Raw genomic sequence first — 55,031 nt, 5'->3', positions numbered from 1 at the left:
CACTCCTCTGGACACACAGGAGCCCCGGCGTGCTTCGAACGCGGGAGGGAGTTCCCGGAGGGTGGCACCCCGAAAAGTCGCGGGACTTCCCCAAATAGGGAAGTCCCGCTCAACGCCGGGGATTCAGCCCTTGACGAGTTCGGCATCCACAACGACTTCTCCATCGACGATGTCGCCGTCAGCCTCAACTTTGACCTTGCTGAGGATGCGGCCGATGCGGCGGACGGCGTCTTGCTGGCACTGGGCTTCCTGGCCGCTACGGGCCCTGATCCGATCCTGTCAGGGCGTCCCGGCTGCATCGAGGAGCGCACCTGTGCGGCCGACCGGCACCGCACCACCCAACCCCGCTCTACGCGTCATCGTGGAGCAGCTGACGACCGATGAAGACGATGCATTCGGCAGCGTCGTGTCCCCCACCCCGGCCCCCACCTGGCCGACCAGGTCGAGGAACTCGCTGAAGCGCTCTGACCACACCAACAGCACAGGGGCCTAGTACTGCAACCGCATGTGTGGGTTTTGGCCTCGGCGTTGGTAGTGGCAGCGGCGGGCTCGGGCCTGGCTGCGGCGTCGGAAGTGTGACCAGCGGAGACGGTGCTCGTTGTCGTGGCAGCGGGGCGTGATGACGACGTGCCCGATCATCCGGCGGATCTCCGGGACGCTGAGGGGTATGAGGTCTTGCTCGTCGTCTCGGCTGCCCCTTTTGTGGCTTCTGCGGCACGGGTGGCGGTCAGGTAGGCGAGGGCGGCCATCGCGAGGGTGATGTGCCGGTACCAGGCCCGGTAGAGACGGACCTGGTAGTGGTCCAGGCCGCATTCGCCCTTGGCGATCTGGAAGCATTCCTCCACCTGCCACCGTGCGCCAGCGGTTCTGACCAGGTCTTTCAGCCGGGAGGTGGCGGGGCCGTAGCAGACGTAGTAGGCGATCTCGGCGGGGTCGCTGATGCTGCGGCGGGCCAGGACCCAGTGCCCGAAGCCGTCCTGCCACTGCGGGCGGACAGCGATCCGGGCCCAGTCGTAGAACCGCTGACCGTGCGCGCCCGCTCCGGCGGAGATCCGCTTCCATCTCTGCCGGGGCACTGCGGTGATCAGGTCGCGCACCTCGGCGACCGCACCATCGGTGGTGGTCACGGTGTCGTTGACCTTGGTGGCCAGTACATAGGCGACGTGCCGTTCCTCCAGCCAGGCCCGCATGTGTTTGACCTGGCCGTATGCCTCATCCGCAGTGACCCAGGCGAAGGGGACACGGGCGTCGATCACGCGTTGCAGCATCCACTTGAAATGCTCGATCTTCGTGGCGAAGGGCACCTCGTCACCGATCCCGGCCTGCCTGCACCGCTCGCGGTCATCGGTCCAGGAGGCGGGGACATACAGTTCCCGGTCGATCAGCGCCCGGCCTTTCACGGAGGCGTAGGCCAGGAACGTGCCGATCTGACAATTTTCCGTGCGGCCGGCCGTTCCGGAGTACTGCCGCTGGACACCGGCCGACTTGACGCCCTTCTTCAGGAAGCCGGTGTCGTCCCCGATCAGCACCGCATCCTTGGCGCCGATCGTCTCGACGACGAAGTCACGCACGTCGTCACGGACGGCATTCTCGTCCCAGTCGGCAAAGTTCAGCAGCCGCTGGAAACCGTCCGGACGACGCTGGCCAGCCTGCTCGGCCAGCGTCCACCCGTTTTTCTTCTCCAGCGGTGCGAGCAACGTACTCAGGTAGTCCAGCGCCCGCTCACGCGGCTCCGACCTGCCGAAACGGCCCGCAAAGCGAGCATGAAGATCGGCTATCCCCTCGGACCAGTTCTCGATCTGCGCGACCGTCAGCGATTCATCACACAGTCAGTCCAACGACCAAGACGGCGCCCTGTCACGCCACATGCGGTTGCAGTACTAGGCCCCGCTCCCCCACTGGCAGGCAGGAGGGCGGGGCCACGGCGGCTCACGGGGGCGGTCAGGCGGACTGGGTGGCGCTGGCCTGCTCCGCGTCCCGGCGCTCTTCCTCGGCCAGCCGTTCCTTCAGGCGGAGCAGCTGTTCACGGGTCATCTTGTGGATCGCGATCACTGCGACCGCTTCGCCGTCGTGCCACGGCATCTTGATCTGTGCGGGTGCCGCAGTTCGCGTACCGCGTGTCTCTGCGGTGCGCGGGTCCGGGATCGACTCCGGCACGGCTTCCTGTTCCGCCGCAGAGTCAGCTTCCCGTTCCGGCGTCTGCGCCTCTGGTGTCGCTGTCCCGGCCGGGGGCGTGCCGCTACTGCTTTCCGAGGCGGGAGTCTTTACCGCGGTAAAGACTCCCGCCGCCGCGGCCTCCGGCTGAGCACTGGCCTGGGCCACTTCGAGAACCGAGCGCAACGCCGTTTTGCCGACCTGCACACGCCGCTGTGGTGACGCCTTGGACGCTTCCCGATCGGCGGCCTGCCGCTGCCACGCAGCGACCTGCTCCCCGGCTGGTAGCCCCGCAATGTCACGGGCTACCCGAACGGGCATAGCGGCGGAGCTGACGAGGTCCTGCAACTCGGGCACCAGCTTCAGCAGCTTGCGTTGCTGCGACACCCAGCCCTGCGTCTTGCCGTAGTGCTCCGCGACCTTCGAGGCGCCGCCGATCTGCTCGACCATCGTCTCGATACCCAGGGCCCGCTCGATCGGGTCGAGGTTCTCACGGTCGTTGTTCTCCGAGAGGATCGCGTCGAGGAGGACTGCACGGGAGGCGGTCAGTGTTTCGTCGTGGACGACGTTCAGGTGCTCCAGGCCGACTGCGGACGACGCACGGTAGCGGCGCTCACCGTTGACGATGATGAGCGGCTTGTCCCCCACGTGCTTGGTCTCTTCGGGCCACAGCTTCAGGTACCCGGCGCGCGAGACGACGACGGCCGGCTGCAATTGCTTCTTCTGGAGAACCCGCCCGAAGGCAAGCATCTGCTCTTCGGTGCCGAAGTTACGGCGGGGGTTGAACCGAGTGGGCGCGAGCTGGCTGAGGGCGATGCGCATGAGGAGCGGGTCGCTGGCTCCGGGGACTGTCTCGACCATCCCGCCGGCCAGTGAGGCGAGGCTGGTTCGGCGTCCTGCCGCAGCCATCAGGAACCGCCCCCGTACCCGAGCTCCAGGGCGAGGCGGAAGAAGTCCTCGCGGGCTTCCATCGCGACACGGTTCTTCGGGTACTGGGTGACGACCTTGCCTTCGACAGAGGCACGGGTGTGGACCTTGTAGCGGCGGATGACGGTCTTCGCCCGCGGCCATCCCTGGGCGTCGATGTACGCCTTAGTGTCGTCCAGGTCTGCTGTGCCGTCGCGCGGGTCCCAGTTGTTGATGACGACGCGGTAGGGGAGCCCGGTCGGCTTGATGACCATCTCGATGGTGCGTGCTGTCGGGTCGAAGGCGAGACCTTCGGGGGGCAGCGGCACGATCACGTCGTGCGCGTACTTCAGCGCCTCGAGGAGGAGGTTCTCGTCCTGGAGGCTGCCGGGGGTGTCGATGAAGATGTGCTCGGTGCCTGCGCTGTTGTCGCCCAGGACGTCGGCCACGACTGCCCCCAGATTGAGGGTGAGGGTGGTCTTGCCGACGCCGCCCTTCTGGTTGGCGATGACGTGGACCTTGGCCCCGGTGTCCTGAAGGACCTTCAGGTTCTCCGGGGTCTCGTGCTCCTGGGAGAAGTCGAAGGGCAGGTTGGTGATGCGGTTCGCCCACCAGACAGTTGATGCCTGGGGGTCGATGGATACGACGTAGACGCTTGAAGCCATGTGCTTGCTCCGTGTGCTTCCCGTGGGTTCCGGTACTTCGGGCGGGTGCATCCTCCCAGACAGGCGGACGGACGCTGGGAGGCGGGCCCGGTGTTTCACCCGTACGGGCGCCCTCGGTTCTTTACCGCGGTAAAGACCGGTGCCCGGCGGCAACGCGGTGGAGGGCCAAGGGGGTGGGATTCTTTACCGCGGTAAAGAGTTGGCCGCCGCTGCGCGACACCGGTCACGCGACGTCAAGGGCCGCGCCGGGCTGCCGCACTTAGCTCTTTACGTCAGGCAGACGACAAAGTGGTGACCATTGGTCACCACTTCCCCGACACCCCGTCGCCCGCGTCGAAGGGCCGCCCGGTCGATGATGCTCCCCCCGCCCAGGGCCAGGTTTCCACTCGTGGTCGACATTGATTTGGCCGAGGACGCCGCCGAGACCCACGGGGTCGCGTCCGTTGCTGCGGTCCGCTCGTCGTATCCGGACGGTCTTCTTGCGTACGGCGGGTGCGGTCTTGGCCGTGGCGCGGGCCTGAGCGAGCGCCTGGCGGGCCATGTCGAGACCGGAGGTGGGCTCAAGAGATTCAGGCTCGGTCATGCCCACGCCTCCTGACGGGCCTTCGACTGGTGGTCCTTGCGGACGGCGTGGGTGACGAGGGGTCCGCCTGACCAGTGACAACAAGCGTGGCGCCGCGTCGGCAGCGGCGGGCATGTAGTCCTACCGCAACGCAAAAGTGCCCCGCCCACTCCGAGAGCTGGAGTGGGCGGGGCATTTTGGTGCTGCGGGGATCAGATGTAGATGACGCGGACGACGGTGACGGTCAGGACGGGTGGGCTTACGTAGTAGCGGATGACGACCCCGGCGACGACTGCTTCGCGTCGGTCCGCGTCGGCCTTGGCCGGGGCTGAGCCCTGCGCGTACGGGTCCGCCGCCAGGCGCTGCATGGCGATGTCGAAACGAGCCCGCAGCGCCGGTTCCATGGCGCTGCGGGCTTGGTCTGCGGGGGGTGCGTATTGGATGCGGTAGTGGCTCACGCCACCTCCGGCCGGTCGGTGTCGGCGGGTACGGCGCCGATGTCCTCACCGCGGGCAAGACGGTCGAAGAGGGCGTCGTCTTCTTCGTCAGCGACGGTGCCGGCCAGGGCCCAGCGCACGAGGGCGGTGGGAAGGTCAGCGGCGGGCACGTGCTCGATCTCGCGGTCGAACGCCTCCGCCTGGTCGGGGGGCATGGTGGCGCGGATCGTGGCGATGGTGCCGGGCAGCTCCACCAGGGTGCCGCCAATGACCGTCTTCAGGGTGGCGTCCACGAGTGCCTCCTTAGTGGTCCGTTCCGGAAGTCCTTCGGGGGTTGATCAGGCTGCCAGGGCGACGGAGGATTCTTGGTGTCGGTCGGCGGGTGTGTGCCGGTCGAGTCGGGCCAGCAGATCGTCCAGGTCGGAGGTGGTGAACCTCCACTGGAACGGCTGTGCCGTGGCGTTGTAGCGGTCTTCGAATGCTCGGAGCCGGTCCCCGACCTGGGTCAGGTCGGGGAAGTCGTTGGGTGAGACGACCTTGCGCTGCACCACGGAGAAGTAGATCTCCACCTGGTTCAACCAAGAGGCGTGCACGGGGGTGTGGACCATGACGGCGTTCGGGAACGCCGCCGTCAGCCGTTCGGCGGCCCTCTTGCCTCGGTGGGAGGAGCCGTTGTCGACGACCCAGAAGACACGCCTGGCGCTGGCGTAGGGTTCCTGTGTCATGACCTGGATGACCAAGCTCATGAACGGGTCGATGCCAGTGCGCGGTTCGCAGCGGCCGAGCACTCGGGCTTGGTGGACGTCGTAGGCGGCCAGGTAGGCCAGGGCGCCGCCGCGTCCGTAGGTGTGGTTGACGCGCATTGCCCTGGCCTGGCCCGGGGCCAGGGTCGGATGGCAGCGGCAGCGGGCCTGGATCGAGGTCTTCTCATCGCTGGAGACGACATACTCGTCCGCGCCGAGGGGCTCTCCTTCGAAGGTGCGGGCGTAGAGGTCCAGGACCCGCTGGGCCTTGGCGCGGAAGTCCGGGTCGCGAATGAAGATCCAGGACCGGTACTGCCAGGGCTTGAGCGCGTCCTGGCGCAACCAGCGGCGCACCGTGGACGCGGAGATGCTGTCGGTGATCTGGCGCGCGGTCAGCTCGGCGGCCAGCTCCGGGCACGACCAGCGCGACAACGGGACCCCGGTCTCGGCCGGGAGCTGGCAGGCCAGGGCCTTGGCCTCGGCGACCTGCACGGGGGTGAAACGGGCCGGGCGCCCCGAGCGCCTGCGGTCAGCCAGGGCTGGCAGTCGGCCGTCGGCGAAGCGGTTGCGCCAGGTCCGCACGGTGTCCAGGTGCAGGCCCGTCTCGCGGGCAATGTGCGCGTTGGGGCGCCCGCGGGCCGCGTGCAGCACGATCGCGGCCCGCTGCCGGGCCTGGTACGCGGTCTTGTGACCGTAGGCCGCCTTCTTCAACCGCTCACGTTCGGCGTTGGTCAGGACGATCGGGCGGGCAAGGGCAACAGGCATGGCAGGAAGGCCGATCGGGAGAAGTGGATCACCGGGACCACAGTCTGCCGTGCCCGTGCCGGGGATCGTCGGGAAGGATGACCGTCATACCCACGCCCCCGGAAGGCCACCGTCCTATTGTTGGCTGATGCGCGCACACCATATTGACCGCCCAGCCGATCTCGACGTCGTCCGTGAGTCCTACGACCAGGTGGCCGACAACTACGCCCACATGGTGGTGACGACGGGCATGGGTGACATCCGTCGCCATCCCTGGCTCAAGGCGTCGATCGACGCCTTCGCCGACACCGTAGGCGAGCTCGGGCCCGTCCTCGACGTCGGTTGCGGCCCCGGCACGGTGACCGGCTACCTCGCCGAACGCGGACTCGACGTATCCGGGGTAGACCTCTCTCCCCGCATGATCGAGAACGCGCGCCGTCTTCATCCGCAATGCCGCTTCAGCGTCGCCTCCGCCACCGAGCTCGACCTCGGTGAAGCCGCCCTCGGCGGCGTGCTCGGGTGGTGGTCACTGTTCAACCTCCCCCGCGATGTCCTTCCACAGGTCCTCGCCCACTTCGCGCACGCCCTGAAGCCGGGCGGGCACTTCATCGCCGCCACACACGTCGGCGACGAGGATGCAGTGCGCACCGAGGCCTACGGAGGAGTACCCGTTCGTTGGACCACGCACAAGTGGCGGCCCGAGCAGCTCGTGGACCTGATCGAGCAGGCCGGACTGCACCCGGTCGCCGAACTCCGGCTCCCTGCGGATGAGCAGACCGGGCCGGGCGTGGTCGTCATGGCCAAGCGCCCCGTCTGAGGACCCCAGGCCCCTGGAGGCGGCACGCCCTGCACTGCGCCCGCGCCCTCTACCTCGCAGCCCCCAACATCTGAGCAGCCCCACACGACGCCGCCTCCGGAGTCAACCCCCGAAGGACCTCCGGAGGCGACCACTTAGCTCGTGTGGCTACGGTACGCCGCCCACCTAAGTGGTCGGCTCCGGAAGTCCTTCGGGGGTTGCGGGGTCCACGACTTGCTGCGCGTCCCCGTCACGGGATGGCGCAAATCCGTTGTCCTGGATCCTTCTTGGTGACCTGCGATAGTCCAGGCCAGTTACTTACTGGCTCACCAGGCGGGGCGGATCGGCTCCCGTGGCGTAAGCCGGGCCAGGTCGGCGACAAGTTCACTGAAGCGCGCCTCGCCCAGCGCCTCTCGCCATGGTGCGACGGCAGCCCGGGCCGCCTCGTCGGCGGCGCGAGTGGCGGCCCAGCCGGCCTCGGTCAGCCCCAAGAGCCGGGCGCGGGCGTCATGGGGGTGTGGATGCCTCACCACGTACCCCTTGCGGACCAGCTCATCGACCAACTGGGCAGCGGCCTGCTTGGTCACCCCCAGGTGCTCGGCCAGGTTGGCCGTAGTGGCGTCGCCCAGGGAGATGCGGGCGAAGGCGAAGCCGTGCGCAGGTCGCAGGTCCTCGAATCCCCGCTGGGACACGCGAGCGTGGATCTCCTGCACCAACTGTCCCGAGAGTGCCAGCACGAGTGCGGAGAAGGCCAGAGCGTCATCCATGACCTTGACTATAACTCGTCAAGCTGCTTGTCTTTATGGACAAGTTACTTGTCTATAAGGAGTTGGCATGCCCTTCATTCGAAGTGACGAGGCCGTCGTGCACGAGATCCACGGTGCCCGCTTCGTTTCCTACGTCCGTCCGGGCACGGGCAGCCGGGATCTCGCCGCCTGGCGCGGCGAGATCCCGGCCGGAACGGTGGGTCCGGCCCACATGATCAGTCACGAGGAAACGTTCTACGTTCTGTCCGGCCGCCTCCGGCTTACCATCGGCGGCGAGAGCGCCGAACTCGGCGTCGGTGACGCAGCGGTGGCTCCGGCAGGCTCCGAGCTGGCGGTTGCCAATACCACCGACCAGCCCGCGCACATGTGGGTCACTACACGGGTCGGGCTCAGCGCCAAGCTGGCCGACGGCAGCACCATCACGCCACCCTGGACTCATTAGGCCCACAGAGGGCCGGTGGTCACGCTTCCCGGATCAGCGCCGCCTCAGTCACAACCGCACCGTCCGTCTGCTGCTGCTGCTGCTGCTGCTGCTGCTGGGTGAGGGTACGTACACGGGCGAAGTAGCGCAGACCCACGGCGGTGCCGACGAGAGCCACCGCTGGGCCAGAGCAAGGCCATCAAGCACGGCGTGGATGATGCCGTACCAGTCGATGCGGCAGGGTGCGCCCCGTCGTGATCCACTTCTCCCGATCGGCCCGCCTGTCATGCCCGTTGCCCCGGCCCGCCCGATAGTCCCGACCGCCGCCGAGCGCCAGCGGTTGAAGAAGATGGCCTACGGCCACAAGACCGAGCACCGGCTGCGGGTCCGCGCGCAGATCGTCCTGCACGCGGCACGGGGGCGTTCCAACGCACGCATCGCCCACGAGACGGGCCTGCACCTGGACACGGTCCGTACCTGGCAGGGCCGGTTCGCCCATGGCGGGCTGCCGGCCCTGGCCGACCGCAAGCGACCAGCTACGCCGGGCCGATCCGAGTGCAGCAGGACGGGGAATGGAAGGAAATCGACACGGCGCTCTCCGACGCTGGTGCCGCTCTGGAGCCGAAGGCCGCAGCAGCGGAGATCAGGGTCTCCGATGGTGGGGACACGAACCTGGCCTCGGTGACCAAAGGTGATACAACCTTCGGCCTCGGCTGGCAGGAAGCCTTGCCCACGCCGATGGTCAAAGGGCCCACCGCCTCCTACGATCTGGGCGGCGGGCAGACGCTAGAAGTCACCGCTCAAAAGCAGGGCTTCACTCAGAACGTCATTCTGGATCAGGCGCCAGACGCGCCGGTGTCCTATCGGATCCCGCTACAGATGGACGGGCTGAAGCTCTCTCAGGCCGCTTCAGGTCACCTGATGCTGAAGGATGATGCGGGCAAGCTGGTCGCTGAGGCCCCGGCACCGATGATGTGGGACGCCTCCAAACACCCGCTGTCCGGCGAGGCCGAGCACGTCGCGAAGGTCACCACGGAGATAGAGACCACTGCTGACGGCGCGCAAACCCTAGTCCTTACCCCGGATGCGGATTTCCTCGCAGATCCGGACCTGACATGGCCAGTGACGGTAGATCCGACCACGACGCTTTCGGCGACCACCGACACCTGGGTGCAGACCCCGGACTACTCAGACTCCCAGGTCTCCTCGCCGGAGCTGAAGTCCGGCACCTATGACACCGGCACCAACAAGGCTCGCTCGTTTCTGAAGTTCGACGTGGCCCGGTTCGCCGGCAAACATGTCACCGACACCAACCTGGCGCTGTACTCCGACTACTCCTCGACCTGTGCCACCACCGGCGCGGGCACCGAGGTGCGCCGCATCACCGGCAGCTGGGACTCGTCCACGATCACCTGGGCCGTGCAGCCGGCGACGACAGCCACCGACGCCGTGGTCAACAAGGCGGCGCTGGGTTACAACACTTCCTGCCCGGCCGGCACCGTCAACTTTGACATCGACGCCATCGTGTCGGCCTGGGCGGCCGGCTCGGCGAACTACGGGCTGCGGATCGCCGGTGCGAGCGAAACCGACCCGTACACTTGGCGGCGCTTCCGCTCGGCCAACTACGTCAACGGGTCCGACGCTCCGTCCGAGCCACACCTGACCGTCACTTACAACTCCTACCCGTCGGCGCCCACGGCGCAGGCCGTGTCGCCCTCAGCGGTGAACGCCTACAACGGCAACCGCTATGTCACCTCGCTGACTCCCACGCTGTCAGCGAAGGTGATCGACGCCGATGGCGGCAAGGTCAACGCACAGTTCGAGGTCACCCCGGACCCGGCCTACAGCGACTCCACCTACAGCTACACCGGCACGTCACCAGCGGTGACCTCGGGCAGCACCGCCTCGCTGGTCATTCCCACCGCTAGCGGCACCCACATGCGCTACCGCGTGCGCGCCTACGACGGAACCGACTACAGCAGCTGGAGCGCCTACAGCACGTTCTTGTTCAACACAGGCAAGCCGGTCGCTCCGACCATCTCCTGCCCCGCCTATCCGGTCAATTCATGGACGGCGAAGGCATCCGGCGCGGTGACCTGCACCCTGGACACCACATCCACCGACGGCCAAGGCTACTACTGGGGTCTGGACGCCTCGAATACCCCCAACAGGAAGGACGACACCACCAACGGCACCGGCGGTGACGCCCTAACAATCACCATCACGCCGGGTGACGGCTGGCACACCCTGTACGCAAAGACCATCGACTCCGGCGGCAATCTCTCCGCCACCGTCACCCAGTACACCTTCGGCGTCGGCGCTGATGGCGCCGCCATGCTCAGCCCTCGGGACGGCGACCGACCCGCCCGGCGCGTCGCCCTGGTCGCCACCGGCAAGTCCACTTATACCGGAGTCACCTACCAGTACAGGCGCGGAGAGACCGACACCTGGCACACCGTGCCACTTGCAGATGTCACCAAGAACAGCGACGGCTCCGCCGTCACGGCATGGCCGGTGGCCGCTCCAAATGGAGCGCCGCCCGCGCTGACCTGGAACATCACCACCACGTTCGCCAAAGACGGACCGATCGACATCCGGGCGGCGTTTACCGACGGCACGTCCACGGGCTACTCTCCGCTGATTACCGCCACCGTGGACCGGGAAGCCGGCGACGCTCCGAAACAGGATGTTGGGCTGGGCGAGGCGAATATGCTCACCGGCGACTACACCGTGACGGAAGGCGATGTCTCGGCGTTCGGGCTCGCCGTCACCCGCAGTCTCTCCTCCCGGCACGCCACCACAGGCGAGGACCTGGAGGGCCAGGCTCCGATCTTTGGCCCCGGTTGGATGTCCGGCGTCACGGCCGAGGCGAACGCCTCTAATACTGCAACCGCATGTGGCGTGACAGGGCGCCGTCTTGGTCGTTGGACTGACTGTGTGATGAATCGCTGACGGTCGCGCAGATCGAGAACTGGTCCGAGGGGATAGCCGATCTTCATGCTCGCTTTGCGGGCCATTTCGGCAGGTCGGAGCCGCGTGAGCGGGCGCTGGACTACCTGAGTACGTTGCTCGCACCGCTGGAGAAGAAAAACGGGTGGACGCTGGCCGAGCAGGCTGGCCAGCGTCGTCCGGACGGTTTCCAGCGGCTGCTGAACTTTGCCGACTGGGACGAGAATGCCGTCCGTGACGACGTGCGTGACTTCGTCGTCGAGACGATCGGCGCCAAGGACGCGGTGCTGATCGGGGACGACACCGGCTTCCTGAAGAAGGGCGTCAAGTCGGCCGGTGTCCAGCGGCAGTACTCCGGAACGGCCGGCCGCACGGAAAATTGTCAGATCGGCACGTTCCTGGCCTACGCCTCCGTGAAAGGCCGGGCGCTGATCGACCGGGAACTGTATGTCCCCGCCTCCTGGACCGATGACCGCGAGCGGTGCAGGCAGGCCGGGATCGGTGACGAGGTGCCCTTCGCCACGAAGATCGAGCATTTCAAGTGGATGCTGCAACGCGTGATCGACGCCCGTGTCCCCTTCGCCTGGGTCACTGCGGATGAGGCATACGGCCAGGTCAAACACATGCGGGCCTGGCTGGAGGAACGGCACGTCGCCTATGTACTGGCCACCAAGGTCAACGACACCGTGACCACCACCGATGGTGCGGTCGCCGAGGTGCGCGACCTGATCACCGCAGTGCCCCGGCAGAGATGGAAGCGGATCTCCGCCGGAGCGGGCGCGCACGGTCAGCGGTTCTACGACTGGGCCCGGATCGCTGTCCGCCCGCAGTGGCAGGACGGCTTCGGGCACTGGGTCCTGGCCCGCCGCAGCATCAGCGACCCCGCCGAGATCGCCTACTACGTCTGCTACGGCCCCGCCACCTCCCGGCTGAAAGACCTGGTCAGAACCGCTGGCGCACGGTGGCAGGTGGAGGAATGCTTCCAGATCGCCAAGGGCGAATGCGGCCTGGACCACTACCAGGTCCGTCTCTACCGGGCCTGGTACCGGCACATCACCCTCGCGATGGCCGCCCTCGCCTACCTGACCGCCACCCGTGCCGCAGAAGCCACAAAAGGGGCAGCCGAGACGACGAGCAAGACCTCATACCCCTCAGCGTCCCGGAGATCCGCCGGATGATCGGGCACGTCGTCATCACGCCCCGCTGCCACGACAACGAGCACCGTCTCCGCTGGTCACACTTCCGACGCCGCAGCCAGGCCCGAGCCCGCCGCTGCCACTACCAACGCCGAGGCCAAAACCCACACATGCGGTTGCAGTACTAACTGGAGCAATATCCGCAAGTCCTCGGCAACGTCCGTGGAACTGCTCGACGCACAGGGCGTTGGGGTCGGCTTCACCGCCACCAGCGCGGGTGGCTGGAAGCCCGAGCCGGGTTCCGACTATCTCACCTTGACCGGTGCGCCGACTGGGGCGTTCACGCTGAAGGACGCCAGCGGGGTGACCACCACTTTCGCCAAGGTGGACTCAGCAGCCACCACCTGGCAGGCTGCCACTTCGTATCGCGCGACATCGAACTCCACGGTCACAGTGGTCTCGGAGAAGGTCGTCTCGGGCGGCCAGACCCTGGCCCGGCCGAAGTACATGATCGCGCCAACCTCCGCAGTCCCCGCCGCCACCTGCGCGACGACCCCGTCGACCAAGGGCTGTCGGCTCCTGGAGTTCCGCTATGCCTCCACCACCGACGCGACAGGCACCACCTTCGGCTCCTTCACCGGCCAGGTAAGTGCTATCTACCAGTGGTCCACCGCCCCTGGCGCAACCAGTGCGACGTCACGGTGGATGCAGGGGTATCAGTACGACAACACCGGGCACCTTCGCGGCACCTGGCATCACGAGATCACTCCCTCAACCTTCACCGAGTACGGCTATGACAGTGCAGGCCGCTTGACCAAACTCGGCCAGCCCGGCGAGTTGCCGTGGACTTTCACCTACGGCAAGGCTGGCAACGCCGCGACGGCCGGCGAGGGCATGCTGCTCAAGGCATCCCGGCCGGGACTCAAGCAGGGCACTGCGGACGTCACGGAGGGAACAGCCGTGACGAGCCTCGTCTATGACGTACCACTCACCGGTGCCACCGCACCGAACGCGATGTCCCCCTCGGACGTCGCGGCCTGGGGGCAGACGGACGTGCCCACCGATGCCACCGCGGTTCTCCCCCCCGACGCGGTGCCGGCCTCGCACGACGGCCGCACCTTGACGAAGAGCGCCTACCAGCGTGCCGCGATCAGCTACACCAACGCCTCCGGGCGGGAAGTGAACACGGCCGAGCCCGGCGGCCACATCACCACCACCGAGTACAACTACCTCGGCAATACCGTGCGCGAGCTGACCGCAGGAAACCGGGAACTGGCCCTGGCCCAAAGCGGGCAGGCCCTTGCTACGCTCACCCAGCTGGGAATCAGTGACGCCACGCCTGCGGAGCGCGCCCAAGTGCTGTCCACCACCTACGGCTATGCCGGGGCGGATCAGCTTGAGGTAGAGTCTCTCGGCCCGTTGCATCAAGCCACCCTCACCAGCACGCTTACCGCGGGTGCGACCGGCAGTGACGTGCCGGCCGGCACTGAGGTTCCCGCACGGGAGCACCGCGTCACCGCTTACGACGAGGGTCGGCCCACTGACGGCAGTGCCAAGGTCAGCGGCTTGCCGACGACCATTACCACCGGCGCGCACGTGGACGGTTATCCGTCTGACGCGGACACCTCCAAGACAAGGACCACCTACGACTGGGACACGGCTCTGGCCACCAGTTCCATCGAGGATGCCGACGGTAAGAAGCTGACCAAGGCGACCGCATACGACGCCCAGGGCCGTGCCATCAAAACGACGCTGCCCAAGTCCGACGGTATGGACGCCGGCGCCACCGTCAGCAGCTACTGGTCTGCTACCGGCACCGGCCCCTGCAGCGGACGCCCGGAGTGGGCCGACCTGCTCTGCTCCGTAGGCGCAGCCGGTGCAATTATCGGGGGCGGCGCCAACCCCAGCCAACTGCCGACCAAAACCGTCGAATACGACTGGTGGGGACAGCCGTCCAGGTCGACGGAATCCGCGAACGGCGTCACCCGGACCAACTCCATCACCACTGACGCTCTCGGCCGGGTGATCAAGACCAGCGTCGCCGCAGGTGTAGGCACCCCGGTCCCCGACGTCACATTCACCTACGATGCGAGCAGCGGGCAGCAGGCGACTCAGTCCTCCAACGGTCAGACCATCACCACGAAGTACGACAAGCTCGGCCGCCAGATCAGTTACAACGACGGCGTAGGTAATACCACCGTCACGGAGTACGACCTGCTCGGCCGGCCGGTCAAGACGAGCGACTCGGCCCCGTCTACCAGCACCTACACCTACGACGCAGCCAAGGAACCCCGCGGCCTTCCCACTTCCATGAACGACTCGGTCGCCGGGACCTTCAGCGTGACCTACGACGCCGAAGCCCAAGTCGCGAAAGAGCAACTCCCCGGCGGCTACAGTCTCACTGTCCAGGCCAACAACGTCGGGGAAGCGACCTCGGCCGTCTATACCCGCGACACCGACGGAACTGTCGTCCTCTCCGACACAGCCGACTACTCCGTTCACGGCCGTATCGTCCACCACACAGGAACAGCAGGTAATACCACCCAGCAGGATTACGCCTACGACAACATCGGGCGCCTCATCCGTGCCGATGACACCGCAGCCGACGAAAGCTGTACTCGCCGCAGCTACGGCTTCGACAACAACACCAACCGCACATCGTCGACGACATCCATAAGTAACCCCGGCGTCACCTGCGTCGATACCGGCGCCACCGCAACAACCCACAGCTATGACAGTGCGGATCGGCTCATTGCCACCGGTGTCGTCTATGACGAATTCGGCCGGACCTTGACGCAAGCCACCGGCGCGACCGTCGAGTACTTCGCAAATGATCTGGTCCGTCGGCAGAGCACCGCTGACGTCCGCCAGACCTGGGACCTGGACGGCGCAGGACGCCTTGGCTCTTGGTCCACAGAGACCAAAAACACTGGCGACTCCTGGACGCAACAAGCGCGGAAGACCAACCACTACGCCGCCAGCGACGACAGCCCGTCCTGGATCGCCGAGGACGTCGGCGGGGCCATCTCCCGCAGTGTCGGCGGCATCAGCGGCAATCTAGAAGCCACCACCTCCGGCACTGGAAACATTGTCTTGCAGCTGGCCACCATTCACGGCGATGTCGGCCTCCAGCTACCGCTCGATGCCACGAAGAGCCCGGTCGTGCTCCGGCAAGACGAATACGGCAATCCGCTGGTCGACAGCCCTGCTACCCGTTACGGCTGGCTCGGGGCGAAGCAACGATCCACAGAGACTCCGACAGGGGCCGTCCTCATGGGCGTCCGACTCTACGACCCGACGCTGGGACGCTTCCTTTCGCCAGACCCGCTGCCCGGCGGTAACGCCAACGCTTATGACTACGTCATGGGCGACCCGCTGAACCGGGTAGACCTCAACGGAAAGTGGCACTCCTGGAGAACCATGTACTGGAGCAGCTGGGGTCATCTGGTCAGCCACACCTGGTCATACTGGAAAAACTGCTGGTGCCGGTCCGCAGGCTGGCACATCGGCACCTCGCTGTGGCTCAAGTTCAACCGCTCGTACACCAGGAAAATTGCCGGCTACTCGCACTATTTGTACGGCCCGGTTTCTGTAGCAGTCGCCTTCGTCCCCTATGTCGGGTGGTTCCTCACGATTCTCATCGCCAGCTACGGTTCCTGGACCCAAGCGATAGCGCAGAGCCAAAACAACCGAGGCGGATGCCTGGGCTTCTTCCTCACCAGCAGACTTAGATACGGATACTGGACGAGTTGGGCCTACCCATACCGCCGCAGTTGCTGAGCAGCTGGTTCCCTCATCTCGGATAAGAAAACCGATCTGCTGTGCCGGGCGCTCAACCTGCGCCCGGCACAGCAGATCACCTGCCATCATGCGGAATCCCGCGGCGAGGACCTCGGCAAGACTGAGCTCCTCCTCGTCGAATGGGGCCCATCCCAAGAGAAACGCGAGAACCGCTAATGCGTCGACTTCCCTCTCCCATCCTCCAATCAGTCGCCTTGTTTCTTGGCGGCCTGATTTCCGTCGTTTTCTACCTTGCTCTCTGGTTCGCCAGCGGACATCGCTCCCCAGCCTTCCTGGAGACGGCATCCCTCCTGTGGGGAGCGGCCTGGCTCAGGGTCATGCTCGATGCAGCAAGGCTTCATGGACTGATCAGCCGGAGCAACGACCAAAACCAGGGCACGCGCCCGCCATCGGTGAGTTGACAACACCCATCGCGCAAAAATTGACGAGGTTTCGATTTACCGAAGCAGGGGTGAGTAGCCGTAATTTACCCCTGCCTTCGGGTTTTTTTGTTGCTGATCAGGCTGCAGCAGTCATGACGCCACCGACACCGGCCGGATGATCGCACCCGTCCCCTCATTGCTTGCTGGGCGGCTGTGTCGGAACTTCCAACAGGTCTCCCCCGGACACGCCACCCGAGGGTGGCAGTCGTAGGAGAAATCCGTACGGTCACGCTTCTGCCCCGCGTTGACGCAAATGGGAAACGATGAACGCACCCCGGAGAGCAGTATAAAAAGGCGTCCACGTTTATGGTTTGCAGGAAATTCTTATTATTTCATCAGTAGATTCATTCCCTCGACGCCAAAGGGTGTACTGCTGTAAATCTTAACTTGCGGGCACGCAGGCGGAAAATCAAATTATGATGAGAATTTTCCACATGGCTCAACTGAATCGTAGTGTTAGGAGACCTATGCGCCGCATTGTAATTACACTCGCTGCTTGCATCATCCTGATGGCAGGTTGTAGCTCGAACAAGACGCCGACCCCCAGCGCCACGCATCGGGCACTTCCGGCTCCCAGCGTGCCAGCTCATCGACCAGATATACCGAACTCGGTGACGACGGACACGGTAACGCCGAAGGTGTCAGGGGCATTCGGCGAGAGGGCGAAGATAGGAATTCCCCAGGCCAGGCCGAGTGGAAAGTTCGTTGTGTCACCCCTCAACGCCGGGAAGGGGGCGAAAGTCAGACAGGGTGACGTTGTCGTTATTAATTACACGGCCAAGATCTGGCAGGGCCATTCGACGTTGCCCGACACCTACCGACAGGGCGCACGACCATTGGTTTTCCCCGTCGCCAAGAGTGCGGTCATTCCCGCGCTGGACCGCGCAGTCTACGGCCAGCAGGCTGGTAGCAGGATTATGGTCGTGGCGCCGGCGGCCGCAGCCTACGGCGAGACGGGCAATGCCGGACTGGGCGTGGACGGCACGGACACGGTAGTTTTCGTGGTGGACATTATGAGGGTCATCGGAGCAAAGTCGATCATCGACGGGCACCAGCAGCCGGTTCCCGGTGACCTGCCACGGATCAACGCTGCCCACGCAGCCGCTCAGATCACGGTCCCTGACAGGGCAGCCCCCGAGCGGCTGATTACCAGGATGCTCATTCCGGGTACAGGGCCTGCCGTGAAGGCCGGGCAGAAGGTGGTGTTCCAGTATTCCGGCGCAGTATGGGCGGCCAACCGCGGTGAGGAGCAAGCAACAATTTTCGACTCCTCCTGGTCGCACGGCGGAGCCACGAGTGTGGTGCTCGGCCGTGGAAACGCCATCGAGGGCTGGGACAAAGGGCTGATGGGCACCAAGGTAGGAAGCCGAGTCCTCCTCATTGTGCCACCGGGCCAGGGTTACGGATCGCAACCGCAAAAGGGTATCCCCGCGAAGTCCACCCTGGTATTCGTTATTGACGTCTTGGCAGCAGCGTAGGCAACAAGGGAAGCGGCCTAGTACTACAGGGATAGATCTTGATCGATGTGTGCGGCAAGATGGTCTGCCGTGAGCATGCGAGGTCCAGGGACCTGCCGATCAATAAATCCTAGATCTTGGTGAGGATTACGGGGGTGTGAGGTCGTGCCCGGCGATCTCGGCGAGCTGTTGTGCCGTGGTCACGGTGAGGGCGCCGACCGGGACCGTGTATCCGAGCGCGGTGAGTACGGGCGTGGCCTCCCGGAGGGTCGCGCCGATCCGGCTCTTGGCCAGGCCGGTTGCCTCGGCGAGTGGCGTCTGGGCCATGGACCAGCGCTTCGTGAGGAGGAAGACGACAAGCTGGTCGGCGACGGAGAGCCGTCTGCTGCCGGCGCCGGGGCCGCCGTCGGGACGTTTGCCGGGCAGGAAGATCGGCGGGTGCTCGGCACACCAGGCTTGGCAGCGGGCGGCGAGATCGTCGAAGGCGGCGGGTTCGAGCCCGGTGAGGCTGGGGTGCCGCAGCCACATGGGGAGCTTGTCGCCGGTGGGAAAGCGTCCGAACTCGACGCTTGGTGACGCCAATTCAGGAGCGAGTGGTTCGGGGCGCAGGGTGTAGTTCCACGTGCCATGCCACTCGTGCGGCGTCAGGGGCAGGCGTTCCATGACGGTGTCGGGGACGGTGACGCCGGTGGGGTAGGCGCCGGGGTCGAGCTCGGCGTGGACGGACAGTCCGCTGCGTGTCGTGGTCGCTCCGATGGTGCTGACGACGACTTCGTGGCTGGTCAGGGGCCTGCCACGCCAGTTGATGCTGATCTGTGAGAACAGCCGGTGCTCTATTTTGTTCCATTTCGATGTTCCCGGTGGAAAGTGACAGACAGTCACTTCAAGGCCCGTCTCGTAGGCGAAGTCCGCGAGTTCCTTCTTCCAGGCGCGCACACGGTAGCCGTTGGAGCCTCCGCCGTCGGCGGTAACCAGCAGGCGGGAAGCATGTGGGTAGCGGCGGCGCCCCTCACCGTTCCACCAGCGGCGCAAAGTGGCCACCGCGAAGGCAGAGGTGTCCCCGTCGCAGCCCACCGACACCCAGCCTGCGTCCGCGCCGATGTCGTAGATCCCGTACGGCACCGCTTTCTGGGCGCCCTTCTCGGGGAAGTCGTGTGCGCGGACCTGCACCGGCTGTCCGGCGCGGTGCCACTCGCGTCCGATGACCGCGTAGTTGCCCAGCGTCTCCTTTTTCTTGGCATCCACGCTGATGACCGGCTGCCCCTCGGCAAGGTACGCCGTGACCTGGTCGTTGATGTAGCGGAACTGGGCGTCCCGGTCCGGATGCCGGGCCCCCTCGGTGGTCCTGGAGGTGCCCTGCAGAGAGAAGCCCTCCGCCTTCAACAGCGCGGCCGCCGTGTCCGAACCGACCCGGTGCCCCTGACGCGTCAGCTCGGCCGCCAGATTCCGGGTGGACTTCACCGTCCACAGCAGCGGAGATTCCGGGTCGCCGCGCTGATCCGGCTCGACCAGCGCCAGCAACGCGGGCAATAGTCCCGGATCGGCCTCCCGCAAGGGCTTCCGACCCGCGCCCGGTGCCCGGACCCGGCCAGCGGGCTCCTCCGCGTGCTCCAGCTCCCGCTTCCCGCGCGACACCGTGGACTCCGCCACCCCGGCCGCTCCGGCCACCATGCGGATCCCGCCATGGCCCAGAACGCGGGCCGCGGCGCCTGTGAGCGATCACGAAATTCCCCAGGTGAGGCGGGTTCCGCGTCACGTAATTCCCCACCCCCGCGGTCACGTAATTCCCCATGGGGACGACGGACGCAGCGGGTAGTGGTCCTGGCCGTCGAGATGACGGACGCTTCCTCGATCAGTGGTTCGAGGTCGAGGGAAGCGCACGATGGCAAGGAGAACGTTCAACGTGGTCGATGTGACCGAGATCTATGTCCACTGGTACGCGGGCCGCTCCAAGAGCGAGCTGGCCGCGTCGCTGGGACTGGACCGCAAGACGATCAGGAAGTACCTGGCCCCGGCGGAGGCCGCCGGGATGGCCCCGGGCGGGGCGGCGATGGCCGCGGAGGACTGGGCCTCTCTGATCAAGGGCTGGTTCCCCGAGCTCGCCGATGCCCGGTTGCGGCAGGTGACCTGGCCCGAGATCGACAAGCACCGTGATTACATCAAGAGCCTGCTGGGGACGGTGACCGTCGCCACGATCCACCAACGGCTGCGGGACGAGAACGAGTTGGTGGTTTCGGTGTCGTCGCTTCGGCGGTGGATATCGGCGACGCTGCCCGAGGAGACCCGTCGCTCTCAGGTCACGGTCCTGCGCGACGAGATCGAGCCGGGGCTGGAGGCTCAGATCGACTACGGCTTCCTTGGCCAGTGGATCAACCCGCGGAGCGGGAAGCGGCACCGGATCTGGGCGTTCGTGATGGTGCTGCCGTGCTCGCGGCACATGTTCGTCCGCCCGGTGATCCACCTGGACCAGCACTCCTGGACCGAATCCCACGTCGAAGCCTTCAGATTCTTCGGCGGCGTCCCGCAGCGGCTGGTGCCCGACAACCTGAAGACCGGGGTGGACAAGCCCGACCTCTACGACCCTAAAATCAACAAAGCGTATGCCGAACTCGCGGCCCATTACGGTGCGTTGGTAGATCCAGCCCGCGCTCTGAAGCCAAAAGATAAACCGCGCGTCGAGCGCCCTATGCCCTATATACGTGATTCCTGGTGGCGGGGCCGGGAGTTCTTCTCGCTCGAGCAGATGCAGGCCGAGGCCATCCGGTGGTGCACCGAAGTCGCCGGTCAGCGGCAGTGCCGCCCGCTGGGCGGGGCCGCCCCGGCCTCGGTTTTCGAGGCCGTCGAGGCGTCCACGCTGCTGCCGCTGCCGAAGACCCCGTTCGTGCTCGCGAAGTGGTCGACGGCCACCGTCGGCCCGGACATTCACATCAAGGCCGGCCGCACCCTCTACTCGGTGCCGTGGAAACTGATGGGCAAGCGGGTCGACGTCCGCTCGACCGCGACCTTCGTGCAGGTCTTCCACGACGGCGAACTGGTCAAGACCCACGGGGCACTTGAGCAGGGCAAGCGCACCCATGCCAGCGACTACCCGCCGGAGAAGATCGCTTTCCACATGCGGACCCCGACCTGGTGCCGGACCCAGTCCGCGCAGGTCGGCACGGCCTGCCGCGAGGTGGTCGATGGGCTGCTGGAGGTCAACGCGCTCTATCGGCTCCGCGCCGCCCAGGGGATCCTCGGCCTGCGCAAGAAGTACGGCGAGGGCAGGCTGGAGGCCGCCTGCGCCAAGGCGACCCTGGTCGGCGACCCGTCCTATCGCACGATCAAGGGCATCCTCGTCGCCGGCACCGAGACCGAGCCGGCCCCCGAATCCTCCGGCGATGGCGGAGCCGCCGCCTTCCTGCACGGACCTCAGCGGCTCTTCGCGACCGCGACACCCCCCGACATGACGAACGACGACCGTGATGACCACCGTCACGAAGAAGGAGTGGCGTGATGAGCATCATGGACACCGCCCTGCGGGACGCGCTTCGCGCGCTGAAGCTCTCGGGCATGCTGGAAACTCTCGACGCCCGCCTCTCGCAGGCCCACGGCGGCGAGCTCGGCCACCTGGAGTTCCTCCAGATCCTCTGCCAGGACGAGATCACCCGCCGGGAGACCGTCGCCTTCCAACGGCGCCTGACCCGGGCGAAGTTCGAGCAGCAGGTCACCTTGGAGGAGTTCGACTTCGCGGCCTCCCCGAAGATACCCGCGGCCCAGGTCCGCGACCTTGCGGCACTGCGCTGGCTGCACACCGGCGAGTCCGTAATTTTGTTCGGGCCGGTCGGCGTTGGGAAGACACACGTCGCCCAGGCACTCGGACATATGGCGATCCGCCAGGGCGCCAACGTCCGCTTCGCCAAGACCAGCCGGGTTCTGGCCGACCTGGCCGGCGGCCACGCGGACCGCACCTGGGACCGCCGACTGCGCGAACTGGTACGGCCCGACGTGCTCATCCTGGACGACTTCGCGATGCGCCAGCTGACCGCGGCCCAGGCCGACGACCTCTACGAGCTGGTCTCCGAGCGGCAGGGCCGGTCGCTGATCCTGACCAGCAACAGGGCGCCGAGCGACTGGTATCCGCTCTTCCCCAACCCCGTCGTCGCCGAGTCCCTCCTGGACCGGCTCATCAACACCAGCCATCAGGTGATCATGAACGGTCCCAGCTACCGCCCCAACAAGCGGCCCCGCGCAGGCGTCACCGACAAGACAAACAAGCCCTCGATCAAGTAGACATGGACGAGGCCAGGACCTGGGGAATTACGTGACGCTGAGCCCGGGGAATTACGTGATCGTCCACACTGCCTGACCCCTTGCGTCGCATCGAGCTGTTCGACCTCCTCGACCAAGCCGTCACGCAGATCACCGACCGCAGCACGCCCGAGCACATGCCGCTGACCTTCTCCTCTCCGGGACCCGACACTTTCAGCTCCAATGCCTTGAACTACAGGGCCGACAGCGACACCCTGCTGCACCTGCTGGCCACCGGCGTCTTCCACGACAATGGCACCCACGACCACGTATGGGAGCGCGCCGTCGAGCGCCTCGTCCGCCTGCGCGACACCACACCGGGACCCTTCCACGAGCACCTCGAGATACTGCGTCACCTCCCGGCACTGCTGGCCACCTGGACAATCGGCATCGCTGCCATCCTCGGCCACCGCGAAGGGCTCCTCGCCAGCGCATTGTCGCGCCCGGAGTGGGCCATCCCCCACTCCGGGCACCCCCGCCAGAGGCCGGCCTGGTACCTCAACCCCAACCACGTGCTTGAGATCGAGAACATGCACGTCCTGAACCCGTCCGGAAACGGGGGCAGGCTGCTGTATCCCCAGAGCAACTGGCTGAAGAACACGCTGCGTGAGCCCTTCCGAATCCTGGAGCCCAGCGACAGCGCGTATCTCGAAGCGTGCGCCCGATTCGAGTTCCTCGCCTCCATGATCGCCATGGACACCGACAACGAGAACGACTACCGCGCCTATCCCTGGGCCGGAGAGTTCATCCTCGGCAGCATCTGGGGCTACGACAACGACGGGATCGCCAGCACCATCGAAGCGGAGCTCACCGACACCTGGCCGCTACTCGCCGCCGGCGCCTTCAGAGGCCAACTCGCCCGCGCCCAGAAGGCCCACGCTGATCTCACCGAGTGGGGGAGGAGCAACCAGCGGCGGTGATCGTCTGCCACGACGCACCGGGCATCGAAGTCTCAGACGCCGGCGCGAGAACACGCACGATGCGATCTCGCAATAGTCCATCGCGAGTCCGGGCAGGATGATCCTGTCTGGCCCCAATATCGTCGGGTCAGCCGAAGCCAAGTGTCCGCTACGACGGCGCTCCCCTGCTCACCCCGCCCCAACCCTCCAGGAAGGCGGTGAGGGCGCGGCGTTGCTCTTTTTCGCGGGCGACCTGCTGGGCGAGGATGTCGCGGTCGATGTACGGGCCGACGGCGGCGAGGACGAGGCGCTGGAGTTCGGCTGGCTCCAGGGCCTCCACCTCCCACTGCACCGGTCGGCGGGGGTCGAAGTCGTAGCGGCGGGCGAAAGCCGGCCACCTCGGATCGCCCTGCTTGCCTCGGTCGCGGGCAGCTCGTAGGCGCGGACCTGGTCGTAGGTCAGCAGGACACGCTCCGTCCGGCTCCAACATCCCGTACGCACCACCCAGCCCCGCTCGATGTCCTCACCCGAGCAATCGAAATCACCAACCACAAGAAGAACCCCGTCGCGAGGGTCGGCGGTGACACGGTCGTGAACGACGTCGGCGTACGACTGGGAGCCGAAGCCGCGGACCACCAGTGCGATGTGCCGCCTCCATGGCAGCGAGCCAGCTGGGGATATACCGCCCAACGACAGCCAAGAATTCGCGAAGTATCACCGCCGTGTCAGTGGCACGCCGCGGCCACGGATCGACAACGTGCGCAAACACCGTTCTCCCGCTCAACCGTGACTGACACGCTCTCACTGAGGCTCCGCCAAGCTCGTTTCCGCAGGTCAGTTGGTCTAGTGTGATGTTCCGGTGAGGTCCTCGCGCTGGCAGGCGGGGTGATCGTTGGGGCGAGATCATCCGCCTGCCCCGTCAGCGCTGTACTTCGCTGTTAGCCAGGACGAGCAGGGCCCGCAGGAGCGTGGTCGCCTGCCGGGTGTCCGTGCGGAGTTTGGTCAGGATCCGCCATGACTTGAGGTTCGCGAAGCCGTGTTCGTTGGCGGCGCGTTCGCGGCTGACCAGGCGGTTCGCTTCCTTCTCGGCGGCCGTCAGCTGGTGATTGCGGGTGGCCTTGCGGCCAGTGATGATCACCGGGTCGTCTTCGGGCTTGTCGTCCAGGCCGACGAAGCCAAGGTCGGCCAAGGCGCCGAGGCCGGCCTCCCTCAGATGTCCGGTGATCTTGCTGTGGCGGGCGGTGGTGATCTCGCTGGACCGGCCAGGCTTGGCCGCGGAGATCCAGATCAGGTTGCCCTTCTCGTCGGTGAGCGCGAGAAACAGCAGGCCATGGGCCTTATGTTTGCCGGAGTAGTTCTTCCGGTCGTCCTTTCCGGTGCGGCGGTGGGTGCGGATCAGGGTGCCGTCCAGGAGGACCACGACCCCGCCGCTGCCGGCGATCTTCTTCAACGCGCGGTCCAGGCGTGGGCGCGGGCGGCCAGCAGCTCGACGACTTCTTTCACCCAGCGGCGGACGGTGGACTCGCCGACCTGGTTGCCGTCGGCCATGTCGGCCAGGCGCTGGTCGTGACGGAGTACGGCGAGCACGATGAGGGCCTGCTTACCAGGTTCGGCCTTGCGCCAGACAGAGCGCATCCGGTTGCGGCGTTGGCGTATCAGGCCGGCGACGAGATCGATGGTCCGCTTCGACAGCGGGAGACGAACCTGGTAGACAACATCCTCAGGGCCCTCGGCGGGCTGGTTTTTGGTCACACACTTACCAACTCCCGCCGGGGGTCTTCGCGTTACGGCATAAACCGGCCCGTCCGGCTGACGGCGTCACCGGTCAGCGTGGCAGGTAGCGCCCGGACGCGGTGCGCGAGAGCCAGCCCCGGTCGGCCAGTTTGCGCAGCCGGCCCCGGACCGGCTCGATCTTCGCCGGGGTCGCCTCCCGGCCCAGCCCGAGGGCGACGTCCTTGGCCGTCACCGGACCGTCCGCCCCGGCCACGATCTCCATGACCCGCCGATATTCCGAGGTCAGGACCTCCCGTCCCATCCCCTCGACGCGGTCCGGCACCACCCGCATCCCGCCCGCACCCGGACCCACCGTCACAGCGGCCGGCTCCGGCTCCGGCTCCGGCTCCGGTGACACGATGCCCGGCGGTCGCCGTCCACCATCGGCGGCCTCGACCCACTGCCCGAACACCACCTCGGCAGCCTCCAACCGGGCGACCTCCGTGTCGAGTTCGTCCAGCTCCTTGCGCAGCGGCTCGGCACGTTTCGCCAACTCAAGCCGCCGTTCGATCGTCCACGTCAGCACATCCGCCATGAGGATCCCTCCCGGCGCAGAACCTACGCGGCGCCCTGCGAACCTCACTCCAGAACCCGCGAGGCGCCGCTTCGATGACGGAGAGCGTGAACGGCGTAGTGAAGGACTTCGACAGGAGTGAGGATCTTCAGGTCGCCGAGGACGTAGTACAGCGGGGTGGGTGCGTGGGCGGCGGTGAAGAGCAGGCCGGCGGTCACGGTGGCGGCGCTGATGGCGTAGCGGTCGCTGTGGGTGCTGGGCATGCGGTCTTTGGCATCGATGGTGACCAGTTCGGCTCCGCGGGCGGCGATCAGGTCGGGGAACTGCCGCAGGGCGGAGCGGGTGTGGCGCAGAGCGTCCTGGATGGCGGTGGGGTAGGTGCCTTGCCCGCAGGGCTGGACGGTCCACCCTCTATCCCGCAGGGCTTGCGCGACCCGCTGTTCGTGCCGGTCTCCTACTTCCTTACGGTCCGACCAGTGCGGCACTGCTCCCCCTTGGCCTGCTCCCGACGATCCGGTGAGTAGTACGAAGCGATGTCTCTTCGTGCTACTACGGTAGAGGCTAGGATGCTGTCATGGCGGCATACGTTGACCCACGGTTTCGTCCCACGCTCTGGCCCGGCTCTCCGGTCCCGGCACCGCAGTTGGCCCCTGTCGCGGGGGTCCGCGTCGACGGCGACTGGATCGTCTGGGACATCGGCCGCCCGTCGGCTGTACCGGCGACGACAGCACTCCCCGACGACTTCTACCTGCGCGAACTGCTTGAGCTCGACCCCGACGACCTGTCGACCCTGGCCGGCTGGATCGGAAGCTACGGGATGTTCTGCGAGTTCGGCAGCGGCCTCGACGACGTCAACTGGAGCATTGAGGAACAGGACGCACTCCAAGAGCTGGCGGAGCGCCAGTACCAGCACAAAGGCGGATTCGGTGTGCACCGCGACCTGTTCAAGATCTACCTCCGGGAAGCCCAGGAGGCCATCACGACCTGGCTGGCCTGCTGCCGCGAAGGGGGTCTCGATGAGCTCATCGATCCCGAGGTCACCGAAACAAGGCTCGCGCAGCTGCAGGCCGACAACGCCCACCGCGGTGACGGATGGCCCGAAAACTTCAAGGTCCTGCGGGAGTTGCTGCTCTGGGAGCGGCTGAGTCAGCTCAAGAACGCGATACAAAAAGCCCTGCAGCCGTTCAGTATCGGCATCGGCAGCCTCACCGACCGCTACCCGACCATCTACTCGGTGGCCTTCCTCCAGCTCTACAACCACATGGCGGAAGGCGCGACCGTACGCCAGTGCGCCAACGAAACCTGCCAGCGCCCCTTCGTCCGCCAGAGGGGCCGCGCCGAGTACGGCCAGCACCGCACCAGCGGCATCAAGTACTGCACCCGCGAATGCGCCCGCGCCCAAGCCCAGCGCGAATTGCGCAGACGCCGCAAGCAACTGACAGCCCCGGCAGCACTCAACCCCACGACGGCCGCACCCCGGCCGGCAGCCGTCGACCCGCAAGGAGCCTGAGGTGATCAGCCTTCGAGAACACCAGGTGGATACGAATACGTGTATCCGTAATTGGGTGGGATTCCCTGCAAGAGCGTCTGTGCCCGCCCAAGGACTCCGTGCCACCGTCGTGTCAGCGACCGGTTCCGGCAAGACGATCACGGCCGCTTCGGCCGCGCTGGAGAACTTCCGGGGCGGGCGGATCCTCGTCATGGTCCCGACCCTGGACCTGCTCGTGCAGACCACCCAGGCGTGGCGCCGGGTCGGCCACAGGGCGCCGATGGTCGCCGTGTGCTCGCTGGAGAAGGACGCGGTCCTGGCGCAGCTCGGAGTGCGGACGACCACGAACCCGATCCAGCTCGCCCTGTGGGCCGGGCAGGGGCCGGTCATCGTGTTCGCCACGTACGCCTCCCTCGTGGACCGCGAGGACCCGGACGACCCGTGGGGCCTGCGGAAGGTCCGCGGGCCGCTGGAGACCGCCATGGCGGGCGGCGAGCGCTTGTACGGCCAGTCGATGGCCCCGTTCGGCCTCGCGGTGGTTGATGAAGCGCACGGAACCACCGGTGATCTTGGCAGGCCCTGGGCGGCGATCCACGACAACAACCGCATCCGCGCCGACTTCCGGCTCTACCTCACCGCCACCCCCCGCATCCTCGCCGCCCCCCGCCCGCAGAAAGGCAAGGACGGCCAGGAGCTGGAGATCGCGAGCATGCTCTCCGACCCGGACGGAACCTACGGCGAATGGATTTTCGAGCTCGGGCTCTCGGAGAGCATCGAGCGCGGAGTCCTCGCCGGGTTCGAGATCGACGTCCTCGAAATCCGGGACCCCGAGCCGATCCTGGGACTCTCCGAAGAGGCGCTGCGGGGCCGGCGACTCGCCCTCCTGCAGACCGCCCTCCTGGAGCACGCCGCAGCGAACAATCTCCGTACAGTCATGACCTTCCACCAGCGCGTCGAAGAGGCCGCAGCCTTCGCGGAGAAGCTGCCCCACACCGCAGCCGAGCTCTACGCCACCGAGGCCTCCGACAAGGCCCTGGCCGACGCGGAGAAGCTTCCCAAGTCGTCGATCGACGCGAAGCTCTACGAGCTGGAGGCCGGCCGCCACGTGCCTGCGGACCGAGTCTGGGCGAAGTGGCTGTGTGGCGAGCACCTCGTGTCCGAGCGGCGCGAAGTCCTGCGGCAGTTCGCCAACGGCATCAACGAGCACAACAAGCGGGTCCACCGGGCCTTCCTCGCGTCCGTACGCGTCCTCGGCGAAGGCGTCGACATCGTCGGCGAGCGAGGTGTCGAAGCGATCTGCTTCGCCGACACCCGCGGCTCCACCGTCGAGATCGTCCAGAACATCGGCCGGGCGCTCCGGCCCAACCCAGACGGCACCACGAAGGTCGCCCGCATCATCGTGCCGGTATTCCTGGAGCCCGGCGAAGACCCCGACGACATGGTCGCCTCCGCATCGTTTGCACCCCTCGTAGCCGTGCTGAATGGCCTGCGCTCGCACGATGAACGCCTCGTGGAGCAGCTGGCGTCCCGTGCCCTGACGCGCAGCAAGGAGCGGCCGGTGCACGTGAAGCGCGACGAGAACGGGCGGGTCGTCGGGACCGAAGGTGAGGGCGAGGACGTCGACCAGGACGAGGAGGACGACACGCAGGCTGCGGTGGAGTCCGCGCTGCTGCACTTCTCCTCCCCCAGGGACGCCGCGACCATCGCGGCGTTCCTGCGCACCCGCGTCTACCGGCCCGAGTCCCTGGTGTGGCTGGAGGGCTACCAGGCCCTCATCCGCTGGCGGGCGGAGAACGAGATCACCGGCCTGCACGCCGTCCCGTATGACGTGGAGACCGAGGTCGGCGTCACGAAGGACTTCCCACTCGGACGGTGGGTCCACCAGCAGCGGAAGGCGCTACGTGCCGGGGAACTGGAGCCGCGGCGCAAGGAGCTGCTGGACGCGCCGGAGGCCGGAATGGTCTGGGAACCCGACGAGGAAGCGTGGGAGAACAAGCTCGCCGCGCTCCGGTCCTACCGGCGGGCCACCGGACACCTCGCGCCCCGCCAGGACGCCGTGTGGGGCGAGGGCGAGGCGATGGTGCCCGTCGGCCAGCACATGGCCAACCTCCGCCGCAAGGGCCAGAAGAACGGCCTGGGCAAAGACCCCGAGCGGGCGACCGAGCGCGCGGCGCAGCTCACCGCGATCGACCCGGACTGGGACTGCCCCTGGCCCCTGGACTGGCAGCGCCACCACCGCGTCCTCGCAGACCTGCTCGACGCCGACGGCGTACTGCCCGAGATCCAGCCCGGCGTGCTGATGGACGGCGACGACATCGGTCGATGGCTGGAGCGGCAGAAGCAGCCGGGCACCTGGGCGCAGCTGTCGACCGAGCAGCAGGAGCGGCTGACCACGCTGGGCGTGGAGCCCGCTGAGGCGGCGCCTGCTGCCCCGGCCGCCCCGCGTACGACGAAAGGTCCGAGCAAGGCGCAGCAGGCGTTCCAGCGGGGCGTGGCGGCCCTCGCACAGTGGGTGGAGCGGGAAGGCCCGGACCGGCCGGTGCCGCGCGGCCACAGCGAGACGATCGCGGTCGACGGCGAGACAGAGCCCGTGACCGTGAAACTCGGCGTCTGGATCTCCAACACCAAATCGAGGCGGAACAAGCTCACCCAGGAACAGCTCGACGCCCTGCGGAAGCTGGGCGTCGACTGGGCGTGACACAGGATGCGGTTGGTCGTTACACAGCATGTGGTTGGTCGTTGAACTGACGGTCAAGTGAAGTGCACAGGGACCCCGGGATGTCATGGTTGATTCCCGGGGTCTCGCGCTGTCTCGCCACACAGGCGAGGGCCGCATTCTCGCGGTTCGGGTCAGCGGCGTTCGATGGTCTGGCCCCTGATGGCCGCCCTGTTGCTCGGGGGCTTGTCTTCGTTCCTCTTCTCCGTACCCACGAGGGCCGGATTGGCGAGGGAGTCAGCGAGGCTGGGAGGAGGAGGAGGAGGAGGAGGAGGAGGAGGAGGAGGAGGAGGAGGAGGGGGAGGAGGGGGCGGGTTCCCCTGGTTCTGTGCGTTTGTCATGGCCGTCAGTGTGCAGCACGAGACTGACAGTCGAGAGGAAGATCCCGGCGGCGACAGCGGCCAGAGTGACCGTCCAGCGTCTCGTCTTCCGCTGGTGCAGGGCGTCGTTCTTCTCGAACATGCCCACCCTCGTTCCGGCAAGTTCCCCCAGGGTCGCGCCCTTCGGTGAGCGCCCGTAGGTGTCCAGCACATCCCGCGGCTTGATGTCCTCGTACGCGGCAAGGTTGAAGACCGAGATGCCGAAGCCGATGGCAACCGCGTATGCCACGAAGGCCGCGGCGCCGGTGAACGGCTCGAAGTTCCGGGAGGCCAGGAACTGAGCGGCTGTCGCCGCGAACCCCACCAGGAAGACCGCCTTGGTGTCCACCTTCGCGCCCGACTCCGACTGCCGCGCCAGACGCGCCGCGAGTTCGCTGTTGATCAGCTCCAGGGTCTCCTTCTGATCCTCGAACTCTTGCGGCGTCATCGTCATGTCCTGAGCGTATGAAACGCGGAGCGTCCTCTTCGGCTACAGCCCAAACTGGTTCATCAGGTCCGTGCACAGTTCGTCGGCGCTGCTGCGTCCTTCGTCATCCGCCGCCGCAGGGGAGAGCACGGTGTGTGCGGGTTGGATGTGGTGGGGACGGCGGGCGTACAGCGGCTCGGTCTCCGGCCCGTCTCCCCAGGTGGAGGTGAGGGGCGTCATGGCTCTGGGTTTGTCCGGGGAGATGATCGACGCAGTCAGTTGCAGCGTGCTGTCCAGGCGCAGCTTTCTCTGGTGCTCCTGCGCGGTGGCGATGAAGTCGTAGCAGCATGCCGTCACCAAGCGCTCGGATACGCGGAGGACGTCGTCTTGCCTTGGGAGCTCCGCGCCCATCTCGCGGATGAAGGACAGGTTGGCGGCCATCACCACGGTGCCGTCGTAGTGCAGCTCGGTGATGATCTCCCGGTTGATGGGCGATCCGAGGTTGTTGCACACCCAGCGGCGAAGGCCGGGGCGCGGGTTGAGTCGGGTGTCCGGTCCCATCCCGACCAGGGGACCTGGCACCGACTCTCTCGCATGCAGAACGCGGGCTCGCGTCTTGGCGGCCTCCAGAACCTCCCGTGCCTGATCCCGGCTCATCGTGTAGGCACCGCGAGGCAGGGGCCGTTGCGGCCGGGAGACCGCGATGAACCATGCCGAAGGCACGTAGGCATGCGCGGTGATGGTCTGGTTGGTGAAGTCGATGTGGCGCTGGAGTTCTTCCTCTGCCCGGCCGACGCGGGCGAAGCGGTCGCTGTAGGCCCGCTCGATCTGGTGCTCTGCCATCCAGGCGGTGTGGTCGTTGTCCCGGTAGGGGACGACCGCGGCCTGCTGTTCCTTGTCGCGTGCTGCGCCGCCGTACACGAAGTGCGGTGCCATCTCGCTAGCTGGCACATCGACGACCAGGACGGTCTTCGTCCCGTCGGTCAGCTCGAATATGTCCAGGTCCGGCAGGTAGGGCTGGACGTGGTTGCGGATCCACTGGGCGTACTGCTGCCGGTTGACCTCGTCGGGGTCGATGCCCACCAGGACGGTCGTCTTGTCCTGGACGCCGAAGATGATCAGCCCGCCACGGGTGTTGGCCATGGCGGCGACATCCTTGGCGAACTCGTTCCACCGGCCGTCCCGGGGCTGCTGGGGAAGCATCTCCTTCCAGTCCAGGTCGTCGGACTCCTCCAGGTTGTCCGCCGCGGCCTTGCGGACCATGTCGAAGGTGAGAGGACCGGGCGGGCATCCGAGGTGTTCGTGGAGTCTTGTCCATGTGCGTGCCATGCGCGGCAGCGTAGAGGTCATATCGACCTCTGTCAGGGACGCTTTCCCCCGCGATGGGCGGGCGGTGATTAACACGCCAGGCAACTGATGGCTCACCCTGAACAGAAGAGCCCCCGTACTCACTCGGAACACATCAGGTGCCGCTGCTGTCTGGCGGCCTCCCGGACTCGGCAAGGGGCGAGAACCGTTTCCGCCGACGTCCTGGAGGCCGTTGTGCTGTTCGCTGGAAGCAACCGTCCAGCCAACGGTTCAGCCGCCGCTCGGTGCAACCCTCCCGGGCGGATCGCAGTCCCGCCGGGCGGTCACGCGGGGGCGGCCGGGGAGGTACTGGCGGTCAAGGCTCCGTGCTGCGAGAAGCAGGCCGTACGGCGTTCTTGGCCTGCCGCCCTCTTGCGTCTCGGCTGCCGTGTGCCCGACCGTTTGGGGATCTGTTGTGCAGCTCGGGGGAGGAATGGGCTTGGCGAACAACCGGGTGCGGCTCAGTGGCGGTTCAGCGTGGCAGACGGACTTCCGTCGCCGGACCACGGGCCCCGCCCCGAGGACGGCGATGGAGATCGCCACGGTCCGCCGCACGCTGAATCACACCCTGACCGAACTGAAGCGGGCCATCGACCAGCACGCGGTCGCGGACGCCGCCGGCCTGTACGCCCTGGCGTGGCACCAGGCGGCCGGCGCTCCACCGAGCGAGACCAGGGAGCAGCGGGCGCAACTGCAGGACTACAAGGAGATCCTGGGCTCCCGGCGTTGGCAGGAGGAGGAGCGGCGCCAGGCAGCCGCGGCGCCCCCGAGGGCCGTCGTGTCCCGGCCGAATCAGGCGGTCGCCGCCGTGCCCGGGGCCCGGCCGGGCGCAGCCCGAGCGAACGACTCCGTTGTCCGGTCGTCGGGCCGGAAGGCCATGCCGCCCACGGCACCTCGCCTTCCCCTCGCTCCGCCCAAGGCCCCGGCACCCCCGGCCCCGATCGTGGGAGCCCGTCCCTCTCGCAGGTCGGAGCCGGCGCTCTTGGAGACCGGTCGGCTGTGGGAGATCGCGACCGAACTGCGGCCGCTGCTGGAGCAGACCGCCCGCTCGGGCGCCTCCACCACCTGGCCCCAGGTCCACAAGCGTCTGCCGGGCCTGCCCCGACTCCACGCCGACGATCAGTGCGTGATCCTGTGGCTGGTCGACGAAGACGGCCAGAAGGGAGAGCCTCTCCTGTCCGCGCTTGTCACGGTCGGAGACCGCCAGATGCACCCCCGCTTCCCGGCCGTAGCCGAACAGCTCGGCTGGTCGAGTCCGGCGGGCACCCGGCAGCACACCGCGTGGAGCTACGAGGTTCTGAAGGTTCACCAGCACTGGCGCTACCGGCGCTGACCCTGCCGGGAGCGTTCCTGGCGTGAAGCCCGCCCCGTCGCCTGCCCCGCAGACGGGAACCCTGGGCAAGCCTCCCCGACGGGACGGCTTGCCCGGCCCCGTCCTGGGTCTACCGGCCGCCACGGTTGTCGTAGACCGCGATGCGCAGTTCGCTCATCGCGGCCGCGGCCTGGTCGGCGTCCTGTCCCTGGTCGATGGCTTCCAACGCGGCGGCAGCCGACACCTGGACCTGGTGGGGCATTCCCTCGTAGGCGGAGAGCCGGTAGGCCACCTCCCGGCGTGCCTTGCGCTCCTCGTCACTCACCCCGCCCGGGGCGAGGGGGAACATCGCGGCCTGGTACATGCTCAGGCTGGCGACCGCCATGTCGGCCAGACCTTCCGCGTGGCCGTCGACCGGCGCAACCTCCCGGGCGGGCCGGAGCAGCGCCTGGAAGAAGTTGACGGTCTGACGGCGGGAGAGCAGTGCCCAGATTCCCGCGCCAAGGCCGCCGGCTCCGGCGAAGACGAGGGCCAGGAGCCGGCCGGACACCACGAGGCCGAGCGTGGCCCCGCCGAACGTCCCGAACGTCGCCATCAGAAAGGTGATCATCAGGTGCATGCGTATGGGGAGCGGAGGCGTCATGCCCAGCAGTATGCACAGCGTCACCGACACCCCCGAGGCGGCCGGGAAGCCCAGGCAGAGAGCGGCTGGGCACGCCCCCGCTCAAGACGGCTTGCCCAGGTCCGGCGAGGGCTTGTTTAGGTGGGCAGGCGGGGTGACAGCCAAGATGCGCCCCAGCTCCAGGCCGCCCATGTCTCAGCATCGGCGAACACCCCGGTCCGATCGGCGAGCATCGCGAGGACCTGGCCGCGGGCGAGCTCCACCTCCTGGCGCTCGGCGTCGGTGACGATGCCGAGCCGTCGTACGTGGGCGTACTCGTCCAGGTCCTTCCACTGCCAGGTGGTGAGGTCGGGGTCGATGACGAGGTCGAGGGTCAGGTCGAAGGTGTCGAACCCGGTCTCGGTGCGGCGGGTGGGATGCTCGAAGTTGACGTACCAGTTGCGCAGCCGGCGCCCCGTGCCGTCGGGGACGAAGAAGGCGTTGACGCTGAACCACCCCGTCGGCGGCTTCCACAGCAGCAGCTCGGTCTCCTGCCACCGCCCCGGTGCGAGCTCCCACTCCCCCGTCGCCATCGCGTCGAACGCCTCAGTACGCACCGAGCGGTCGCCCTCCGCGCGGGCCTTGGCATACAGGGCAGGCCAGCGGGCCTCCGCCCCCGGCGCGCACGCGGTCACCAGCGCCTCGCCCGTGTCGGCGATAACCCGTAGAGCCTGCTCGCTCCACACCCGCCCGGAGCGGTGTACGTCGCGCCGAACGACCGTCTCCCCCGTCGTGAAGGTCTTCACCGGTGCCTCCCTCGCGAGCCCGGCCGGGACGTCCGGCCACGCGAGCACCACCTGAGCGCGCGGGGGCGGGGTGGGCAAGCCGCCGTTCGGGGCGGCTTGCCCGGGTCCCCGCTCAGGCGTGCCCGGCCGCCGTCTCCCACAGGGGGCGGGCGAGCCCGGTCCCGTCGCAGTGGAAGCACCGGCCGCCCCCGGGCGTGCTGCGGGCGCCGATGGTGCCAAGGGCGTGGAGCAGGAGCCGGGTGAGGCCGTCGACGTGGCCGGTGTGCAGCGCCAGTTCGTGCCGCTTGCTGATTCGGTTGTTGCACACCCAGCGGCGAAGGCCGGGGCGCGGGTTGAGTCGGGTGTCCGGTCCCATCCCGACCAGGGGACCTGGCACCGACTCTCTCGCATGCAGAACGCGGGCTCGCGTCTTGGCGGCCTCCAGAACCTCCCGTGCCTGATCCCGGCTCATCGTGTAGGCACCGCGAGGCAGGGGCCGTTGCGGCCGGGAGACCGCGATGAACCATGCCGAAGGCACGTAGGCATGCGCGGTGATGGTCTGGTTGGTGAAGTCGATGTGGCGCTGGAGTTCTTCCTCTGCCCGGCCGACGCGGGCGAAGCGGTCGCTGTAGGCCCGCTCGATCTGGTGCTCTGCCATCCAGGCGGTGTGGTCGTTGTCCCGGTAGGGGACGACCGCGGCCTGCTGTTCCTTGTCGCGTGCTGCGCCGCCGTACACGAAGTGCGGTGCCATCTCGCTAGCTGGCACATCGACGACCAGGACGGTCTTCGTCCCGTCGGTCAGCTCGAATATGTCCAGGTCCGGCAGGTAGGGCTGGACGTGGTTGCGGATCCACTGGGCGTACTGCTGCCGGTTGACCTCGTCGGGGTCGATGCCCACCAGGACGGTCGTCTTGTCCTGGACGCCGAAGATGATCAGCCCGCCACGGGTGTTGGCCATGGCGGCGACATCCTTGGCGAACTCGTTCCACCGGCCGTCCCGGGGCTGCTGGGGAAGCATCTCCTTCCAGTCCAGGTCGTCGGACTCCTCCAGGTTGTCCGCCGCGGCCTTGCGGACCATGTCGAAGGTGAGAGGACCGGGCGGGCATCCGAGGTGTTCGTGGAGTCTTGTCCATGTGCGTGCCATGCGCGGCAGCGTAGAGGTCATATCGACCTCTGTCAGGGACGCTTTCCCCCGCGATGGGCGGGCGGTGATTAACACGCCAGGCAACTGATGGCTCACCCTGAACAGAAGAGCCCCCGTACTCACTCGGAACACATCAGGTGCCGCTGCTGTCTGGCGGCCTCCCGGACTCGGCAAGGGGCGAGAACCGTTTCCGCCGACGTCCTGGAGGCCGTTGTGCTGTTCGCTGGAAGCAACCGTCCAGCCAACGGTTCAGCCGCCGCTCGGTGCAACCCTCCCGGGCGGATCGCAGTCCCGCCGGGCGGTCACGCGGGGGCGGCCGGGGAGGTACTGGCGGTCAAGGCTCCGTGCTGCGAGAAGCAGGCCGTACGGCGTTCTTGGCCTGCCGCCCTCTTGCGTCTCGGCTGCCGTGTGCCCGACCGTTTGGGGATCTGTTGTGCAGCTCGGGGGAGGAATGGGCTTGGCGAACAACCGGGTGCGGCTCAGTGGCGGTTCAGCGTGGCAGACGGACTTCCGTCGCCGGACCACGGGCCCCGCCCCGAGGACGGCGATGGAGATCGCCACGGTCCGCCGCACGCTGAATCACACCCTGACCGAACTGAAGCGGGCCATCGACCAGCACGCGGTCGCGGACGCCGCCGGCCTGTACGCCCTGGCGTGGCACCAGGCGGCCGGCGCTCCACCGAGCGAGACCAGGGAGCAGCGGGCGCAACTGCAGGACTACAAGGAGATCCTGGGCTCCCGGCGTTGGCAGGAGGAGGAGCGGCGCCAGGCAGCCGCGGCGCCCCCGAGGGCCGTCGTGTCCCGGCCGAATCAGGCGGTCGCCGCCGTGCCCGGGGCCCGGCCGGGCGCAGCCCGAGCGAACGACTCCGTTGTCCGGTCGTCGGGCCGGAAGGCCATGCCGCCCACGGCACCTCGCCTTCCCCTCGCTCCGCCCAAGGCCCCGGCACCCCCGGCCCCGATCGTGGGAGCCCGTCCCTCTCGCAGGTCGGAGCCGGCGCTCTTGGAGACCGGTCGGCTGTGGGAGATCGCGACCGAACTGCGGCCGCTGCTGGAGCAGACCGCCCGCTCGGGCGCCTCCACCACCTGGCCCCAGGTCCACAAGCGTCTGCCGGGCCTGCCCCGACTCCACGCCGACGATCAGTGCGTGATCCTGTGGCTGGTCGACGAAGACGGCCAGAAGGGAGAGCCTCTCCTGTCCGCGCTTGTCACGGTCGGAGACCGCCAGATGCACCCCCGCTTCCCGGCCGTAGCCGAACAGCTCGGCTGGTCGAGTCCGGCGGGCACCCGGCAGCACACCGCGTGGAGCTACGAGGTTCTGAAGGTTCACCAGCACTGGCGCTACCGGCGCTGACCCTGCCGGGAGCGTTCCTGGCGTGAAGCCCGCCCCGTCGCCTGCCCCGCAGACGGGAACCCTGGGCAAGCCTCCCCGACGGGACGGCTTGCCCGGCCCCGTCCTGGGTCTACCGGCCGCCACGGTTGTCGTAGACCGCGATGCGCAGTTCGCTCATCGCGGCCGCGGCCTGGTCGGCGTCCTGTCCCTGGTCGATGGCTTCCAACGCGGCGGCAGCCGACACCTGGACCTGGTGGGGCATTCCCTCGTAGGCGGAGAGCCGGTAGGCCACCTCCCGGCGTGCCTTGCGCTCCTCGTCACTCACCCCGCCCGGGGCGAGGGGGAACATCGCGGCCTGGTACATGCTCAGGCTGGCGACCGCCATGTCGGCCAGACCTTCCGCGTGGCCGTCGACCGGCGCAACCTCCCGGGCGGGCCGGAGCAGCGCCTGGAAGAAGTTGACGGTCTGACGGCGGGAGAGCAGTGCCCAGATTCCCGCGCCAAGGCCGCCGGCTCCGGCGAAGACGAGGGCCAGGAGCCGGCCGGACACCACGAGGCCGAGCGTGGCCCCGCCGAACGTCCCGAACGTCGCCATCAGAAAGGTGATCATCAGGTGCATGCGTATGGGGAGCGGAGGCGTCATGCCCAGCAGTATGCACAGCGTCACCGACACCCCCGAGGCGGCCGGGAAGCCCAGGCAGAGAGCGGCTGGGCACGCCCCCGCTCAAGACGGCTTGCCCAGGTCCGGCGAGGGCTTGTTTAGGTGGGCAGGCGGGGTGACAGCCAAGATGCGCCCCAGCTCCAGGCCGCCCATGTCTCAGCATCGGCGAACACCCCGGTCCGATCGGCGAGCATCGCGAGGACCTGGCCGCGGGCGAGCTCCACCTCCTGGCGCTCGGCGTCGGTGACGATGCCGAGCCGTCGTACGTGGGCGTACTCGTCCAGGTCCTTCCACTGCCAGGTGGTGAGGTCGGGGTCGATGACGAGGTCGAGGGTCAGGTCGAAGGTGTCGAACCCGGTCTCGGTGCGGCGGGTGGGATGCTCGAAGTTGACGTACCAGTTGCGCAGCCGGCGCCCCGTGCCGTCGGGGACGAAGAAGGCGTTGACGCTGAACCACCCCGTCGGCGGCTTCCACAGCAGCAGCTCGGTCTCCTGCCACCGCCCCGGTGCGAGCTCCCACTCCCCCGTCGCCATCGCGTCGAACGCCTCAGTACGCACCGAGCGGTCGCCCTCCGCGCGGGCCTTGGCATACAGGGCAGGCCAGCGGGCCTCCGCCCCCGGCGCGCACGCGGTCACCAGCGCCTCGCCCGTGTCGGCGATAACCCGTAGAGCCTGCTCGCTCCACACCCGCCCGGAGCGGTGTACGTCGCGCCGAACGACCGTCTCCCCCGTCGTGAAGGTCTTCACCGGTGCCTCCCTCGCGAGCCCGGCCGGGACGTCCGGCCACGCGAGCACCACCTGAGCGCGCGGGGGCGGGGTGGGCAAGCCGCCGTTCGGGGCGGCTTGCCCGGGTCCCCGCTCAGGCGTGCCCGGCCGCCGTCTCCCACAGGGGGCGGGCGAGCCCGGTCCCGTCGCAGTGGAAGCACCGGCCGCCCCCGGGCGTGCTGCGGGCGCCGATGGTGCCAAGGGCGTGGAGCAGGAGCCGGGTGAGGCCGTCGACGTGGCCGGTGTGCAGCGCCAGTTCGTGCCGCTTGCTGATTCGGATCTCCAGCGCGAAGCCTGAATCGTCGATGTCATCCGTGCCGATGGCGATGCCGCGTGTCACGGTGTGGATGAGGTCGTGGACGTGGCCCAACGTCTCTGCCCCGGACATCTCCACCCGCGCCGTGAAAAGAGTGTCGTAGGGATGGGTGACGGACAGCAGCGCCTCCGGCGACTCGAACGGTATGAGGCGGCCGACCGGTTCGGGGTGCGCCGCGCGAAGGCGCGTCAGGGCGTGCCACAGGTCTCCCATGTCGCCAAACCCGGGCTGTACGTCTGCGTTCTCCTGCTTGCTGCGCCTCATGGCTTCCCTCCGGTTGATGACGCTCAGGAGAGCTGTCTACGCCGTGGCCGGGGCGCATACCGTCGCCCCGGCCACGCCGTCCCGCCCAGCGGCGCGGTGACTTCGGGATCCGTCCCGCTGTGCGGCCTGGCGGCTCCCGGCCGCGGCTCCCGGCCGCACAGCGGGCTCGCCCGCTCCCGTCAGCGGCCGACCGGTTCGGGGTAGCGCCGGCGGCGCCTGTCCGGGTCGTCGACGCCGATCTCGTACCAGGGCTCACCGCGCTTCAGCCGGGGCAGGGTGTTCACCCACACCGCGACGGTGATGCCCTTCACGTCGGCGGTGAGCGCCTGGCGGCGGTTGTCGAGCAGGTGCTCCTCCTTCCCCGCCAGGACGACATACAGCAGCGGGAAGCGCTCGGAGCGGGTGTAGCGGTAGCGCTGCCAGAACGGGTACGTGCTCCCGTTGGTGCCGCGGGCTCCTTCCCAGGCGCGGTGCCCGGCGTAGCGCTCGTAGTCCCAGACCTCCTTCGCGAGGCGGGCCTGGGACATGGTGCCGTTGTCGAGCTCGAAGAGGCGCACCTCGCTGGTCCTGGTCGGCACGGCGAGGACGGCGTCGGTGTTGAAGCTGAGGCCGGTCTCCTTGATGGCGTGGTTCACCTCCACCTGCCAGTCGGTCAGGCACTCACGGTCTCCGGACAGGACCGTGTCGGTGTAGGCGAGGATCATCTCCGTCACCGCGACAGCGTGAGGACCGAACCCGGCTCGAACGGCCTTCGCTCCGGTGCCGGCCTTCGGACGCAGCGGCAGCTCATTGCCTTCAGCCAGAGCCTTCTGCCCCGCCGGTGTCAGGTTCCAGATCTGCTCTTTGCCCACCTTGCCGTTCGTCTCCGCCAGCCCGAGCTCCGCCAACTCCTTCATCGCCCTGCGCACGTACGACCGGCCATCCGACTCCTCCTTTGTGATCACCTCAGCCATCTGCCGCACCGTCGCTATCCGCACACACCCCAGCAACCTCAATGCATCAGCCCTCACCTTCCCGGCTGTGGGAGTAGACCTCTTCCCCTTCGCCGGTGTCTCAGGTGAAGTTAGAGAGGCGTCAGCATGCCGGGAGGCCCCCTTACGGGCGGTGTGAGCTGCGGTAATGGGCACGACGTTGGAATCGTTCACGGCACTGGACGCGGCACTGGATTCCAGGCCGCCCGAAGGGCGCTCAGCACCCCTTGTCCAGGTCGAACGCGGCTCCGGGTCAGGCTGTGCGGGCGGAGTGAGAGCGGGCATCGGATCCTCGGTTCTCCGGCCGGCGGCCGGGTCGGTGAGCTGGACCAGGTCGCGCGCCGCTGCGCACAACCCAGTGGCCACCGTGAGGAAGCCCCCCTTGTCCGCTGTCTGATCACCCCGGCCCACCGGCGTCTTCTATGTCCGAGAAACGCCTCGCCCCGGCTGATTTGTCCGTGACCGGCACCACATCCGCGCCCCGGGCTGGCCGGGCCCGGCGGGGGAGGGAGACTCCTCCCTCCCGAGCACCGTCCTCTGTCCACAGGGCTCCACTTTAAGAATCGATCTTGAGGCCGCCGCGATCAGCGAGGCGGCCCGTCGATGAGGAGCCGTCCATGTTCCACAACCCCACCGCGCCGCTCGCCCCGATGACCCCGGACGCGGTGCTCAGCGCCTTCCGCTACCTGCGGGCCATAGAGGCCGGCGACACCGAAGCGGCTGCCGGATTCGCCGACGCCGATCCGCGGATGTCCGCACTGCTCCCGGACGTCGCGCAGCGGATCATCGTCCCGGTCACCGCGATCCGCGTGATGCACGGCACCGACCCGGAACCCGTAGACGACTCCTTCGCCCTGGAGGCCCTCGGGCGGGTCTTCGTGGACACCCTGCGCGACTGGGCGCAGGCCGGGCCGGACTCGGCGGAGGGCGTCGCCCACGCGGTCATCGCCTTCGTCAGGCAGCTCCTCACCCAGGAAGAGCACGGTGAAACCGTCGCCGAAGTCCTGCGCCACCTGGAGGCCGTCGGCTTCGGCCAGGCCCTCGCTGCGCACCCCGCACCGGCCGGCGCGCCCGCGGAGCGCACCACCGGCGTGTAGTGCGCACCGAGCCCGCCGGTGGTGCGCACGGAGCACCGCACCACCGGCGGGAGGCGCGCGCACGATGCGCACCGTGGACCGCGCCGCGCGCATCCAGTGCGCGCACCTCCCGGAAGGTGCGGTGCGCCCCGCGCGCCGCGTGTATCGAGTGCGCGCACCACGTCACCGTTCGCCGTCCGCAGGCGGGGCGGACTCCTATATCACACACCCCCTTGTCCGCGACCTGATCGGCGGCCGGGACCGGCTCTGACTAGGGGAAACGCTCCGGTAGCGAACCTGGTCAAGGAGAGACGTGCGGCCGCCCAGACCTGGACAAGGGGTGGCCGGGTCGGCTGCCCAGACCTGGACAAGGGGTAGGCGGTCGGCCGCCCGGAGCTGGACAAGGGGTAGGCGAACAGCCGGTGCGCACGATCCGGGAGGTGCGCGCGTGAGGTGCGGAACATCGGATGCCAGACATCGTGATGCGCACGGTGCGGTGCGGAACATCGAGTGCCGGGCATCGTCGGGAGGTGCGCACGGGTGCGCGGAACATCGTGGTGCGCACGGGAGTGGAGCCCACCCGGTGGACTCCATCGGGTGGGCTCCACTCTCCACTCGATGGAGTCCACCCGATGTTCTGCATCCGATGCCGGGCATCGTCCACTGGATGCTGAACATCGTGGGTTCCACTCGGTGGACGATGCCCGGCATCGTCACCACAGCCAGGCACTGGAGTGCCGCACCCGGGACAGGGCGCGGGCATCGCGGCGCGCGGCGGCGTTGCCGATCCGGCTCTGCCGGGAACGGGGCCGGCGCGACTCCCCGGCCGCGAGGCGGCGGCGTCCGGCGTCCTGGAGCCGCCGCCGCTGCTTGCGCAGCTCCTCCTTCTTCGCCGCCTTCGACTTCGGTGTCCGGGGCCGCTTCCAGACCGGCTGCCACCCCAGGGGCTCATCGGGCTCGGGCTCCTGGTCCTCGTCGAGCGCGGCGGCCATCTCTTTGTGGGCTGCGCGGGCTCGGGCGAGGGCGTCCTTGGGTCCCGGGATCTCCGGGTTCTCCGGTGTGGTCATGCGATTCCTCCAGTGGGTGTCCGGCCCGGCGTCTGCTGCACGCCGGGCTGCTGGGTGTGTGACGGCGGGGACGGCGCCGGGGCGGGCTGTGGCGCGGGGCCGGGGGCGACGGCGCGCTCCCGGATGCCGTCCTGGAGCTTGGCGGCCATCTTGGCGGCGGCCTCGATCGTCCGGCGGGTCTGCTCCAGCGCGGCAACGTCGGTCCCCTGCTTCTGCTCCTGGCCCCGGCCGGCCTTCCGGTCCGTGCGCGACGGATGCGGGCGAGACCTCGAGGCGCCGGGCACGGCGACGGTGTGCGGGCGGGCACGGGAGCCCAGGCGGTCCGAGCGGCGCACCGCGTGGACCCGGGCGGTCAGCGCTCCGGCTGCCAGGCGGGCCCGCTCGTAGAGGGGAGCGTTCCGCTTGCGGGTCAGCGGGCGCAGCACGGCCTGGTCCTCCGTGTCGCGCGGGTACAGGGCGCGCAGGTCGGCGGTCATCATCCGGCCCCGGCCGACGGGGCGGGTGTAGTCGTCGACGGCCGTCTGCACGATCTGTTCATCCAGGCCCGCCTGGTGGGGTCGGCCGCGCAGGACGTAGGAGAGGTGGCGGCGGGCTTCGGCGAGCAGGTGGTGTCGTTTGAACGCGCCGCGCATCACGTACACCACGGCGACGACGTCGACGGCGGCCAGCACTATGTCGACCACCGGCCGCACCCGCGCCCACACCGCCGCGGCTGCCGCCCGCGCCCGCTGTGCCAGCCGGGAGACGACGTCGGCGCCGAACGCGGCGACCGCCGACTCCCGCCATCCCTCGCGCAGCTTGGACAACGACCGCAGCTCCGTGCGCTTCGGCGGGCGCGTCCGGTCGGCGGCCTGGCAGGCCAGCGCGTAGCCGGCCCGCTCCCCCGGCGCATGCCCGTGCTTCCCTGCGTAGTCGGTCACCAGGACGGACAGCGCGTCTTCGATCTGCTGGCGGCGGGTCGACTGCCAGCCGATGAGCCGCTGGTCGATGCCCGCGATCTCCATGACGGGCCGGCGGCCGGGGGTCACCTCGCGGGGCTCCCACGCCCACCCGAGCCGGGCGGACACCTCCTCCATGAAGTACAGGGTGTAGAGGGTGTCGGCCGCGACGATGTGGGACAGCAGCGTGTCCGCCGACAGGTTGCCCCACGTTCCCTTGTCGTCCGGCCGCCGGGCGCGGATCGACACCACCGCATGATCGTGAAGCAGCGGCCTCGCCTCGGCAGCTCTGGACTCGTAGTGCCGGAACACCGCGACGATCAGCCCGCCGTCCCGGATCGGCCTGCGGCGCTTGCCGCCGCTTCCCGACCGGATCTGCGCGACCGACTCCCCCACCCACGCCAGCGTCTTGTCCACGGAGATGTCCTGGCACAGCTCCAGCACCCGACGGGTCTCGTCATCCATCAGCGCCCACGCGATGTGGGCCGTCGGCGACGGCCGGAACGTGAGGTCCATGCCCAGCCAGGGCCGCCGCTCCTTGGCCTTCTCGGTCTTCGCCGACCGGTTGTGCTCGATGGGCCTGCCCAGCACCGTCGCCCGCCGGGCCTGCGCCGGGCTCTTGCCCTCCGCCAGGCGCTCGCGCTCGATCCGGTCGGCGTCCGGGTGCCGGCCCTCCCCCAGAAGCAGTTCGGCCTGCCGCTCGGTCACCACATCCCCAGCCGTGAGGCCGACCGCGGCCAGGCCCCGGCCCCTCCAGACGCCGGGCGGGACACCGGCTTCGTCCTGGGCGTCGCGCAGCGCCTTGCCCGCGGGGCGGTGGCCGTCGCCGACCATCACGCCGCGGAAGAGGTAACGCCACCCGTCACCCGGGCGAACCGCCGCTTGGCTGATCATCGGCCCATGGAACACCTGGGTTGACCTGCACAAAAGCGTGATCCGAGGTCCTTCCCGCCGGGCGGGAGGCCATCACCAAGTCTTTACCGGAGCGCCCGCCAGGCGGGCCGCCGCAGCAGCCCGAGACGGTAAGCCGGCGCCGGGTGCACAGTCCGCCGCATGACCTACGAACTGTTCCACGGAGACCTCTGCCCGCTGTGCCTACGTCCCCTCACGCTGCGGGAGACCGTCGAGGTCCGATCACATCAGCGGCTTCAGCCCACGCGGACCTCAACGGTTCCTCACTGCTACCCCTGCGCTGGCGATATGGCCCGAGCGCAGGAGTGGGCGGACATGATGCACGCCCGCTACGAGAGTTGACCGTGCCGTGCGAATACTGCGCACCCGAACACACAGCAGGGCCAGTTTCCCAAATTTGGGAAACTGGCCCTGGGACCTCAGCACTACTGGGGGGCGGCCTTCGTCACCGTGGACGCCCAGGAAGCGATCTCCTCAGCAAGACGGCGGGTCTCTTCCGGGTTCTCCTCGAACGCCTTCTTCACCAGTCCTCGAGTCAGGTGCTTCTTGGCGAGGGCCACGGCGTTCTCCAGCTGTCCCAGCGCGCTCGGCGTGGTGGCCGGGTGGTTGGTGCTGCTGAGCACCTCGCCCTGGATGGCCTTCTTCGGGTTGCCGTACCCGAGATCGTCGACGGCTGCCTTGAGGGCCGCCGCAGTGGGCTGTCCGTTTCTCTTGTCGGACTTTCCCCAGGCTTCGCTGACGGCTTCCAGGCCGTTGTGTCGAAGCACTGGCGCGAGGACCTGGACGTGCCCGGTGTTGGCGCTCGCTCCTTCCGGGAGCGCCTTCTGCACCTTGGCCGTGGCGACCAGGAGGTAGCCGTGAGTGGAGGAGTAGTCCCACCGACGCTTCACGTAGTCGACGAAGTTCTCGTACTCCGGACGCCATAGTTCGTCGTCATGGATGAGCGCCAGGGCGGGGCCGGCCTCCCGGCTGAACTTGTCCTTCGCTTGCCGAACGGTGAGTTCCGCATTGTCTTGAGCCTTGCCGATGATGCCTTCCAGCACAGCCAGGCGTTCGACGGCGGTGCCCTCATGTGCGGCGCGCGGCAGCGGGACGAGACTGGCAGGTGTGTCAGCAGGATCGGCTCGGTCCGCGGCCTTCTGGAGGCCACCGCGTCCAGCCTTCGCGGGGGGTGCAGAAGCTGCGGCCTTCTGGAGCAGTTTGGAAGCCATCAGGCGCCCTTCGGTGTGAGTACGTGGTCCAGGATCTGCCCGTACCAGCCGCGGAGCTTCTTGGCCTCGCGGCCGGGAGCGGCGGTGATCGGCGTGCAGGCGACCCGGCACTCCTCCCGTACGGAGTAGCTGACGATTCCCGGGTAATGCCCCTCATCAGCTGTGAGGTGTTCGAGCACCTTGTCGCCGAAGGTTTCCACGAGCTGCCCGTTGACGAAGTGATTGACGGCGCGCATGTCGTCCTTCTTCGGCAGGATGCTCCTCACCACCCCGGCGATCTCCAGCCCCTCGTTCATCCCGCTGCCGGGCGCGCTGACGAACCGGATGGTGCGGAGCGCCTGCTCGGCTCCGAGTCGGCCATCGGCGGTCAGGGTGGCTGGGATGAGGACCTTCTTCGCTGCGATGAGCGCACAGGTGGCGAGCTTTCCGCCCGCTCGCGGCGGTACGTCCATCACGGCGAGGTCGATCTCTCCTTCTAGCCCTTCCAGGGCCCGGCGCAGCCGTGCCTCGAACATGGTGGAGTCGGTCTCGCGGCGGCCGAGGGGGCGTTCGGAGGGAAGCACCCAGACGTTGGAGGGCCAACCCTCGCCCGCCCGCACGATCGCGTCGTGGATCAGTTCGGCCGGGTCGCCAGGAGGCGTGTCGGCCTCGGGGTCGATGTAGAGGAGGTCGTTGAGCGTGAAGCGCGGGTCCTTGACTCCGAGTTCTTCGGTGAGCGTGGCCCGGGGATCGAGGTCGACGGCGAGTACGTTCAATCCGCGTTCAGCAGCTTCGGCCACCATGCCTGCGGAGTTGCTCGTCTTCCCGACGCCCCCCTTCTCCGAGTAGTTCGCGACTGCGTCCACGCCAACCTCCACCTATACGTTCACTTCCGCGCCGGATCGTCGCTGCTCAGGCACCCTCCAGGCAAATCACATGGTGGGAGGCGTGGCGTTGACCTGCGCCTACGGGAGGCAGCGTAGCGGTCCCTGTTTCCCAAATTTGGGAAACGGTCGTGACGTCACCCGGCCTCCGGGCCGTAAAACACAAAAGGCCCGTACCTCCTGCTGCGGCATTCGCAGGGGGTACGGGCCTCGGGGTGTTCGGGGGCGTCAGGACGCCCAGGTCGCGGGTGCGCCGGGGATGGGGAGGGCGGCGGTCATGCGCTCACCCCCGCGACGGCGGCGTCCAGGAGCGCCGCGGCGTCGGCCTCGTACGGGTCGGCGAACAGCTGGTGGTCGCCGACGTCGAACGGCGCGTACCGCGCGGAGACGCGGTAGCCGGGCACGATGGTGGTCTCCCGTCCGTCCAGCGCGGCGGTGAGCCGGTCGTAGTCCTGCTGGGCGTGGCGGGTCTGGGTGTACGGGCCGAGGCGCAGCAAGGTGAAGCCGTCGCGGCTGTCGTCGCGGCTGCGGGCCTCGATGTAGAGGGCGTAGTGCGCGAGGTCCATGCCGATGTCGTCGGGCAGGGGGAGGTTCGCGGCGGCGTGGGTGAGCATCGCGTAGCCCGGCTGCCAGGTGCCGAGGATCGCGGTGGTCTCGCAGCGCAGCCAGCCGCGTTCGGTGTAGCCGAGCTGGCGGCCGTGGAGGTAGGCGGCGGCGTGCGGGGTGTCGGGGTGGACCAGGGCAACGGCGATCATCTCGGGGCCGTAGTCGTCTCCGGGCCGGGGGTGAGCCCGTTCGACGAACGGCCCGATGCGCACGGCGACGTCCAGGGACCGGCCGGGCGTCCAGGGCTCCGGATTGCGTACCGCGGCGAGCATCGCGCGGAACCCGTCGACAACGGCCTGATCCTCGGGCTCGCCGGGCTGTATCTCGGTGAGCAGTGCGTCGGCGATGCGGGGCTCTTCGGTCGTGCAGGAGAACACCGTGTCGTCGGCGGGGTCGTCGGTGGGTGAGGAGATCAGCTCGAACTGGGCGGTTCCCGGCCGGGCGCCGGGGGTGGGGACGGTGTAGAGGAAGCCGTCGATGGTGGAGGGCTTGGTGTCCATCAGCTCGCCTCCGCCAGGGTGGTGGTGCGGTGGGCGGCGTCGTACGCGTCCAGGACGGCCTTGGCGGGGTTGCCCGTGTCGGCGACCTGGTGGCCGCCTGCGCGCGCCCACGTCCGGATCGCGGCCAGTTGCTCCTTGCTGCGCTTGGTGCCGGTGGTCGGCGCGGGTGCTGCGGCGGGCGCCGTGGGACGGCCGCCGGCCTTCACCGTGCGCAGCGTTTCCTGTGCCTGTTCCAGTTCTGCCTTGAGCTTGGCGACGCGCTCTTCGGCCTCGCGCTGGGCGTCGTCGCTCTCGCGCCGTGCGGTCAGCTCGGAGAGGTCGCTGCGGATGCGGGCGGCCTTGTTGCGGATGACGGCGGCCGGGTGGTCCTTCGCCCAGGAGAGCATGGCCTCGATCCCGTCGCTGTCCATCGGACCGTCGGACGCGGGGCCGGCCGCCTGAGGGGCGTCGGTGCCGGTGTCCGGGGTGGAGGCGTCGGTGTGCTGGAGGGCTTCGGCCAGTTCACCCTCCGACAGTCCGAGGGTCTCGCGGACGTGGGCGGGGCTGTCGCCGTTGTTCAGCATGGAGGCGGCGGTGGCGGTGAAGGCGTTGGCGGGCATCGTGTCTCCGGTCGTCGGGGTGTCGGGGGCGTTCAGGTGGGGGAGCAGGGTGACGAGGTCGTCCTCGCCGCAGGGCAGCCCGAGCGCGCCCAGGAGGTCGGCGAGGTCGTCCTTGTCGCGGGCCTGGTGGGCGACCACCAGGGAGGCGGCGGCACTCTGGCCGCCGCTTGTGGGGGTGAGTTCGAGGGCCTCCGCTTCGAGGGCCTCTTTCATGTCGGTGAACACGGCGGCTCCTCTACGCGGTGCTGGCGCGGGGCGTGCGCTGGGCGAGCAGCAGGAGCTCGCAGTTGCGCTTCTTCTGGGCGTCGGTGAGCGGCCGGGCCTTCGCGCCGTGGCGGTGCCAGAGCGGGGAAGCGGGCGGCTCGGGATAGGCGAGGGTGGGATCGACGTCGTCCTGCGGAGTGCTGCTCATGGGAGCCTCCGGGTGGGATGTCAGGAGTGGTTGTCGTCGCGCCGGCGCTTGGGCTGGGTGTCGGAGGCGAACCTCCCGAGACGGGCCTCGGTCGGGTTGGCAGCGATCCAGGATTCGGCGCAGAACTTGTGAGAGGGCTCCCCTGCGTGGGAGCGCAGCGGTGTGGGCTTCTCGCACAAGGCGCAGGGGCGGTGCTGCCAGCGGTCGTAGTGCCGGGCATCGCGCCAGTCCAGGAGGCCGCCGGGGAGCGGGATCAGGCCCGGCTCCCACAGCGGTTCCCTGGCTCGCTTGCGGGTCACGGCCGCAGGTCGGGCAACTGCTGGAGCACCTGCTCCAACAGGTCCGGTGTCGGCTTCCAGGGACCGAGCTGCCCGCCGATGGGGACGGGTAGGGCGAGCTCCTGGACGTCGGTGAGCACCAGGTGCCACGCCTCGGGCTGCGCCCACTCGGTACAGGGCGGGGAGCCGTCGGGGTCCTGGTGGCAGTCGGTGATGCGCGCGACGCCGACCACGGCGCCGGTCACCAGTTCGCGGCTGCGGATCGTGCGGGCGACCAGCGGCAGGCGCAGGGCGGGCCGGTCGGTCTGCAGGCCCGCGTGCAGGAGCACCCAGCCGGGCCGCCACGGCCGGGGCCGGTTCTCGATCGTCTTCGCGCCGGTCAGGATCGCGGTGGTCCACGGCTGCCGGATGCTGATGCCGCGGATCCAGTCGCCCTCGGGCAGGGTCGTGGCGCTCACGCGGCTCGCCCCCACACGCTGGTTCCCGGACGTCCGGCCCGGCGGCCGTTGATGGACGGCACCGTGATGTGCTGCGCCGTCGCGAGGACTGCCCGGCCGGAGTGCTTGCCGTCGTAGAGAGCGGCATCGGCGGCCCTCTGCAACACGGTCAGGTCGCGGGAGCCGACCGAGGCCGGGGCCGCGGCGCCGACCGACGCGGCGACATCGACGGTGGTCCCGTCGTCCAGGACGACGGGCGTGCACAGCATCCGGACCAGCTGCTCCAGGCGCTGCGCGCGGTTGCCCGCGGCCAGCTCCAGGACCACGGCGAACTCATCGCCTCCGAGCCTGCCCACGGCGGCGCGCGGGCCCGCCCATGCGGTGAGCCTGGCGCCGAACGACGCGAGGACGGTGTCACCCGCCGCGTGTCCCAGGCCGTCGTTGATCTGCTTGAACCTGTCGGCGTCGACCATGACCACGGCCGTGTCATCGCCGTGGCGGGCCAGGAGCCGGCGGGCGCGGGCGGTGTAGGCGTCGCGGCGCAAGAGCCCGGTCAGCGGGTCCTTCTTCGTGGCAGCGAGCTTCTTGTGCAGCGCGACGGCGTGCACCACCCAGCCGGTCAGCGGCACGGCGGCTGTGGTGATCAGAAGGGTGCGCGGGCCGAACCGGCCCGAAGCGTGCAGGACGGAGTCCATACTGAGGTCTCCCTCTCGTCTCGTACGGGATGGGTGGCCCGGGGCAGCCGTCAGCCGGCAAGCAGGGCGGCTGTCCCGGGGCGGAGCTACAACTCGAAGGTGCTGGGCTTGGTCCAGCGGTAGGGGTTCGTCCAGCGGCCGGCGGTCGCGGCGGGCCAGTCGAGTTCCCAGCCGGGCCGGACTCCGCAGGCGCCCCAGCCGTCCGGCCGTCCGTGCGGGATCTCGCGTCCGGCCTCCTGTGCGGCGCGTGCCGCGTCGTAGACCTCGTGCGCGATCCGTACGGCGGCGCTGCGGCTGTCGGCCCGGCCGGTGAAGACATGCAGACCGTGCAGGCCGGGTGCCTCGGTGCTGCGTATCGGGACATCCACCTCGAAGTAGGGCAGCGGCACGTCCGTCTCCTCTCTGTGTTGAGGGGCCACCGCGACCGCCCCGGGCCCCGCGAGTGCGGGGCCCGGGGCGGCACGGAGTGCGCTCAACTCAGGCGCAGGTTCAGCTGGCTGTCCCGATGCCGTCGCGCAAGTGGGTCCGCGCACGGGCCAGGAGCGCGGGCTGATCGGCGTCGGGCTCGGTCAGCGCGTCGGTGAGGTAGGTGGCGGCGCAGTCCAGGTCCTCGCTGGCGTCCTGGAAGTGGCCGAGGCGGGACTCGGCGAGGACATCGCGGACCTCTTCGACCAGGTCGATGAATCGGGTCGGGGTGAGGCTGCGCGGCGGTTCGCTGCCGATGAGGGCGGCGAGGTCTGCGGTGAAGCAGGTGTCGAGCGCGGCGAAGGTGTCGGCCTTGGTCAGAACAGCAGCCATGAGGTTTCCCCTTGTCAGAAGTCGAGCCGGACCGTGATCGGGATACGGGAGTCACCGGCGTTGGTGTGGACGGTGCGGCGGTGCGCGGTGAGGCCGGCGCCCCCGCCCTGGATGGGCAGATGGCACTCGGGGCAGCCGAGGGACCAGTCGTCCCCGGCCGGGAGGTCGGCCGGGGTGAGCGGGTGCGGGTGCGGGCGCCTCGCGGCGCGGCTCACCGGCCCTCGCCTCCGGCCGGCTGCCGGTCGGCGAGGGCCAGGAGCTCCGCGGCGAGTTCCGGCGCGGCCAGGATGGTGCGCAGGATCGAGATGAGGCCGTCGCGCTCGATGGAGTTGAGGCGGTCCCACACGGCGTGGGCGTCACCGTGAACTCCGACAGCCTTGAGGTAGTCGGTCTCGGTGGCGGCGGTTTGCTCGGTGCCGCACCTGCCGCACCGGAAGGCGGCCTGGTCCCACCCGCACGCGGGGGTCGTGGTCGTCATCCGCTGATCGCTTCCAGGGCCTGCGCCTCGAGGTCGGCGCGGCCCTCGGGGTCGTCCTCCTGGTCGTCGTTGTCGTCCGGGCCGTGGATGGTGCAGCGCACGTCCGGGTCGTTCATCAGCTCGCCGGTCAGGGCGCGCAGGAGGTCGGTGACGTTGTAGACCGGGGCCCACGCCTGGCCTTCGCATTCGTCGTCGAAGGGGCAGCCCACCAGGACCTCGAAGCCGACGTCGCCCGCACCGTCGACGTCGTTGCGCTGGGCAAGGACGATGCGGTCCGCTCCGAGCCGGATCTCCGCGACGCGGTCGCCGTCGGCGAGGACCGAGCCGTCGCGCCAGCGCCACATCGGCAGGATCTCGGGGCCGAAGTATCGGCGGACCAGGAGCCGGTCGCCCAGGCCCTCGCCGCCGTCCCAGCCGAGATCCGCGCGCCGGGCGTCGCTGAGCCGCTGGAGCAGTTCCTGGAGGCGGTAGATGTTCTCCGCGACGACGACGTGATCGAACCCTTCGGCGGGCAGGCCGGAGAACGCGTCGACCATGGCAGCGTGCTGCGCAAGGACCGCCAGTTCGGGCACGCGCCGGTTCCCGGGCCGGCCTTCTTGGCGTTCGACGCACACGGAGGCCGGGGTGGGAACGAGCAGCGCGACCGTGGGCACGCCGTGGCGGCGGGCGGTGGCGATCAGGTCGGCGCGGACGGACTGCTCGCAGTTCGTCGCGTCGATGACCGTCATCTCCCGGCGGGCGAGGCGGGCCTCCAGGACGGCCTGGAGCGCGAACACGGCGTCAGCCGTCGATTCCTGGCAGCCCGCGTCATCGCTGACCATCGCCCTGAACCTGTCGAGCTCGAGGACCTGTGTGTCGGGCCAGGTGCTCGCCCACGTGCTCTTGCCCGAACCTGCCGCACCGATCAGGCAGACCAGCGAGGGATCCGGGATCGTCGTGTCGACGGGCAGCGCGTTGTCCAGGCGGAAGGTCTTCATGCGGTTTCTCCCTGCGGGTCAAGAGCACGGGTGGCGTAGTAGGTCTGGAGTCCGGCGTTCTCGGTGATGAGGGCCGCGGCCTCGTGCAGCGGGCACGACATCTCGCCGTCGCGGTCCGGCTCGATGCGTCCGGCGGCCTGCCCGGCGACCGTGAGCAGCTGCGCGAGGGAGCCGAAGACGCCGTCCTGGCGGTGGTCCTCGTGGTGGAGCTCGCGCAGGATCTGCGCGAGCTCCTGGGCGCCGACCTCGCCGGTGAGTTCGTCCTCGATCTGCTGGAGGGCGAGCTGGGCGATGCCGAGCGAGCCGCGCACACGGTCCAGACGGGTGCGGCCGCTCATCGCGTGGTCGCCTTGGTGGTGGCGATCAGCGCGGCGACGGTCTCCCAGCCGTGGTGCCAGGCGGAGTCGAGGTGGAACGCCCCGTTGATTCCGTGGGAAGCCAGCTGGTAGAAGCCGCCGTTGCCGGTCTTGGTGGCGATCTTCTCCAGCAGACCCTTGCCCGGAACCCGGCGATCTGCGGCGTAGTGCGTTGCGAACGACAGGGCGAGCGCGGCCGCGGCGGCGGCCGGGTGGACCCGGATGCCGAGCGCGCGGGCGCCGGCCCCGGCCACGATCGCCTGCGTGGCCGTGTAGGTCAGGCAGTGGTGAAGGCACGCGGAGCGGCCATCAGCCGTTCCGTGGGTCGTCTTCTCCTTGGTGGCCGGGTCCTCGTAGGTGACCGGGTGGTCGTCCGAGGCGCCCTTCACGCGGGCGCAGAAGTCGTCCTGGATCCAAAAATCTCCGATCGCGCTGGCGGCGCGGGTCAGTCCGAGCAGGGCTGCGAAGGTGGCGGGGCGATGCGTCATGCTGGGTTTCTCCTGATCTCGAAGGGGTGAGGGAGCGGGCGGCCGGCCTTTTGCCGGTGCTGCGGCCGTCCCGGCCTGTGCCCCCGTCCCGGCCTGTGCGGCCGGGACGGGGCTCGCGCTACGCGGCCAGCCGGTGTACGGCGACGGCCGGGGTGGTGACGTAGGTGTCGGGGCTGGGCTCGTAGCCCTTGTCGCAGGGGTCGCAACAGCCCTGGGTGCGCAGAGGAAGGCAGAACCAGTACCTGCGCTCACATTCCGGGCAGGTGGATCGTGCGGCCATCGCCCGGTCCAACGCCCATTCCTGAGCGAGCGTCGGCACGCGCTTGGGTACGGCCAGGTCGACGCGGAGCAGGAAGCCGCGGGTGGGGTGGATGCACGCCCACTGAGGCCGGTACGAGCACCACTTGCAGCGCAGGATCGCGACCGGGCCGTCGTTACCGCCCGGACTGAGGCCCATATCCCTGAGCTGGCGCCGGGTGACCAGGCCCTCGGGAACAGCGCCCCGGTCATGCTCCGGCAGGGTCGCGGCGCTGCGCGGCACCCGCCGTATCTCGCGGCGGCGCTTCTTCGGACGGCGGGGCATCACCGGCCCCAAGCACCGGGCATCTGGCGCGGGCTGCGCGGGTAGCGGGGTCCGGGGCGGGTGGGGCGCGGGCGTCCGATCCTGCGGCGGGGCCGGGGTGTCAGCACGGTGAAGTCCTCCAGGCGGTCGGCGAACGGGCAGGGAAGGGCTGTGCGCCCGCCGCCCCGGTGCGGGGTGGTGGGCGCACGAAGTGGTGTTCAGCGCTGTGCGGTGGCGGTGCTGTGAGGTCGTTCGGTGGGCACGGTGTGCGCGGGCCGGGGCGGGTCGGCAGGGGGCGCGGCGTCGCTGGTGTGCGAGCAGAGGTAGAAGCCGCCGATCAGCCCGAGGGCCAGGAAGACCTGGTGCCGGTGGGCGCGCCACCACGTGGGCGGGGCGGGCTCTGCGAGGACACCTATGACGCGGGGCGCTTTCGCCAAGACGATCTCTCTCCTTGGGGTCGTCCGCAGCCGTACTGCGGGAGCGGGGAGGTGCTGAGGCCGGGCGGCCTGTGAGGATCTCGGCCGCCGCGAGGGGGCGGCCGAGATCCAGGCAGGGCGACAGGTCAGGAGGCCAGCGAGCCGGTGCGGCGGGACCGCAGAGCGCGCCGGTAGCGGGCGGCGCGCTGCCGCATCCGGTCCAGCCGGGTGGGGTGGGTGTGACGCCAGGCGCTGATGTGCAGGTCGTAGCCCGTGGCGAAGGCCCGGGTGGCTCCGCAGGTGCAGGCCCAGGCGTAGGGCTCGGGGCGGGCGTCATCGCCGGTGTCGTCGTCGCGGGTGGCGGTGATCTTGGCCTTCGTGTCGTCGTGGCGTCCGTGGTACGTGCCGATCCAGAGCTGGTTCATGGCGGTCCGTTCAGATGGAGGGCGCGCCCGGGTCGGGCGCGCCGGACACGGGAAGCGGGCGGAGTCAGCGCTGGAACTGGTGGACGTTGTCGGGGGCGTCGTCGTCGGGCGCGGGGGCCGGGGCGGGGAGGTGGATCTCGGGCCGGATCTCGATGTGGGGCTGGAAGACCGGGGCGGCCGGGGCGGGCGGGATGAAGTTGTTGACGACCGGGCGCAGGCTCAGGCCGCGCAGGGCGAGGGTGGAGGCGATGGTCCAGGCGAGGACGGCGATCCCGGTGGCGACGGTGCGCCCGTCGGCCGGAGCCGCGGACCACACCGCGGCCGCGCTTGACGCCCCCCACAGGGTCCAGGTGATGCGAGCGCCGGTGCTCCCGATGAAGCCGCCGATCAGGCCGAACCAGCCCGCCATCTGCCAGAAGGTGTAGACGGCGGAGCTGCTGACGCTGAGGCCGGCGGTGTGCTGGGTGATGTACGAGCGGATCGGGTTGTCGACCACGCCCCACAGCTCGCTGGCGGCGGTGGTGCCGGCCCGGGTCGCGGGGACCGTGTCGGCCAGGCGGCTCAGGGCGGCGTCGAAGATGTCGCCTGCGGTGTCCAGCAGGATGATGAGCGCGCACACGCCGGTGAGGACCAGCAGCGCCTTGATCCAGTTGGCCATGAGGTGCCATCCGGCCTGCGGGGCCTGGCGCAGTTCCTCCCACCGCCCGTGCAGGAAGCCGCCCTCCTCCCAGGAGGCGTCCCACGCCGTGCGCAGCCGGGCGAAGCGCGGCGTGCCCGGGGCGGCCGGCGGGTCGGCGGGCGGGGGTGTCTGGTCGAGCAGGTCGAGGAAGCTCGGGCTGTGCGGGTGGTGCTGGCCGTTGACGGGCTTGTCGTCGGACTGCATGGCGGGGCGCTCCTTGATCGGGATCGTGTGAGGGCTGGTGGTGCGCAGGCGGCCGTTCTTTACGGCGTAAAGAAGCCGGAGGGCCTGGCCCGCATCCGACCGCGTGGGTTCGGGTGCGAGGCAGGTGGTCCGGAG

General features: G+C 68.7%; 58 protein-coding genes and 2 pseudogenes. 16 read left to right on the top strand and 44 right to left on the bottom strand.

Annotated elements, in window-relative coordinates; translation table 11 throughout:
• Positions 1–635: 635 nt before the first annotated feature.
• From ACU6WZ_RS29040 to ACU6WZ_RS29030, 3 genes are all read right to left on the bottom strand, one after another.
• Positions 636–1,799: an IS701 family transposase gene (locus ACU6WZ_RS29040; RefSeq protein ID WP_447034530.1), complete on the bottom strand. Its 1,164-nt coding sequence runs from the start codon at positions 1,797–1,799 to the stop codon at positions 636–638.
• A gap of 142 nt (positions 1,800–1,941) precedes the next feature.
• A complete protein-coding gene (locus ACU6WZ_RS29035; RefSeq protein ID WP_447034500.1) occupies positions 1,942–3,063 on the bottom strand; it encodes a ParB/RepB/Spo0J family partition protein in 1,122 nt (373 codons plus the stop codon).
• On the bottom strand, positions 3,063–3,725 hold the full coding sequence (locus ACU6WZ_RS29030; RefSeq protein WP_447034499.1) for a ParA family protein: 663 nt from the start codon (positions 3,723–3,725) through the stop codon (positions 3,063–3,065). The genes ACU6WZ_RS29035 and ACU6WZ_RS29030 overlap by 1 nt, the downstream gene beginning before the upstream one ends.
• A gap of 388 nt (positions 3,726–4,113) precedes the next feature.
• Between ACU6WZ_RS29030 and ACU6WZ_RS29025 the strand changes: the two genes are divergently transcribed.
• Positions 4,114–4,323: a hypothetical protein gene (locus tag ACU6WZ_RS29025; protein WP_447034498.1), complete on the top strand. Its 210-nt coding sequence runs from the start codon at positions 4,114–4,116 to the stop codon at positions 4,321–4,323.
• A 176-nt stretch (positions 4,324–4,499) separates the two neighbouring features.
• Here the strand turns inward: ACU6WZ_RS29025 and ACU6WZ_RS29020 are convergent, their stop codons facing one another.
• From ACU6WZ_RS29020 to ACU6WZ_RS29010, 3 genes are read right to left on the bottom strand one after another with little or no spacing between them, the layout of a single operon-like run.
• Entirely contained in the window at positions 4,500–4,745 is a 246-nt protein-coding gene (locus tag ACU6WZ_RS29020; RefSeq protein ID WP_447034497.1) for a type II toxin-antitoxin system RelE family toxin, read from the bottom strand.
• A complete protein-coding gene (locus tag ACU6WZ_RS29015; protein ID WP_447034496.1) occupies positions 4,742–5,017 on the bottom strand; it encodes a hypothetical protein in 276 nt (91 codons plus the stop codon). Before ACU6WZ_RS29015 ends, ACU6WZ_RS29020 begins: the two co-directional genes overlap by 4 nt.
• Positions 5,018–5,062: 45 nt before the next feature.
• Entirely contained in the window at positions 5,063–6,232 is a 1,170-nt protein-coding gene (locus ACU6WZ_RS29010; RefSeq protein WP_447034494.1) for an IS630 family transposase, read from the bottom strand.
• Positions 6,233–6,359: 127 nt separating this feature from the next.
• On the opposite strand from ACU6WZ_RS29010, the gene ACU6WZ_RS29005 reads away from it, so the two are divergent.
• Entirely contained in the window at positions 6,360–7,028 is a 669-nt protein-coding gene (locus ACU6WZ_RS29005; protein WP_447034493.1) for a class I SAM-dependent DNA methyltransferase, read from the top strand.
• A gap of 305 nt (positions 7,029–7,333) precedes the next feature.
• Here ACU6WZ_RS29005 and ACU6WZ_RS29000 read toward each other — a convergent pair whose 3' ends face one another.
• Entirely contained in the window at positions 7,334–7,774 is a 441-nt protein-coding gene (locus ACU6WZ_RS29000) for a MarR family winged helix-turn-helix transcriptional regulator (RefSeq protein ID WP_447034491.1), read from the bottom strand.
• Between the two features lie 67 nt (positions 7,775–7,841).
• Between ACU6WZ_RS29000 and ACU6WZ_RS28995 the strand changes: the two genes are divergently transcribed.
• Positions 7,842–8,216: a cupin domain-containing protein gene (locus ACU6WZ_RS28995; protein WP_447034490.1), complete on the top strand. Its 375-nt coding sequence runs from the start codon at positions 7,842–7,844 to the stop codon at positions 8,214–8,216.
• Positions 8,217–8,235: 19 nt separating this feature from the next.
• On the opposite strand, the gene ACU6WZ_RS28990 is transcribed toward ACU6WZ_RS28995, so the two are convergent.
• A complete protein-coding gene (locus tag ACU6WZ_RS28990) occupies positions 8,236–8,373 on the bottom strand; it encodes a hypothetical protein (RefSeq protein ID WP_447034488.1) in 138 nt (45 codons plus the stop codon).
• A gap of 36 nt (positions 8,374–8,409) precedes the next feature.
• Here ACU6WZ_RS28990 and ACU6WZ_RS28985 point away from each other — a divergent pair.
• From ACU6WZ_RS28985 to ACU6WZ_RS28965, 5 genes and pseudogenes are all read left to right on the top strand, one after another.
• Positions 8,410–8,679, top strand: a pseudogene (locus tag ACU6WZ_RS28985) (helix-turn-helix domain-containing protein); the annotation flags it as partial.
• Positions 8,680–8,750: 71 nt separating this feature from the next.
• Positions 8,751–11,147, top strand: a complete 2,397-nt coding sequence (locus ACU6WZ_RS28980) for a DNRLRE domain-containing protein (RefSeq protein ID WP_447034486.1) — start codon at positions 8,751–8,753, stop codon at positions 11,145–11,147.
• An 11-nt stretch (positions 11,148–11,158) separates the two neighbouring features.
• Entirely contained in the window at positions 11,159–12,322 is a 1,164-nt protein-coding gene (locus tag ACU6WZ_RS28975; protein WP_447034207.1) for an IS701 family transposase, read from the top strand.
• Positions 12,323–12,502: 180 nt separating this feature from the next.
• The gene (locus ACU6WZ_RS28970) at positions 12,503–16,060 is read left to right on the top strand and encodes an RHS repeat-associated core domain-containing protein (RefSeq protein ID WP_447034484.1); all 3,558 of its coding nucleotides are present in this window, start codon (positions 12,503–12,505) and stop codon (positions 16,058–16,060) included.
• Positions 16,061–17,114: 1,054 nt separating this feature from the next.
• Complete coding sequence (locus tag ACU6WZ_RS28965; RefSeq protein WP_447034482.1) at positions 17,115–17,981, top strand: FKBP-type peptidyl-prolyl cis-trans isomerase; 867 nt, start codon at positions 17,115–17,117, stop codon at positions 17,979–17,981.
• A 126-nt stretch (positions 17,982–18,107) separates the two neighbouring features.
• On the opposite strand, the pseudogene ACU6WZ_RS28960 reads toward ACU6WZ_RS28965, so the two are convergent.
• Positions 18,108–19,670, bottom strand: a pseudogene (locus ACU6WZ_RS28960) (ISAzo13 family transposase); the annotation flags it as partial.
• 193 nt (positions 19,671–19,863) lie between these two features.
• Here ACU6WZ_RS28960 and istA point away from each other — a divergent pair.
• From istA to ACU6WZ_RS28945, 3 genes are all read left to right on the top strand, one after another.
• Entirely contained in the window at positions 19,864–21,453 is a 1,590-nt protein-coding gene (gene istA, locus ACU6WZ_RS28955; RefSeq protein ID WP_447033763.1) for an IS21 family transposase, read from the top strand.
• Positions 21,453–22,229 (top strand): IS21-like element helper ATPase IstB, encoded by a 777-nt coding sequence (gene istB / locus ACU6WZ_RS28950; RefSeq protein ID WP_447028588.1) that lies wholly within the window; start codon positions 21,453–21,455, stop codon positions 22,227–22,229. The genes istA and istB overlap by 1 nt, the downstream gene beginning before the upstream one ends.
• An 80-nt stretch (positions 22,230–22,309) precedes the next feature.
• The gene (locus ACU6WZ_RS28945) at positions 22,310–23,167 is read left to right on the top strand and encodes a hypothetical protein (protein WP_447034481.1); all 858 of its coding nucleotides are present in this window, start codon (positions 22,310–22,312) and stop codon (positions 23,165–23,167) included.
• A gap of 148 nt (positions 23,168–23,315) precedes the next feature.
• Here the strand turns inward: ACU6WZ_RS28945 and ACU6WZ_RS28940 are convergent, their stop codons facing one another.
• From ACU6WZ_RS28940 to ACU6WZ_RS28920, 5 genes are all read right to left on the bottom strand, one after another.
• Positions 23,316–23,636 (bottom strand): hypothetical protein, encoded by a 321-nt coding sequence (locus ACU6WZ_RS28940; protein ID WP_447034480.1) that lies wholly within the window; start codon positions 23,634–23,636, stop codon positions 23,316–23,318.
• Between the two features lie 429 nt (positions 23,637–24,065).
• Entirely contained in the window at positions 24,066–24,596 is a 531-nt protein-coding gene (locus tag ACU6WZ_RS28935; RefSeq protein ID WP_447034478.1) for a transposase family protein, read from the bottom strand.
• A complete protein-coding gene (locus tag ACU6WZ_RS28930; RefSeq protein WP_447034477.1) occupies positions 24,593–24,898 on the bottom strand; it encodes a helix-turn-helix domain-containing protein in 306 nt (101 codons plus the stop codon). Before ACU6WZ_RS28930 ends, ACU6WZ_RS28935 begins: the two co-directional genes overlap by 4 nt.
• 73 nt (positions 24,899–24,971) lie before the next feature.
• Positions 24,972–25,454, bottom strand: coding sequence for a hypothetical protein (locus ACU6WZ_RS28925; protein WP_447034475.1), 483 nt, complete (start codon positions 25,452–25,454; stop codon positions 24,972–24,974).
• Between the two features lie 44 nt (positions 25,455–25,498).
• Positions 25,499–25,918, bottom strand: a complete 420-nt coding sequence (locus ACU6WZ_RS28920; protein WP_447034473.1) for a hypothetical protein — start codon at positions 25,916–25,918, stop codon at positions 25,499–25,501.
• Positions 25,919–26,007: 89 nt separating this feature from the next.
• On the opposite strand from ACU6WZ_RS28920, the gene ACU6WZ_RS28915 reads away from it, so the two are divergent.
• Both ACU6WZ_RS28915 and ACU6WZ_RS28910 read left to right on the top strand, forming a co-directional pair.
• Complete coding sequence (locus ACU6WZ_RS28915; RefSeq protein ID WP_447034471.1) at positions 26,008–26,943, top strand: hypothetical protein; 936 nt, start codon at positions 26,008–26,010, stop codon at positions 26,941–26,943.
• 1 nt (position 26,944) lies between these two features.
• The gene (locus tag ACU6WZ_RS28910) at positions 26,945–29,620 is read left to right on the top strand and encodes a helicase associated domain-containing protein (RefSeq protein ID WP_447034469.1); all 2,676 of its coding nucleotides are present in this window, start codon (positions 26,945–26,947) and stop codon (positions 29,618–29,620) included.
• Between the two features lie 255 nt (positions 29,621–29,875).
• On the opposite strand, the gene ACU6WZ_RS28905 is transcribed toward ACU6WZ_RS28910, so the two are convergent.
• Both ACU6WZ_RS28905 and ACU6WZ_RS28900 read right to left on the bottom strand, forming a co-directional pair.
• Complete coding sequence (locus ACU6WZ_RS28905) at positions 29,876–30,451, bottom strand: hypothetical protein (protein ID WP_447034467.1); 576 nt, start codon at positions 30,449–30,451, stop codon at positions 29,876–29,878.
• 36 nt (positions 30,452–30,487) lie between these two features.
• On the bottom strand, positions 30,488–31,687 hold the full coding sequence (locus tag ACU6WZ_RS28900; RefSeq protein WP_447034465.1) for an AlbA family DNA-binding domain-containing protein: 1,200 nt from the start codon (positions 31,685–31,687) through the stop codon (positions 30,488–30,490).
• 613 nt (positions 31,688–32,300) lie between these two features.
• Between ACU6WZ_RS28900 and ACU6WZ_RS28895 the strand changes: the two genes are divergently transcribed.
• The gene (locus ACU6WZ_RS28895) at positions 32,301–33,104 is read left to right on the top strand and encodes a hypothetical protein (RefSeq protein ID WP_447034461.1); all 804 of its coding nucleotides are present in this window, start codon (positions 32,301–32,303) and stop codon (positions 33,102–33,104) included.
• 109 nt (positions 33,105–33,213) lie between these two features.
• Here ACU6WZ_RS28895 and ACU6WZ_RS28890 read toward each other — a convergent pair whose 3' ends face one another.
• The 3 genes from ACU6WZ_RS28890 to ACU6WZ_RS28880 all read right to left on the bottom strand — a co-directional run bounded on the left by ACU6WZ_RS28890 (position 33,214) and on the right by ACU6WZ_RS28880 (position 35,547).
• The gene (locus tag ACU6WZ_RS28890; RefSeq protein ID WP_447034459.1) at positions 33,214–33,726 is read right to left on the bottom strand and encodes a hypothetical protein; all 513 of its coding nucleotides are present in this window, start codon (positions 33,724–33,726) and stop codon (positions 33,214–33,216) included.
• Positions 33,727–33,842: 116 nt separating this feature from the next.
• On the bottom strand, positions 33,843–34,490 hold the full coding sequence (locus tag ACU6WZ_RS28885; protein ID WP_447034457.1) for a ribonuclease FAU-1 family protein: 648 nt from the start codon (positions 34,488–34,490) through the stop codon (positions 33,843–33,845).
• A 112-nt stretch (positions 34,491–34,602) separates the two neighbouring features.
• Positions 34,603–35,547, bottom strand: coding sequence for an AlbA family DNA-binding domain-containing protein (locus ACU6WZ_RS28880; protein ID WP_447034463.1), 945 nt, complete (start codon positions 35,545–35,547; stop codon positions 34,603–34,605).
• A 613-nt stretch (positions 35,548–36,160) separates the two neighbouring features.
• Between ACU6WZ_RS28880 and ACU6WZ_RS28875 the strand changes: the two genes are divergently transcribed.
• A complete protein-coding gene (locus ACU6WZ_RS28875; protein WP_447034461.1) occupies positions 36,161–36,964 on the top strand; it encodes a hypothetical protein in 804 nt (267 codons plus the stop codon).
• Between the two features lie 109 nt (positions 36,965–37,073).
• Here ACU6WZ_RS28875 and ACU6WZ_RS28870 read toward each other — a convergent pair whose 3' ends face one another.
• The 4 genes from ACU6WZ_RS28870 to ACU6WZ_RS28855 form a co-directional block, all read right to left on the bottom strand.
• On the bottom strand, positions 37,074–37,586 hold the full coding sequence (locus tag ACU6WZ_RS28870; RefSeq protein WP_447034459.1) for a hypothetical protein: 513 nt from the start codon (positions 37,584–37,586) through the stop codon (positions 37,074–37,076).
• Between the two features lie 116 nt (positions 37,587–37,702).
• The gene (locus tag ACU6WZ_RS28865; protein WP_447034457.1) at positions 37,703–38,350 is read right to left on the bottom strand and encodes a ribonuclease FAU-1 family protein; all 648 of its coding nucleotides are present in this window, start codon (positions 38,348–38,350) and stop codon (positions 37,703–37,705) included.
• 112 nt (positions 38,351–38,462) lie between these two features.
• Positions 38,463–38,948 carry a hypothetical protein gene (locus ACU6WZ_RS28860; RefSeq protein ID WP_447034455.1) on the bottom strand — a complete coding sequence of 162 codons (486 nt, stop codon included), beginning with the start codon at positions 38,946–38,948 and terminating at the stop codon, positions 38,463–38,465.
• A 179-nt stretch (positions 38,949–39,127) separates the two neighbouring features.
• On the bottom strand, positions 39,128–40,204 hold the full coding sequence (locus tag ACU6WZ_RS28855) for a replication-relaxation family protein (RefSeq protein WP_447034528.1): 1,077 nt from the start codon (positions 40,202–40,204) through the stop codon (positions 39,128–39,130).
• Positions 40,205–40,536: 332 nt separating this feature from the next.
• On the opposite strand from ACU6WZ_RS28855, the gene ACU6WZ_RS28850 reads away from it, so the two are divergent.
• Positions 40,537–41,016 carry a hypothetical protein gene (locus tag ACU6WZ_RS28850; RefSeq protein ID WP_447034453.1) on the top strand — a complete coding sequence of 160 codons (480 nt, stop codon included), beginning with the start codon at positions 40,537–40,539 and terminating at the stop codon, positions 41,014–41,016.
• A 692-nt stretch (positions 41,017–41,708) separates the two neighbouring features.
• On the opposite strand, the gene ACU6WZ_RS28845 is transcribed toward ACU6WZ_RS28850, so the two are convergent.
• The 21 genes from ACU6WZ_RS28845 to ACU6WZ_RS28745 all read right to left on the bottom strand — a co-directional run bounded on the left by ACU6WZ_RS28845 (position 41,709) and on the right by ACU6WZ_RS28745 (position 54,896).
• Positions 41,709–42,062 (bottom strand): hypothetical protein, encoded by a 354-nt coding sequence (locus ACU6WZ_RS28845; protein WP_447034451.1) that lies wholly within the window; start codon positions 42,060–42,062, stop codon positions 41,709–41,711.
• Positions 42,059–43,894: a MobF family relaxase gene (gene mobF, locus ACU6WZ_RS28840; RefSeq protein WP_447034450.1), complete on the bottom strand. Its 1,836-nt coding sequence runs from the start codon at positions 43,892–43,894 to the stop codon at positions 42,059–42,061. The genes ACU6WZ_RS28845 and mobF overlap by 4 nt, the downstream gene beginning before the upstream one ends.
• 443 nt (positions 43,895–44,337) lie before the next feature.
• Complete coding sequence (locus ACU6WZ_RS28835) at positions 44,338–45,123, bottom strand: hypothetical protein (protein ID WP_434600244.1); 786 nt, start codon at positions 45,121–45,123, stop codon at positions 44,338–44,340.
• On the bottom strand, positions 45,123–45,968 hold the full coding sequence (locus ACU6WZ_RS28830) for a ParA family protein (protein WP_434600243.1): 846 nt from the start codon (positions 45,966–45,968) through the stop codon (positions 45,123–45,125). The genes ACU6WZ_RS28835 and ACU6WZ_RS28830 overlap by 1 nt, the downstream gene beginning before the upstream one ends.
• 293 nt (positions 45,969–46,261) lie before the next feature.
• Positions 46,262–47,092, bottom strand: a complete 831-nt coding sequence (locus tag ACU6WZ_RS28825) for a hypothetical protein (protein WP_447034448.1) — start codon at positions 47,090–47,092, stop codon at positions 46,262–46,264.
• Complete coding sequence (locus ACU6WZ_RS28820; protein ID WP_434600241.1) at positions 47,092–47,916, bottom strand: Lsr2 family DNA-binding protein; 825 nt, start codon at positions 47,914–47,916, stop codon at positions 47,092–47,094. Before ACU6WZ_RS28820 ends, ACU6WZ_RS28825 begins: the two co-directional genes overlap by 1 nt.
• Positions 47,917–47,926: 10 nt before the next feature.
• Positions 47,927–48,103 (bottom strand): hypothetical protein, encoded by a 177-nt coding sequence (locus tag ACU6WZ_RS28815; RefSeq protein WP_434600239.1) that lies wholly within the window; start codon positions 48,101–48,103, stop codon positions 47,927–47,929.
• 20 nt (positions 48,104–48,123) lie between these two features.
• On the bottom strand, positions 48,124–48,402 hold the full coding sequence (locus tag ACU6WZ_RS28810; RefSeq protein WP_434600237.1) for a hypothetical protein: 279 nt from the start codon (positions 48,400–48,402) through the stop codon (positions 48,124–48,126).
• The gene (locus ACU6WZ_RS28805) at positions 48,399–48,839 is read right to left on the bottom strand and encodes an ASCH domain-containing protein (RefSeq protein ID WP_434600236.1); all 441 of its coding nucleotides are present in this window, start codon (positions 48,837–48,839) and stop codon (positions 48,399–48,401) included. The genes ACU6WZ_RS28810 and ACU6WZ_RS28805 overlap by 4 nt, the downstream gene beginning before the upstream one ends.
• On the bottom strand, positions 48,836–49,513 hold the full coding sequence (locus ACU6WZ_RS28800) for a GGDEF domain-containing protein (RefSeq protein WP_434600234.1): 678 nt from the start codon (positions 49,511–49,513) through the stop codon (positions 48,836–48,838). The genes ACU6WZ_RS28805 and ACU6WZ_RS28800 overlap by 4 nt, the downstream gene beginning before the upstream one ends.
• 86 nt (positions 49,514–49,599) lie before the next feature.
• Positions 49,600–49,902 carry a hypothetical protein gene (locus ACU6WZ_RS28795; RefSeq protein WP_434600232.1) on the bottom strand — a complete coding sequence of 101 codons (303 nt, stop codon included), beginning with the start codon at positions 49,900–49,902 and terminating at the stop codon, positions 49,600–49,602.
• A 100-nt stretch (positions 49,903–50,002) separates the two neighbouring features.
• On the bottom strand, positions 50,003–50,311 hold the full coding sequence (locus ACU6WZ_RS28790; RefSeq protein WP_434600231.1) for a hypothetical protein: 309 nt from the start codon (positions 50,309–50,311) through the stop codon (positions 50,003–50,005).
• Positions 50,312–50,325: 14 nt separating this feature from the next.
• On the bottom strand, positions 50,326–50,526 hold the full coding sequence (locus tag ACU6WZ_RS28785; protein WP_434600229.1) for a hypothetical protein: 201 nt from the start codon (positions 50,524–50,526) through the stop codon (positions 50,326–50,328).
• Positions 50,523–50,789, bottom strand: a complete 267-nt coding sequence (locus ACU6WZ_RS28780) for a hypothetical protein (protein WP_434600227.1) — start codon at positions 50,787–50,789, stop codon at positions 50,523–50,525. Before ACU6WZ_RS28780 ends, ACU6WZ_RS28785 begins: the two co-directional genes overlap by 4 nt.
• The gene (locus ACU6WZ_RS28775; RefSeq protein ID WP_447034446.1) at positions 50,786–51,766 is read right to left on the bottom strand and encodes an AAA family ATPase; all 981 of its coding nucleotides are present in this window, start codon (positions 51,764–51,766) and stop codon (positions 50,786–50,788) included. Before ACU6WZ_RS28775 ends, ACU6WZ_RS28780 begins: the two co-directional genes overlap by 4 nt.
• The gene (locus ACU6WZ_RS28770; protein ID WP_447034444.1) at positions 51,763–52,104 is read right to left on the bottom strand and encodes a hypothetical protein; all 342 of its coding nucleotides are present in this window, start codon (positions 52,102–52,104) and stop codon (positions 51,763–51,765) included. The genes ACU6WZ_RS28775 and ACU6WZ_RS28770 overlap by 4 nt, the downstream gene beginning before the upstream one ends.
• The gene (locus ACU6WZ_RS28765) at positions 52,101–52,610 is read right to left on the bottom strand and encodes a hypothetical protein (RefSeq protein WP_447034442.1); all 510 of its coding nucleotides are present in this window, start codon (positions 52,608–52,610) and stop codon (positions 52,101–52,103) included. Before ACU6WZ_RS28765 ends, ACU6WZ_RS28770 begins: the two co-directional genes overlap by 4 nt.
• Positions 52,611–52,728: 118 nt before the next feature.
• Positions 52,729–53,193, bottom strand: a complete 465-nt coding sequence (locus ACU6WZ_RS28760; protein WP_447034441.1) for an RRQRL motif-containing zinc-binding protein — start codon at positions 53,191–53,193, stop codon at positions 52,729–52,731.
• 197 nt (positions 53,194–53,390) lie between these two features.
• The gene (locus ACU6WZ_RS28755) at positions 53,391–53,609 is read right to left on the bottom strand and encodes a hypothetical protein (protein WP_447034440.1); all 219 of its coding nucleotides are present in this window, start codon (positions 53,607–53,609) and stop codon (positions 53,391–53,393) included.
• A 125-nt stretch (positions 53,610–53,734) separates the two neighbouring features.
• Complete coding sequence (locus ACU6WZ_RS28750; protein ID WP_447034438.1) at positions 53,735–54,013, bottom strand: hypothetical protein; 279 nt, start codon at positions 54,011–54,013, stop codon at positions 53,735–53,737.
• 64 nt (positions 54,014–54,077) lie between these two features.
• The gene (locus ACU6WZ_RS28745) at positions 54,078–54,896 is read right to left on the bottom strand and encodes a hypothetical protein (protein WP_447034436.1); all 819 of its coding nucleotides are present in this window, start codon (positions 54,894–54,896) and stop codon (positions 54,078–54,080) included.
• Positions 54,897–55,031: the final 135 nt, after the last annotated feature.

It is taken from the genome of Streptomyces hypolithicus, from assembly GCF_052934925.1.
Note: the sequence above shows the minus strand (reverse complement) of the source record. Positions and strands in the feature narration are given on the sequence as shown.

Excerpts from the sequence above, each read along its gene's own strand:
- ACU6WZ_RS29035 (WP_447034500.1), bottom strand. The coding sequence starts at position 3,063 with ATGGCTGCGGCAGGACGCCGAACCAGCCTCGCCTCACTGGCCGGCGGG.
- ACU6WZ_RS29030 (WP_447034499.1), bottom strand. The coding sequence starts at position 3,725 with ATGGCTTCAAGCGTCTACGTCGTATCCATCGACCCCCAGGCATCAACT.
- ACU6WZ_RS29010 (WP_447034494.1), bottom strand. The coding sequence starts at position 6,232 with ATGCCTGTTGCCCTTGCCCGCCCGATCGTCCTGACCAACGCCGAACGT.
- ACU6WZ_RS29005 (WP_447034493.1), top strand. The coding sequence starts at position 6,360 with ATGCGCGCACACCATATTGACCGCCCAGCCGATCTCGACGTCGTCCGT.
- ACU6WZ_RS29000 (WP_447034491.1), bottom strand. The coding sequence starts at position 7,774 with ATGGATGACGCTCTGGCCTTCTCCGCACTCGTGCTGGCACTCTCGGGA.
- ACU6WZ_RS28995 (WP_447034490.1), top strand. The coding sequence starts at position 7,842 with ATGCCCTTCATTCGAAGTGACGAGGCCGTCGTGCACGAGATCCACGGT.
- istB (WP_447028588.1), top strand. The coding sequence starts at position 21,453 with ATGAGCATCATGGACACCGCCCTGCGGGACGCGCTTCGCGCGCTGAAG.
- ACU6WZ_RS28940 (WP_447034480.1), bottom strand. The coding sequence starts at position 23,636 with ATGTTGGAGCCGGACGGAGCGTGTCCTGCTGACCTACGACCAGGTCCG.
- ACU6WZ_RS28925 (WP_447034475.1), bottom strand. The coding sequence starts at position 25,454 with ATGGCGGATGTGCTGACGTGGACGATCGAACGGCGGCTTGAGTTGGCG.
- ACU6WZ_RS28915 (WP_447034471.1), top strand. The coding sequence starts at position 26,008 with ATGGCGGCATACGTTGACCCACGGTTTCGTCCCACGCTCTGGCCCGGC.
- ACU6WZ_RS28905 (WP_447034467.1), bottom strand. The coding sequence starts at position 30,451 with ATGACGATGACGCCGCAAGAGTTCGAGGATCAGAAGGAGACCCTGGAG.
- ACU6WZ_RS28900 (WP_447034465.1), bottom strand. The coding sequence starts at position 31,687 with ATGGTCCGCAAGGCCGCGGCGGACAACCTGGAGGAGTCCGACGACCTG.
- ACU6WZ_RS28895 (WP_447034461.1), top strand. The coding sequence starts at position 32,301 with ATGGAGATCGCCACGGTCCGCCGCACGCTGAATCACACCCTGACCGAA.
- ACU6WZ_RS28890 (WP_447034459.1), bottom strand. The coding sequence starts at position 33,726 with ATGACGCCTCCGCTCCCCATACGCATGCACCTGATGATCACCTTTCTG.
- ACU6WZ_RS28880 (WP_447034463.1), bottom strand. The coding sequence starts at position 35,547 with ATGGTCCGCAAGGCCGCGGCGGACAACCTGGAGGAGTCCGACGACCTG.
- ACU6WZ_RS28875 (WP_447034461.1), top strand. The coding sequence starts at position 36,161 with ATGGAGATCGCCACGGTCCGCCGCACGCTGAATCACACCCTGACCGAA.
- ACU6WZ_RS28870 (WP_447034459.1), bottom strand. The coding sequence starts at position 37,586 with ATGACGCCTCCGCTCCCCATACGCATGCACCTGATGATCACCTTTCTG.
- ACU6WZ_RS28860 (WP_447034455.1), bottom strand. The coding sequence starts at position 38,948 with ATGAGGCGCAGCAAGCAGGAGAACGCAGACGTACAGCCCGGGTTTGGC.
- ACU6WZ_RS28855 (WP_447034528.1), bottom strand. The coding sequence starts at position 40,204 with ATGCCCGCTCTCACTCCGCCCGCACAGCCTGACCCGGAGCCGCGTTCG.
- ACU6WZ_RS28850 (WP_447034453.1), top strand. The coding sequence starts at position 40,537 with ATGTTCCACAACCCCACCGCGCCGCTCGCCCCGATGACCCCGGACGCG.
- ACU6WZ_RS28845 (WP_447034451.1), bottom strand. The coding sequence starts at position 42,062 with ATGACCACACCGGAGAACCCGGAGATCCCGGGACCCAAGGACGCCCTC.
- mobF (WP_447034450.1), bottom strand. The coding sequence starts at position 43,894 with ATGATCAGCCAAGCGGCGGTTCGCCCGGGTGACGGGTGGCGTTACCTC.
- ACU6WZ_RS28835 (WP_434600244.1), bottom strand. The coding sequence starts at position 45,123 with ATGGCTTCCAAACTGCTCCAGAAGGCCGCAGCTTCTGCACCCCCCGCG.
- ACU6WZ_RS28825 (WP_447034448.1), bottom strand. The coding sequence starts at position 47,092 with ATGGACACCAAGCCCTCCACCATCGACGGCTTCCTCTACACCGTCCCC.
- ACU6WZ_RS28815 (WP_434600239.1), bottom strand. The coding sequence starts at position 48,103 with ATGAGCAGCACTCCGCAGGACGACGTCGATCCCACCCTCGCCTATCCC.
- ACU6WZ_RS28800 (WP_434600234.1), bottom strand. The coding sequence starts at position 49,513 with ATGGACTCCGTCCTGCACGCTTCGGGCCGGTTCGGCCCGCGCACCCTT.
- ACU6WZ_RS28790 (WP_434600231.1), bottom strand. The coding sequence starts at position 50,311 with ATGGCTGCTGTTCTGACCAAGGCCGACACCTTCGCCGCGCTCGACACC.
- ACU6WZ_RS28780 (WP_434600227.1), bottom strand. The coding sequence starts at position 50,789 with ATGACGACCACGACCCCCGCGTGCGGGTGGGACCAGGCCGCCTTCCGG.
- ACU6WZ_RS28775 (WP_447034446.1), bottom strand. The coding sequence starts at position 51,766 with ATGAAGACCTTCCGCCTGGACAACGCGCTGCCCGTCGACACGACGATC.
- ACU6WZ_RS28770 (WP_447034444.1), bottom strand. The coding sequence starts at position 52,104 with ATGAGCGGCCGCACCCGTCTGGACCGTGTGCGCGGCTCGCTCGGCATC.
- ACU6WZ_RS28765 (WP_447034442.1), bottom strand. The coding sequence starts at position 52,610 with ATGACGCATCGCCCCGCCACCTTCGCAGCCCTGCTCGGACTGACCCGC.
- ACU6WZ_RS28760 (WP_447034441.1), bottom strand. The coding sequence starts at position 53,193 with ATGCCCCGCCGTCCGAAGAAGCGCCGCCGCGAGATACGGCGGGTGCCG.
- ACU6WZ_RS28750 (WP_447034438.1), bottom strand. The coding sequence starts at position 54,013 with ATGAACCAGCTCTGGATCGGCACGTACCACGGACGCCACGACGACACG.
- ACU6WZ_RS28745 (WP_447034436.1), bottom strand. The coding sequence starts at position 54,896 with ATGCAGTCCGACGACAAGCCCGTCAACGGCCAGCACCACCCGCACAGC.